At 67.9% G+C, this 57671-nt stretch carries 44 protein-coding genes (1 of these 44 running past the window's edge); 16 read left to right on the top strand and 28 right to left on the bottom strand.

The features are described 5' to 3' along the window. Positions 1-140: the beginning of a deoxyguanosinetriphosphate triphosphohydrolase gene (locus tag A5779_RS00535; RefSeq protein ID WP_064877916.1), read on the bottom strand. It extends 1135 nt beyond the left edge of the window; the window shows 140 of its 1275 coding nt (coding positions 1-140); it begins with the start codon at positions 138-140; the stop codon falls past the left edge of the window. Positions 141-199: 59 nt separating this feature from the next. On the opposite strand from A5779_RS00535, the gene A5779_RS00530 reads away from it, so the two are divergent. After that, on the top strand, positions 200-2236 hold the full coding sequence (locus A5779_RS00530) for a TPM domain-containing protein (protein WP_064877914.1): 2037 nt from the start codon (positions 200-202) through the stop codon (positions 2234-2236). A gap of 7 nt (positions 2237-2243) precedes the next feature. Here A5779_RS00530 and A5779_RS00525 read toward each other — a convergent pair whose 3' ends face one another. Beyond that, positions 2244-2696 carry a winged helix-turn-helix transcriptional regulator gene (locus A5779_RS00525; protein WP_064877911.1) on the bottom strand — a complete coding sequence of 151 codons (453 nt, stop codon included), beginning with the start codon at positions 2694-2696 and terminating at the stop codon, positions 2244-2246. Positions 2697-2790: 94 nt separating this feature from the next. Here A5779_RS00525 and A5779_RS00520 point away from each other — a divergent pair, with 94 nt between their 5' ends. Together A5779_RS00520 and A5779_RS00515 are read left to right on the top strand one after the other, a co-directional pair. Beyond that, positions 2791-3453 carry an SDR family oxidoreductase gene (locus A5779_RS00520; protein ID WP_064877910.1) on the top strand — a complete coding sequence of 221 codons (663 nt, stop codon included), beginning with the start codon at positions 2791-2793 and terminating at the stop codon, positions 3451-3453. Positions 3454-3542: 89 nt separating this feature from the next. Then, complete coding sequence (locus A5779_RS00515) at positions 3543-4049, top strand: DUF302 domain-containing protein (RefSeq protein WP_236734600.1); 507 nt, start codon at positions 3543-3545, stop codon at positions 4047-4049. 82 nt (positions 4050-4131) lie between these two features. Here the strand turns inward: A5779_RS00515 and A5779_RS00510 are convergent, their stop codons facing one another. Beyond that, positions 4132-5517 carry a glycine--tRNA ligase gene (locus A5779_RS00510; RefSeq protein WP_064877906.1) on the bottom strand — a complete coding sequence of 462 codons (1386 nt, stop codon included), beginning with the start codon at positions 5515-5517 and terminating at the stop codon, positions 4132-4134. A gap of 97 nt (positions 5518-5614) precedes the next feature. Between A5779_RS00510 and A5779_RS00505 the strand changes: the two genes are divergently transcribed. Together A5779_RS00505 and A5779_RS00500 are read left to right on the top strand one after the other, a co-directional pair. Continuing rightward, entirely contained in the window at positions 5615-5983 is a 369-nt protein-coding gene (locus A5779_RS00505; protein WP_064877901.1) for an ArsR/SmtB family transcription factor, read from the top strand. Beyond that, complete coding sequence (locus A5779_RS00500; protein ID WP_064877899.1) at positions 5980-6378, top strand: Fur family transcriptional regulator; 399 nt, start codon at positions 5980-5982, stop codon at positions 6376-6378. Before A5779_RS00505 ends, A5779_RS00500 begins: the two co-directional genes overlap by 4 nt. Before the next feature lie 34 nt (positions 6379-6412). Here the strand turns inward: A5779_RS00500 and A5779_RS00495 are convergent, their stop codons facing one another. From A5779_RS00495 to recO, 4 genes are read right to left on the bottom strand one after another with little or no spacing between them, the layout of a single operon-like run. Then, positions 6413-6817, bottom strand: a complete 405-nt coding sequence (locus A5779_RS00495) for an NUDIX hydrolase (RefSeq protein WP_064877897.1) — start codon at positions 6815-6817, stop codon at positions 6413-6415. Continuing rightward, positions 6814-7260 (bottom strand): hypothetical protein, encoded by a 447-nt coding sequence (locus A5779_RS00490; protein WP_064877895.1) that lies wholly within the window; start codon positions 7258-7260, stop codon positions 6814-6816. Before A5779_RS00490 ends, A5779_RS00495 begins: the two co-directional genes overlap by 4 nt. Position 7261: 1 nt before the next feature. Beyond that, entirely contained in the window at positions 7262-8143 is an 882-nt protein-coding gene (locus A5779_RS00485) for a decaprenyl diphosphate synthase (RefSeq protein WP_064877893.1), read from the bottom strand. Next, positions 8091-8933 carry a DNA repair protein RecO gene (gene recO, locus A5779_RS00480; RefSeq protein ID WP_064877968.1) on the bottom strand — a complete coding sequence of 281 codons (843 nt, stop codon included), beginning with the start codon at positions 8931-8933 and terminating at the stop codon, positions 8091-8093. Before recO ends, A5779_RS00485 begins: the two co-directional genes overlap by 53 nt. A 63-nt stretch (positions 8934-8996) precedes the next feature. Between recO and A5779_RS00475 the strand changes: the two genes are divergently transcribed. Together A5779_RS00475 and A5779_RS00470 are read left to right on the top strand one after the other, a co-directional pair. Beyond that, entirely contained in the window at positions 8997-10496 is a 1500-nt protein-coding gene (locus A5779_RS00475) for an amidase (RefSeq protein WP_064877967.1), read from the top strand. An 81-nt stretch (positions 10497-10577) separates the two neighbouring features. After that, a complete protein-coding gene (locus tag A5779_RS00470) occupies positions 10578-10976 on the top strand; it encodes a hypothetical protein (protein WP_064877891.1) in 399 nt (132 codons plus the stop codon). An 18-nt stretch (positions 10977-10994) separates the two neighbouring features. On the opposite strand, the gene era is transcribed toward A5779_RS00470, so the two are convergent. From era to hrcA, 9 genes are all read right to left on the bottom strand, one after another. Further along, positions 10995-11894: a GTPase Era gene (era, locus tag A5779_RS00465; protein ID WP_055115428.1), complete on the bottom strand. Its 900-nt coding sequence runs from the start codon at positions 11892-11894 to the stop codon at positions 10995-10997. Next, positions 11891-12208 carry a cytidine deaminase-like protein gene (locus A5779_RS00460; protein WP_055115430.1) on the bottom strand — a complete coding sequence of 106 codons (318 nt, stop codon included), beginning with the start codon at positions 12206-12208 and terminating at the stop codon, positions 11891-11893. Before A5779_RS00460 ends, era begins: the two co-directional genes overlap by 4 nt. After that, on the bottom strand, positions 12201-13502 hold the full coding sequence (locus A5779_RS00455; protein WP_064877889.1) for a hemolysin family protein: 1302 nt from the start codon (positions 13500-13502) through the stop codon (positions 12201-12203). Before A5779_RS00455 ends, A5779_RS00460 begins: the two co-directional genes overlap by 8 nt. Continuing rightward, complete coding sequence (gene ybeY / locus A5779_RS00450; protein WP_055115434.1) at positions 13499-14035, bottom strand: rRNA maturation RNase YbeY; 537 nt, start codon at positions 14033-14035, stop codon at positions 13499-13501. Before ybeY ends, A5779_RS00455 begins: the two co-directional genes overlap by 4 nt. Further along, a complete protein-coding gene (locus A5779_RS00445; protein ID WP_064877888.1) occupies positions 14032-15081 on the bottom strand; it encodes a PhoH family protein in 1050 nt (349 codons plus the stop codon). Before A5779_RS00445 ends, ybeY begins: the two co-directional genes overlap by 4 nt. A 270-nt stretch (positions 15082-15351) precedes the next feature. Then, positions 15352-16116 carry a hypothetical protein gene (locus A5779_RS00440; RefSeq protein ID WP_165609722.1) on the bottom strand — a complete coding sequence of 255 codons (765 nt, stop codon included), beginning with the start codon at positions 16114-16116 and terminating at the stop codon, positions 15352-15354. Between the two features lie 38 nt (positions 16117-16154). Continuing rightward, positions 16155-16904 carry a 16S rRNA (uracil(1498)-N(3))-methyltransferase gene (locus A5779_RS00435; protein WP_064877885.1) on the bottom strand — a complete coding sequence of 250 codons (750 nt, stop codon included), beginning with the start codon at positions 16902-16904 and terminating at the stop codon, positions 16155-16157. A gap of 16 nt (positions 16905-16920) precedes the next feature. Next, entirely contained in the window at positions 16921-18063 is a 1143-nt protein-coding gene (dnaJ, locus tag A5779_RS00430; protein ID WP_064877883.1) for a molecular chaperone DnaJ, read from the bottom strand. A gap of 43 nt (positions 18064-18106) precedes the next feature. Next, a complete protein-coding gene (gene hrcA / locus A5779_RS00425) occupies positions 18107-19138 on the bottom strand; it encodes a heat-inducible transcriptional repressor HrcA (protein WP_064877965.1) in 1032 nt (343 codons plus the stop codon). A 206-nt stretch (positions 19139-19344) separates the two neighbouring features. On the opposite strand from hrcA, the gene A5779_RS00420 reads away from it, so the two are divergent. Continuing rightward, on the top strand, positions 19345-19659 hold the full coding sequence (locus tag A5779_RS00420) for a type II toxin-antitoxin system VapB family antitoxin (protein ID WP_064877881.1): 315 nt from the start codon (positions 19345-19347) through the stop codon (positions 19657-19659). A gap of 24 nt (positions 19660-19683) precedes the next feature. On the opposite strand, the gene A5779_RS00415 is transcribed toward A5779_RS00420, so the two are convergent. The 9 genes from A5779_RS00415 to A5779_RS00375 form a co-directional block, all read right to left on the bottom strand. Next, positions 19684-19896 carry an MbtH family protein gene (locus A5779_RS00415; RefSeq protein ID WP_064877879.1) on the bottom strand — a complete coding sequence of 71 codons (213 nt, stop codon included), beginning with the start codon at positions 19894-19896 and terminating at the stop codon, positions 19684-19686. Beyond that, positions 19874-21229, bottom strand: a complete 1356-nt coding sequence (gene mbtG / locus A5779_RS00410) for an NADPH-dependent L-lysine N(6)-monooxygenase MbtG (RefSeq protein ID WP_064877877.1) — start codon at positions 21227-21229, stop codon at positions 19874-19876. The genes A5779_RS00415 and mbtG overlap by 23 nt, the downstream gene beginning before the upstream one ends. Further along, a complete protein-coding gene (locus A5779_RS00405) occupies positions 21226-25662 on the bottom strand; it encodes a non-ribosomal peptide synthetase (RefSeq protein WP_064877875.1) in 4437 nt (1478 codons plus the stop codon). Before A5779_RS00405 ends, mbtG begins: the two co-directional genes overlap by 4 nt. Further along, positions 25659-31112, bottom strand: coding sequence for a non-ribosomal peptide synthetase (locus A5779_RS00400; RefSeq protein WP_236734602.1), 5454 nt, complete (start codon positions 31110-31112; stop codon positions 25659-25661). Before A5779_RS00400 ends, A5779_RS00405 begins: the two co-directional genes overlap by 4 nt. A gap of 1 nt (position 31113) precedes the next feature. Beyond that, on the bottom strand, positions 31114-34119 hold the full coding sequence (gene mbtD / locus A5779_RS00395) for a mycobactin polyketide synthase MbtD (protein WP_064877872.1): 3006 nt from the start codon (positions 34117-34119) through the stop codon (positions 31114-31116). Then, the gene (locus A5779_RS00390) at positions 34116-35453 is read right to left on the bottom strand and encodes a beta-ketoacyl [acyl carrier protein] synthase domain-containing protein (protein WP_064877870.1); all 1338 of its coding nucleotides are present in this window, start codon (positions 35451-35453) and stop codon (positions 34116-34118) included. The genes mbtD and A5779_RS00390 overlap by 4 nt, the downstream gene beginning before the upstream one ends. Next, positions 35443-36189 carry a thioesterase II family protein gene (locus A5779_RS00385; RefSeq protein WP_064877868.1) on the bottom strand — a complete coding sequence of 249 codons (747 nt, stop codon included), beginning with the start codon at positions 36187-36189 and terminating at the stop codon, positions 35443-35445. The genes A5779_RS00390 and A5779_RS00385 overlap by 11 nt, the downstream gene beginning before the upstream one ends. Continuing rightward, a complete protein-coding gene (locus A5779_RS00380) occupies positions 36186-36911 on the bottom strand; it encodes an AMP-binding protein (RefSeq protein ID WP_165609721.1) in 726 nt (241 codons plus the stop codon). Before A5779_RS00380 ends, A5779_RS00385 begins: the two co-directional genes overlap by 4 nt. 94 nt (positions 36912-37005) lie before the next feature. Beyond that, positions 37006-40527: a non-ribosomal peptide synthetase gene (locus A5779_RS00375; RefSeq protein WP_064877864.1), complete on the bottom strand. Its 3522-nt coding sequence runs from the start codon at positions 40525-40527 to the stop codon at positions 37006-37008. A gap of 94 nt (positions 40528-40621) precedes the next feature. On the opposite strand from A5779_RS00375, the gene A5779_RS00370 reads away from it, so the two are divergent. From A5779_RS00370 to A5779_RS00360, 3 genes are all read left to right on the top strand, one after another. After that, positions 40622-42271: a (2,3-dihydroxybenzoyl)adenylate synthase gene (locus A5779_RS00370; protein ID WP_064877862.1), complete on the top strand. Its 1650-nt coding sequence runs from the start codon at positions 40622-40624 to the stop codon at positions 42269-42271. 134 nt (positions 42272-42405) lie between these two features. Then, a complete protein-coding gene (locus A5779_RS00365; protein ID WP_064877860.1) occupies positions 42406-43806 on the top strand; it encodes an NAD(P)/FAD-dependent oxidoreductase in 1401 nt (466 codons plus the stop codon). After that, positions 43799-44488: a maleylpyruvate isomerase family mycothiol-dependent enzyme gene (locus tag A5779_RS00360; protein WP_064877858.1), complete on the top strand. Its 690-nt coding sequence runs from the start codon at positions 43799-43801 to the stop codon at positions 44486-44488. Before A5779_RS00365 ends, A5779_RS00360 begins: the two co-directional genes overlap by 8 nt. On the opposite strand, the gene A5779_RS00355 is transcribed toward A5779_RS00360, so the two are convergent. The 3 genes from A5779_RS00355 to hemW form a co-directional block, all read right to left on the bottom strand. Continuing rightward, positions 44485-49677 (bottom strand): type I polyketide synthase, encoded by a 5193-nt coding sequence (locus A5779_RS00355; RefSeq protein ID WP_064877856.1) that lies wholly within the window; start codon positions 49675-49677, stop codon positions 44485-44487. The two genes, A5779_RS00360 and A5779_RS00355, sit on opposite strands and share 4 nt — an antisense overlap. Before the next feature lie 240 nt (positions 49678-49917). Then, a complete protein-coding gene (locus A5779_RS00350) occupies positions 49918-51306 on the bottom strand; it encodes a salicylate synthase (protein WP_064877854.1) in 1389 nt (462 codons plus the stop codon). Positions 51307-51445: 139 nt separating this feature from the next. After that, the gene (gene hemW, locus A5779_RS00345; RefSeq protein WP_064877852.1) at positions 51446-52648 is read right to left on the bottom strand and encodes a radical SAM family heme chaperone HemW; all 1203 of its coding nucleotides are present in this window, start codon (positions 52646-52648) and stop codon (positions 51446-51448) included. Between the two features lie 93 nt (positions 52649-52741). Between hemW and A5779_RS34920 the strand changes: the two genes are divergently transcribed. The 5 genes from A5779_RS34920 to A5779_RS00325 all read left to right on the top strand — a co-directional run. Next, positions 52742-52846 (top strand): Ms4527A family Cys-rich leader peptide, encoded by a 105-nt coding sequence (locus A5779_RS34920; RefSeq protein ID WP_350222970.1) that lies wholly within the window; start codon positions 52742-52744, stop codon positions 52844-52846. 122 nt (positions 52847-52968) lie between these two features. Further along, positions 52969-54657, top strand: coding sequence for a nitrite/sulfite reductase (locus tag A5779_RS00340; RefSeq protein ID WP_064877851.1), 1689 nt, complete (start codon positions 52969-52971; stop codon positions 54655-54657). 8 nt (positions 54658-54665) lie between these two features. Continuing rightward, complete coding sequence (locus tag A5779_RS00335; RefSeq protein WP_064877850.1) at positions 54666-55391, top strand: phosphoadenylyl-sulfate reductase; 726 nt, start codon at positions 54666-54668, stop codon at positions 55389-55391. Between the two features lie 7 nt (positions 55392-55398). Then, positions 55399-56112, top strand: a complete 714-nt coding sequence (locus A5779_RS00330) for a sirohydrochlorin chelatase (RefSeq protein WP_064877849.1) — start codon at positions 55399-55401, stop codon at positions 56110-56112. Positions 56113-56256: 144 nt separating this feature from the next. Next, positions 56257-57671, top strand: a 1415-nt coding sequence (locus A5779_RS00325; RefSeq protein WP_064877848.1) for an MBL fold metallo-hydrolase, incomplete at its 3' end; no start/stop codon positions are given.

The raw sequence follows: 57671 nt of genomic DNA, 5'->3' as shown, positions 1-57671 counted from the left end.
TGCAGCACGCGGGCTCGATCGCGGGCGAAGTCGGTGCGGTGCTCCGTATCGGTTCCGGGCAGCGCAGCACCCTTGGGCGACTCGACCACCAGACGTTGCCGGTCGAAGTCGTCATAGGCGGCCTGCGTATCCCCGTTCACCGACGCACAGTCTGCCAGGAACCGACGCGCCGCCCCTGCAGCGCACTAGATTGGCGGTCATGCGTATCGCCCGTCTGCTGTCCATGCTGCTCGCGATCCTGATCACCGGCCTGCTTGCTGCGCCCGGCGCTGCCGCCGAGCCGCCACTGCGGCTGGCCACCCAACTCACCGACAACGCCGGGGCGCTGACAGCCGCCCAGCGCGCCAACGTGGAGCGCGCCCTGGACCAGCTGTACGACACCAAACGTATTCAGCTGTGGGTCATTTTCGTCGACGACTTCTCCGGCCAGAACCAGTCGGGCTGGGCGCAGAGCACGATTCAGCTCAGCGACCTCGGCGACGACGATGCGCTGCTGGCGGTCGCCACCAAGGCGCGGGCGTATGCGTTCCAGGTGCCGAACACGGTCCCCGGCGGCAATGCCCGTGCCGACGACATCCGACGCAACAGCGTCGAACCCGCCCTGCGTCGCGGGGACTGGGCCGGCGCGGCCATCGCCGCCGCGAACGGCCTGAAGGCCAATCCGCCCGCCGCCCCGGCGGGACCTGGCATCTCGTGGCCGGGCATGCTGATCGCCCTCGGCGTGATAGTCGTGCTGGCCGGGTTGTTGTGGTGGTGGTCGCGCCGGCGCCGGGCCAAGCGCCGCCACGCCGAGTTCGAAGCCGCCAAGCGGGTCGACCCGACCGACGCCGACGCGCTGGCCTCCGTGCCGCTGGAAGCGCTCGACGAGCTGTCCCGCTCGATCGTCGTCGACGTCGACAATGCCGTGCGCACCAGTGAGGCCGAGCTCGAACTGGCCGTCGAGGAGTTCGGCGCCAAGCGCACCGAGCCGTTCAGCGCGGCCCTGGAGAATGCGAAAAAGGCTCTGGCCCAGGCATTCAACGTGCGCCAGACGCTCGACGACGATGCACCCGAAACCCCGCTGCAGCAGCGTCAGCTGTTGACTCAGGTGGTGGTGTCGGCGGCGAGGGCAGACCGTGAGCTCGACACCCAGAGCACGGCCTTCGAACAGCTGCGCGATCTGGTGATCAACGCTCCGGCCCGGCTCGACAGCATGACCCAGCAGATGGTCGACCTGACCGCCCGTATCGACCCGTCCCGGCAGACCCTGGACGCCCTGCACACCCAATTCGACACAACCGCACTGACTTCGGTGGCGACCAATGTGGACACCGCCAAAGAGCGGCTGGCGTTCGCCGATCGCAACATCACCACGGCCCGCGGCCTGGTATCCCGGCCTGCGACCGATCAGACCGCGCTGGTGGACGCGGTGCGCTCAGCCGAGTCCGCGCTCGATCAGACCCGGACCCTGCTCGACGCCGTGGACAGTGCAGCATCCGACATCAACCGGGCGCTGGCCGGGCTGCCCGCAGCCCTCACCGACATCCAGGCCGGCATCGACCAGGCGAATTCGCTTCTGGGGCAATCCGGTACGCCGCAGGCCGACAGGCTCACCACGGCCCGCGACGCGGCGAAGAAGGCCGCCGAGGATGCGACAGCCAACGGCAAGGCCGACCCGCTGGGCACATTCACCCGGCTGACCAAGGCCGACGCCGAGCTCGATCAGCTACTGGCCGGCGTACACGAACAGCAGGAGGCCGCCGAGCGGCTGGCCCGCGCATTGGAGCAGGCGCTGTTCACCGCCCAGTCCCGGATCAAGGCCGTGTCGGATTTCATCGAAACCCGGCGCGGCAGCATCGGACCGGAAGCCCGCACCCGGCTGGCCGAGGCGCAACGGCAACTCCAGGCCGCCGAAGCAAAGCGCGGCGACAATCCCAACGAGGCGGTCGCGCACGCCAACGGCGCCTCGACGCTGGCCGCGCAGGCGCAGGGCCTGGCCAACGACGACGTGCGGGCGGCGCAGCGGTCCTACACCTCCCAGTACGGCGGAGGCGGCAACTCCGACATGGGCGCGGTGCTCGGCGGCATCCTCATCGGCAACATCCTGCGCGGGGGTGGCGGTGGGTTCGGAGGCGGCTTCGGCGGAGGGTACGGGGGCGGCTTCGGCGGAGGCCGCGGCATGGGTCGCCCGACCTCGTATGGCGGGTCGTCGCACTCGTCGGGCCGCAGTTACAGCGGTGGCGGTGGCCGCTTCTGATCCTGCGCTAACTACGTGCCTTGTCGACGAGGGCGACCTCCGACGTCTCGACCGTGGTGCCGTCCTTCCGCCGGAATCCGATTCCCACGGGATCGCCGGTGTCCGCCTCGATGAAGCGGTAGTCGCTGCTGTTCTGCCGGGGCAAGTGGATGTGGCCCCACTGCCCTATCGCCGCCAGCACCGGGATGAGGTCGTGCCCCGCGTCGGTCAGCACGTACCGGCTGCGGGTCCGGTCCCCCGGCTGCTGATAGTCGACGACTTCGAGGATGCCGGCCGCCACCAGTTCAGACAGCCTTGCGCTGAGTACGTCGGAAGCCACCCCCAGTTGTTCGCGGAACTCCGAGAATCGCGACTTACCCATCAGCGCCTCACGGATGATCAGCACGGCCCACCGTTGCCCCAGCACCGACATCGTGCGGGCGATCGGACAGGCATTGTCGGTCCACGGATCGGTGCGCATGCCATATTCTAGCTGAGTTGGGAATACCTACTCAGCTGATTGACTTGACGAAGGTGACGTTCGTGCAGTCAACCGAGTTCCAAGGAGAATCGAAATGTCCCATCAGATCGAGGGCGCAACAGCAGTGGTCACCGGCGGGCAGAGAGGGCTGGGCAAAGCGATCGTGGACGAACTCCTCGCCCGCGGCGCCGCCAAGGTCTATGCCACGAGCCGTAGGCCCGAGCCGAGCAGCGACCCGAGGGTGGTTGTCGTCGAAGCCGAGGTCACCGACGCCGATTCGGTCGCCAAGCTGGCCGCACTCGCCGGTGACGCAACGATCGTCGTCAACAACGCCGGCGTAACCGGTGGGAAGTCACTGCTGCACAGCGACCTCGACGAAATCCGTTCCGTGCTCGAAACCAACCTGTTCGGCCCGTTGCGCGTGACGAGGGCCTTCGCCCCCCAGCTGGCCGGGGGCACACTCGTCAACATCGCCTCGGTGCTGTCGTGGCTGCCCGGCTTCGGCGCCTACGGCGTCTCGAAAGCCGCGCTGTGGTCGGCGAACAACTCGCTGCGCCTGGAGCTCGACGGCCAGGGCACCGATGTGCTCGGCGTATACCTGGGCTACACCGATACCTCGATGATCGCCGATCTCGATGTCCCCAAGAACGATCCGGCCGACGTCGCGCGCCAGATCGTCGACGGCATCGAATCCGGAGCCACCGAGGTACTGGCCGATGAACTCACCCGGCAGACCCGTGCCGGGGCGTTCGCCTGAGCCCAGGGAGGAAGAACCATGTCAACCTATCGGGCCTTTCAGGTCACCGGCCAACGCAATTTCGAACTCGACGTCGCGGGATCACTGCGGTGACGCGGCGCAGCTCGGTCGTCGACCACGCAAGCCGGCGGCTCCTGATCGCGTTGCCCGATCGCTACGACCGAGCGCGCAGCCGCTACGAATCACTGGTTCCGGCAGTCGATCTCAGTGCATACGACGGCGCATCGGACTGGGACGACGTGGTCGCCGTGGCCAAGCAGCAAGCCCCACACGGCTTCATGAGGTACTTCAGCATCGACGTCGCGCCGACGATGGCATTGTCCGGCTCGACGTCGCGGGCCACCGAGTACCTGATGGGCAATCACACCATCGCCGAACGCATGTTCCGCCATGATCCGGGGGTCATGTTGCACGCGCCGTTGCGCACGCTGCTCTACGCCATCCCAGATGGCGCCGTGCTTGCCGTCGATCAGCCGAGCCTGCTGTTCGCCAGCTATGGCAACCCGGAGATCGCCGCGGTCGGCCGCGACCTCGACGGGTTGCTGGCGACGCTGATCGAACTGCTCGGAGCCGACGTTCCCGCGCAACTGCGTTAGTCGCGTTCTTCCGCGAGCAGACGCGCAGGTCCCCGAAACTCGGCGTGTCGGGGTCCCTTAGCGTCTGCTCGCCGGAAAAGCGTCAGCAGCCCTTGAGCCGCACCGCCAGGTAATCCGACACCTTGTCCAGCGCGATGCGCTCCTGGGTCATGGCGTCGCGCTCACGGATGGTGACCGCATTGTCCTCCAGGGTGTCGAAATCGACTGTCACGCAATACGGGGTGCCGATCTCATCCTGGCGGCGGTAGCGCCGGCCGATCGCACCGGCGTCGTCGAATTCGACGTTCCAGTTACGGCGCAACTCCGCGGCCAGGTCGCGGGCCTTGGGTGACAGGTCGGCATTGCGCGACAACGGCAGCACCGCGGCCTTGACCGGGGCCAGGCGCGGGTCGAGCTTGAGCACCGTGCGCTTGTCCACGCCGCCCTTGGCGTTCGGGGCCTCGTCTTCGGTGTAGGAGTCGACCAAAAACGCCATCAGCGAGCGGGTCAGACCGGCTGCCGGCTCGATCACGTACGGCACGTAGCGGGTGTCGGCGCCCTGGTCGTAGAACGACAGGTCGACACCGGAATGCTTTGCATGCGTGGACAAGTCGAAGTTTGTCCGGTTGGCGATGCCCTCCAGCTCACCCCACGGGTTGCCGGCGAAGCCGAACTTGTACTCGATGTCGACGGTGCCGTCGGAGTAGTGCGACAACTTCTCCTTCGGGTGGTCGTACAGACGCAGATTGTCCCGATTGATACCGAGGTCGACGTACCACTGCAGCCGCGTCTCGATCCAGTACTTGTGCCACTCCGGCGCGGTCGAGGGCTCGACGAAGAACTCCATCTCCATCTGCTCGAACTCGCGGGTGCGGAAGATGAAGTTGCCCGGGGTGATCTCGTTGCGGAAGCTCTTGCCGATCTGGCCGATACCGAATGGCGGCTTCTTGCGCGCCGTGGTCACCACGTTCGCGAAGTTGACGAAGATGCCCTGGGCGGTCTCCGGGCGCAGGTAGTGCAGACCCTCCTCCGACTCGATCGGGCCGAGGTAAGTCTTGAGCATCATGTTGAAGTCGCGCGGCTCGGTCCACTGCCCCTTGGTGCCGCAGTCGGGGCAGACGATCTCGTCCATGGAGACAGAGTCAGGGTCATCGAGACCCTTCTTGGCCGCGTAGGCCTCCTGCATGTGGTCCTGGCGATGACGCTTGTGACAGTTCAGGCACTCCACCAGCGGGTCGTTGAAGACGTCGACGTGACCGGAGGCCACCCACACCTGGCGCGGCAGGATGATCGCGCTGTCGAGGCCGACGACGTCGTCGCGGCCCGTGACCATCGACTTCCACCATTGGCGCTTGATGTTCTCCTTGAGCTCGACACCCAGTGGGCCGTAATCCCACGCGGACTTGGTGCCGCCGTAGATTTCTCCGGACTGGAAGACCAGGCCGCGGCGTTTCGCCAGGTTCGCAACGGTGTCGATGATGGATGCCACGGTGCATCAGAGTAGCGACCGGCGCGCCGGCAGCGATAATCCACCGCGCCCGGCGGAGCGGTTGACATGCAATATCGCGCATGTATCCTGACCCGTAATGGAAACGATTTCCAATTTCACGGCGAATCAACACGACGACGCACGCGGACACAGCACCGCGCCGGCGCCGGAGTTGCCCCCGCGCGAGGTCCTCGACACCGCGGGCGAGCTGTTGCGCGCGCTCGCCGCCCCGTTGCGGATCGCGATCGTGCTCCAGCTGCAGCAGTCGGCGCGCTGTGTGCACGAACTGGTCGACTCGCTCGACGTGCCGCAGCCGCTGGTGAGTCAGCATCTGCGGATCCTCAAGCAGGCCGGAGTGGTGTCCAGCGAGCGCGCGGGACGTGAAGTGCTTTACCAGCTGGTCGACCACCACCTGGCCCACATCGTCGCCGACGCCGTCGCCCACGCCGGCGAGGACCACCGGTGACGGGCGCGGTCCGGTCCACCCGGCAGCGTGCGGCCATCGCCGACCTGCTCAACGAGACCGACGGATTCCGCTCAGCCCAAGAGCTGCACGACGAGCTGCGCCGCCGCGGCCAGGGCATCGGACTGACCACGGTGTACCGCACCCTGCAGTCGATGGCCAACACCGGCAACGTCGACACGTTGCGCACCGACACGGGAGAGTCGGTCTACCGGCGTTGCTCCGAGGACCACCACCACCATCTGGTGTGCCGGGCCTGCGGCGCGACCGTCGAGATCTCCGGCGGCCAGGTCGAGGCCTGGGCCGCCGACGTGGCACGCGAGCACGGTTTCTCCGACGTCAGCCACACGATCGAGATCTTCGGCATGTGCCGCGGCTGCGGCGACGGGGTCAACTGACCGGCTTTCCGCCACGGCGCTTCACGCAGGGGCACTAAGCCCGATCGCGAACCAGCGCGAACACGGCATCGCGGGTGAGCGGCGCCAACTCCACGTCACCGGGCGCGTGGGGGTCGATCCACGTCATCTCGTCGATCTCGGCCTGCGGCCGAGGCTCGCCGTCCAGGCTCACCCGGTAGAGCCACGCATCGACCGCATGGCCGGGTTCATTGGCGGCAGGTGCGGTGAAGTGGCCGAGCTCTTCGGCAGCCGGAACATCAAAACCGACGCCGAGCTCCTCCCGAACCTCCCGGGCCAACGCCTCGATCGGCTGCTCCCCCGGCTCGATCTTGCCGCCGGGCTGCATGAATGCCGTCGTACCGCGCTTACGGACCAGGAGCAGCCGGTCGTCCTCACCGAGCACCACGGCCGCGACGATGCGATTGACCGGCCGGCTCACGACATCAGGTCCCGACGCACGTCGGCGCCGGTGGCCAGGACCATCAGGATCAGGGTGCGCAACGCGTCGTCGGTGAGCCCGGCCGCCGGAAAGTTGTAGCGCAGCATCACGTCGGCCACCTTCTTGGCCGGCCGCTTACGTGCCGCACCTTTGGGCGTCGCGCCGTTAGTCGGAGTGTCGACCAGCTTCTCCACCAACACCACCGTGCCCAGCATGGTCTTGCTGGCATGCTCGGACACCCGCTCGCGAATCTTGTTGTTCAGCGGCAGATCCCACGCCAACGGCTGCGTCAGCGAGACCATCTCCAGGTCCTCGGCGATGGCTACCACCCGCACCGAGGCCACCGAACCGTCGACCGTCACGGTCAGCGCGTCGTCGTCTTCCTCGACGACGGACATCACCTCGCCGAGCGCCGAGGACAACTGCTGCAGGAGGCCGGGCATGTCAGGCCCTGCCGAAGCGACGGTTGCGGTTCACGTACTCCTCGCAGGCGGCCCACAGGTCGCGCCGGTCGTAGTCCGGCCACAGCTTGTCCTGGAACACGAACTCGGCGTACGCCGACTGCCACAGCAGGAAGTTGCTGGCCCGCTGCTCCCCCGACGTCCGGATGAACAGATCTACGTCGGGGATGTCGGGGCGGTGCAGATGCTTGGCGAAGGCAGCCTCGGTGATCCGGCCCGGGTTGATCTTGCCCTCGGCAGCTTCGGTGGCCAGCGCCTGCGCGGCCTCGACCAGCTCGGTGCGACCGCCGTAGTTGACGCAGTAGTTGACCGTGATGACGTCATTACCGACGGTCATCTGCTCGGCGATGTCGAACTCTTTGATGACGCTGCGCCACATCTTGGGCCGCGACCCCACCCAGCGCATGTTCACGCCCATGGCGTTCAGGTTCTCCCGGCGGCGACGCACCACTTCCCGGTTGAACCCCATCAGGAACCGGACCTCTTCGGCGCTGCGCTTCCAGTTCTCCGTGGAGAAGGCGTAGACGCTCAAGTGTTTGATGCCCAATTCGATCGCACCGCAGGTGATGTCGATCAGCACCGCCTCACCCATCTTGTGGCCCTCGGTGCGGCCGAGACCACGCTGGGTGGCCCACCGACCGTTGCCGTCCATCACCACGGCGACGTGATTGGGTACTTGATCCGCCGGGATGCGAGGCGCGACGGCTTTGGACGTGTGTTGGGGCGGGCGGGCGAAGCGGCCGTTGGTGCCGGCCGGAATCTCGGGGAAGACGACGGGCCAGGTCGAGGTGTCCGGAAAGACCGGATAGTCCTCAGGCGCCGGGGGCAGCTGTGGGTAGGTCTGCTTGTCCCGCTTCAAAGCCATGGGTCATATCCTGCCTGACCAGCGTGGCGCGCTGCTCGGCGACTGTCCGATCGATCCGGTACACCCGTTCGACCAGAGGCAATGTCCGCAACTGGCGCTCCAGGTGCCACTGCAGGTGCGCGGCGATCAGCCCGCTGGCCTGGCTGCGATGCGTCGATGAGGACGCCTCGGCGTACTCCCAGTCCCCCTCGTGCAGCGCCGACATGAGTTCCAGCACGGGTTGGGGCGGAGTACTGGATCCGCTGGGTCGACAGTGCACGCACACACTGCCGCCGGCCGCGACGTGAAATGCCCGGTGGGGACCCGGCGCGGCGCAACGGGCGCACTCTGTCAGGGCCGGCGCCCACCCGGCGATCGTCATCGCCCGCAGCAGATAGGAGTCGAGCACCAACTCGCGGGCCCGGCGGCCGTCGGCGACGGCCCTCAGCGCGGCCACCGTGAGCCGGTGCAGGTCGGGCATCGGTGCCCGCTCCTCCCCGGCCAGCCGCTCGGCGGTCTCCAACATCGCGCACGCACTGGTGTAGCGGCCGTAGTCACTGACGATGTCGGCGGCGAACGCGTCGATGGCCTGCACCTGGGTGACGATGTCGAGGTTGCGCCCCGGATGCAGCTGCACGTCGATATGGGCAAACGGCTCCAGCCGCGCGCCGAACTTGCTGCGGGTACGCCGAACACCCTTGGCCACCGCGCGCACCAAACCATGGTCGCGGGTGAGCAGGGTGACAATCCGGTCGGCCTCGCCGAGCTTGTGCTGGCGCAGCACCACCGCCCGGTCCCGGTACAGCCGCATCGTGACAGTGTCGCACCATGGCCGGACAGGTTCCGTTACGCACCGCCGATATCCTCGAAAGTGATGGCCAAATTTGCGACTTCCGACCCTTTTTCCCGCAAGCCCCCCACCCGTTTCCCCACCCTGACCAACCAGCTCTATCAACTCGCCAGCGGCGCAGTCACTTCTGAGCAACTGGTACAGGAGTCGCTTCACGCCATCACCGCGAGCCAGTCCACCCTCAACGCATTCCGCGTCGTGCTGACCGAGCAGGCGCTGGCCGACGCCGCCAAGGCCGACACGGCTCGGGCAGCCGGCAAACAACTCCCGCTGTTGGGAATCCCCATCGCGGTCAAGGACGACGTCGACGTCGCCGGGGTGCCCACCCGGTTCGGCACCGACGGCTCCACCCGCGTCGCCACCGACGACGCCGAAGTGGTGCGCCGCCTGAAGGCAGCAGGCGCGGTGATCGTCGGGAAGACCAATACCTGCGAGCTCGGACAGTGGCCGTTCACCGGCGGGCCGGGGTTCGGCCATACCCGTAACCCGTGGTCGCGCAAGCACAGCCCGGGCGGATCCTCCGGCGGCAGCGCCGCGGCCGTCGCCGCGGGCCTGGTGGCCGCGGCCATCGGATCCGACGGCGCGGGCAGTGTCCGCATCCCCGCCGCGTGGACGCATCTGGTCGGCATCAAGCCGCAGCGCGGACGCATCTCCACCTGGCCTCTGCCCGAGGCGTTCAACGGCATCACCGTCAACGGGGTGCTGGCTCGCACCGTCACCGACGCGGCCCTCGTGCTCGACGCCGCATCCGGTAACGCCGACGGCGATCTGCACAAGCCCGCGCCGATACAGGCCGCAGAACACGTCGGCCGCGCGCCCGGGCCGTTGCGGATCGCGATGTCGACGAAGTTCCCGTTCACCGGTTTCCGGGCCACACTGCACCCCGAGATTCGCGCGGCGCTGCAGACCACCGCCGATCACCTCGGTCAGCTGGGCCACACCGTGGAGGAGAAAGACCCCAACTACAGCCTGCGGATGTCCTGGGACTTCCTGGCCCGCTCCACTTCCGGCCTGCTGGACTGGTCCGACCGCCTGGGCGACGTGGTCTATGACGAGCGCACCGCCACCAACATGAGGATCGGCCGGCTGCTGTCACAGGACGTGCTGCGCAAGGCCCGGGCACACGAGGCCGCCGTGCAGCGCCGCATCTCCTGGATCTTCAACCTCGTCGACGTCATCATCGCGCCGACCACGGCCCAACCACCGCCGCTCACACACGAATTCGACCGCCGCGGGTGGTCTGCCACCGAACGCGCCGCGATCGCCGCCTGCCCGGTGACCTGGCCGTGGAACCTGCTGGGTTGGCCGTCGATCAACGTGCCCGCCGGGTTCACCTCCGACGGGTTGCCGATCGGCATCCAACTGATGGGGCCGGCCGACAGTGAGCCGTTGCTGATCTCGCTGGCCGCCGAACTCGAGGCGATCACCGGCTGGGCCGCCGAGCAACCTGAAGTCTGGTGGACCGCCCCGTCGCAGACCGATGCATCCCAGGCTGCCGCCGCGATCAACGCGCTCGACGGGTAGGCGAACTTCTGACCGGAGGTGAGAAATCGGTCGTGTAGCGTTTTTCCGGGCGATCGAATGTGTGGGCAGGGGGCAACCGCAGTGAGCTATCCGGATCCGTACTATCCGCAACAGCAACCTGCACCGGGGCCCTATCCGCCGGCTCCGCCCGGGCCGCAGGGATATGGCTACCCGCCCAACGCTTACCCGCCCAACGGTGGTTACCCACCGGCTCAGCCCTACCAGGCTTACCAACCGTACGGCGCGCAGCAGCAACCGCCGTACTACCCGTCGCCCGCTGCCCCTCCGTCCACAGCCGAGCGTGACAACGGCACGACCTGGCAGATCCTCGATGGCCTGTTGTTCCTGTTCAACGGCCGCTCGATGCGGAGCCTCGGCAGAAATCCACGGGAACGGGTCATCGCCTGGCTGGCAATTGTGGGCATCACTCTCGCCGGAATCGCGATCATGGTGCTGGTTATCGTGTTGGCGAGCAGATAGCGACGACCGCTGAGCCGATCAGAACCCCAGTCGCCCCAGCTGCTTCGGATCGCGCTGCCAGTTCTTGGCAATCTTGACCCGCAGGTCGAGATAAACCTTTGTGCCGAGCAGCTTTTCGATCTGGGTGCGCGCGGCGGTGCCGACTTCGCGCAGCCGCGCCCCGCCCTTGCCGATCACGATGCCCTTCTGGCTGTCACGTTCGACGTACAGGATCGCGTGGACGTCGATCAGATCGTCACGGCCTTCTCTCTCTTCGACCTCCTCGATGACAACAGCCAGCGAGTGCGGCAGCTCGTCGCGCACGCCTTCCAGTGCTGCCTCGCGGATGAGCTCGGCCATCAACACTTCCTCGGGCTCGTCGGTGAGCTCGCCGTCGGGGTAATAGGCAGGCCCCGGCGGCAGTTTGGAGACGAGGACATCGGTGAGCACATCGAGTTGTTCGCCCGCGGTGGCCGAGACCGGCACGATGTCGGCATCCGGTCCCAGGAGTTCGCTGACGGCCATCAGCTGTTCGGCGACGCGATCCTTGGGCACCTTGTCGATCTTGGTGACGACGGCAATCAGGGTGGTCCTCGGTGCCACCGCGCGGATCTGCTGATAGATCCAGCGGTCCCCTGGGCCGATGCGCTCATCGGCGGGGATGCACAGACCGATCACGTCGACCTCGGAGTAGGTGTCCTTGACCAGGTCGTTGAGCCGTTGCCCGAGCAGGGTGCGTGGACGGTGCAGACCGGGGGTGTCGACCAGGATGATCTGGAAGTCGTCGCGGTGCACGATGCCGCGGATGGTGTGACGGGTGGTCTGCGGCCGGTTCGAGGTGATCGCGACCTTCTGGCCCACCAACGCATTGGTCAGCGTCGACTTGCCGGTGTTGGGCCGGCCGACGAAACAGACGAAGCCGGAACGGAATTCGCTCATACCGGCGTTCCCGCCCGATCGGTGACGATCACCGCGGCGTTCGCGGACAGCTCCCGCACCGCAGCGACACCTGCGTCGTCGGCGGAGCCGCCGACCAGCACCGCGGCCTCGATTCCGGTGGCACCGCTGGACACTGCGGCGGCCACTGCCGCCTGCAGGGCGGTCAACTGCAGCGCCGCGAGGGTCACCGGGGCGCCGGCGTAGGTGCGACCGTCCTGGTCGCGCACCGCCGCGCCGGTGGGAGCCTCGGCGCGGCCCATCGCGCCGCGGGCCAGCACGACGAGCTTGTTGTCTTCTGCGTCAAGCTCACTCATGGCTATCTCGGGTCTCCTGTTTCTCGGATTCAGCTGGGCTGACCAGAACTGTGCCGATCCGCACCCGACCACGGTGGTCGGAACCGCCCTCGGCGCGCAACCGTAGACCGTCCCAGGTGACTTCGGCGCCGGGCAGCGGCACCCGGCCCAGCTCGAAGGCGACCAGGCCACCGACGGTGTCGACGTCGAGATCCTCGTCGGGCTCCATTTCGTAGAGCTCGCAGAGGTCTTCGAGCGGCAGCCGCGCCGACACGCGGTACCGGTGCTCACCGAGGTCCTCCACCGGAACGACCTCGCCGGCGTCGTACTCGTCGACGATCTCGCCCACGATCTCCTCGAGCACATCCTCGATGGTGACCAGACCGGCGATCGCGCCGTACTCGTCGACGAGCAGCGCCATGTGGTTGCGGTCGAGCTGCATCTCCTTGAGCAGTTCGTCGAGCGGCTTCGAGTCCGGGACGAACACCGCCGGGCGCATCACTTGTGCCACATTGGTGTCACGACCGCCGTTGGTCGAGTAATAGGTCTGCTGGACAAGGTCTTTCAGGTAGACGACGCCGACGATGTCGTCGACGTTCTCACCGATCACCGGGATGCGGGAATGCCCGCTGCGGACCGCCAACGACGTCGCTTGGCCTGCCGACTTGTCGCTCTCGATCCACACCATCTCGGTGCGCGGCACCATGACCTCACGGGCCGGGGTGTCGCCGAGTTCGAACACCGACTGGATCATCCGGCGTTCCTCGTCGGCGACGACGCCGCGCTGCTGGGCCAGATCGACGACTTCGCGCAACTCGATCTCGGAGGCGAACGGGCCGTTGCGGAAACCGCGGCCGGGAGTCAGGGCGTTACCGATCAACACCAGAAGGCGGCTGATCGGCGTGAGCAGCACCGAGATCGCCTGGAGCGGCAAGGCCGACATCAGCGCGATGGAGTAGGCGTTCTGCCTGCCGACCGTGCGCGGGCCGACGCCGATGGCCACGAAACTCGTCACCACCATGATCGCGGCCGAAGCCACCAGACCCCATCCGACACCGAGATGCCCGTCCAGGAAGGAAGCCAACAGCACGGTCGCGGTGATCTCGCACGTGATCCGTAGCAGTACAACGAGATTGATGTAGCGAGGCCGTTCGGCTACCACCCGGCTGAGCCGGGCCGCACCCGGACGTTCCTCACGGACCAGTTCTTCGATGCGCGCGATCGACACGGTCGAGAGGGCGGCGTCGATGGCGGCGAACAGGCCGCCGAACGCGACCAGCACCACGGCACCGAGCAGCGGAAGTAAGCCCGTCACGGTTCGTCGAAATATCGGGACTTGTCGAGCAGGCGCTGGTCTTTCTCGCTCTGCCGGTCGGCGTGGTACGCCTCCACCTGATCAGCCACCCATTCCTCGAGAAGCTGACGCTGCAGCGCGAACATCTCTTTTTCCTCGTCCGGCTCGGCGTGGTCGTAGCCGAGCAGATGCAGCACGCCGTGCACGGTCAGCAGGGCCAACTCCTGACCGAGCGAGTGCCCGGCCTTGGCCGCCTGTTGCTCGGCGAACTCCGGGCACAAGACGATGTCGCCGAGCATGGCCGGACCCGGCTCGGGCGCATCCGGCCGACCCCCGGGCTCCAGCTCATCCATCGGAAAACTCATCACATCGGTCGGACCGGGCAGGTCCATCCAGCGCATGTGCAGGTCGGCCATCGCCGCACTGTCCAGCAGCACCATCGACAGCTCAGCCGCCGGGTTCACGTCCATCTTGGCGATGACGAAGCGCGCGACGCTGATCAGCTCGTCCTCGGAGACATCGATGCCCGACTCGTTGGATACCTCGATGCTCATGATCGGCGGGGCCGTCCGTTCGATGAACGGCGTTGGGCACGGTTGAGCAATGCCGGCTCCTCATGTCGGGCGTACGCGTCGACGATCTCGGACACCAGGCGGTGCCGCACGACGTCGGCGCTGGTGAGTTCGGCGAAGTGGATGTCGTCGATACCGTCGAGGATGTTCATCGCCGCCCGCAGGCCCGAGGTGTTGCCGCCGGGCAGATCCACCTGCGTGATGTCGCCGGTGACAACGACTTTGGACCCGAACCCGAGACGGGTGAGGAACATCTTCATCTGTTCGGCGGTGGTGTTCTGCGCCTCGTCGAGGATGATGAACGCGTCATTCAACGTCCTACCACGCATGTACGCCAGCGGCGCGACCTCGATTACCCCGGCGCTCATCAGCTTCGGAATGAGCTCGGGGTCCATCATGTCGTGCAGTGCGTCGTACAGCGGCCGCAGGTACGGGTCGATCTTCTCGCTCAACGTGCCCGGCAGGAAGCCGAGGCGCTCACCGGCTTCCACCGCGGGGCGAGTCAGGATGATCCGGCTGACCTGCTTGGTCTGCAGGGCGCTGACTGCCTTGGCCATCGCCAGGTACGTCTTGCCGGTACCGGCCGGGCCGATGCCGAACACGATGGTGTGCGCATCGATGGCGTCGACGTAGCGCTTCTGGTTCAGCGTCTTGGGCCGGATGGTCTTGCCGCGGCGGCTCAGGATGTCGAGCGTCAGTACCTCGGCCGGGGACTCGTCCTCGGCGCCGGTCAGGATGGCGACGCTGTGTCGCACCGCCTCGGGGGTCACCGCCTGGCCGCTGGAAGCTACGGCGATCAACTCGGCGACCACGCGCTCGGCCAGTGCCACGTCGGCCGGTTCGCCGGTAAAGGTGATTTCATTGCCGCGCGCATGGATATCGGCAGTCAGAAGTCTTTCGAGTGCCCGCAGATTCTCATCAGCCGAGCCGAGCAGGCCCACGATGATGTCGGGCGGAACAGTGATGCTGCTGCGGACCGATTCAGATGCGGTGGCCGACGAGTCAGCGGTCGTGTCGCGGGGCGTCACGTGGAGTTTGTGCCTGCTTTCCGTGTTTTCCTGACGGCCGGCTGCCGTCGTATTGTGGCCAGTTTACCGCTGGTCAACGACGCGCCCCAATGGTTAGGCGCGCCGACGGTGATCGGCGCTCTGAACGGCATGCGAATCTGGCCGGTGATGTGCCCGCCGGGCCCTGTGGCGAGCGTGTCGCCTGTCCTCGCATTTCCGCCTTTGGAGCACAACAGGCTGCACATTCGTCACAGTGCTCAGCGATGCCTACATGAACTCCGGACGTTCCTATCAGCCTGCAAACGCATCCAGCTTGGCCTGCACCGCGTCGTTGTCCGGGCGGGCGTACGCTTTCCGCGATCCGCGCTCGTAGGAGATCAGCTGGGTACAGCGGTCGGCGGTCCCGGGGACGGTTTCCCCGCTCTTGATCACCTTGCCGGTCCTGGCCTCGCGAAACGTGATCTCGTATTCGACGGAGTAGTAGTCGACTTTGATCTTGTTCCCGTCGTCGTCGTCGACGCACTGGACGGATTTCACCTCGCTGCCCCGCTTTCGCTCCAGGCAGGCGACGACATTTATCTTGGAGAAGTCGTCGGACATTGCCGAATCGGAGGCCGAGAGCCAGATTTCATCGATGAGTCCGAGGCCCTTGAAGTAGGCGACGGCGTTGTACGGCTTGGCGTATTCCGCGGCGTTGGTGATGTGGTCGTTGTCGCACACCTGGGAGAAATCAGATGCCGACTGGGCGACCCGGTCCTGCCCCTCACCACTTACCTTGACGACCATGTAGCCCATGAATCCGACGAACGAGATGCTCACCACGGCAATGACCGCGACGATCACGATGCCGAGGCGCGATTTCTTCGGCGGCATCGGCGGACCGGCCTGAGGCCACTGCGGCGGCTGCCCGTACGAGGGCTGGCCGTAGGGCTGGCCGAATGGCCCCGAACCACCCGGCGCCCCGGGCCACTGCGGCGGTTGCGGTGGGGGCCAGTGCGGGGGCTGCTGCTGCCCGTAGGGGCCATGGGGTGGCGGGCCTTGCGGCGGCAAACTCACGAATAGAGCGTAATGCCCGGCCGGGCTGACCGTCGGCGCTAAATCGCCCATCGTCCGGTCAGCGCACCGATCGCGCCCAGCGCGACGGCTGCGGCCGTGGACGTCCGCAGGACGCTCGGGCCCAACCGGACGGCCCTGGCTCCGGCTGCGGCGAAAGCGGCGATCTCTTCGTCGGCGATGCCGCCTTCGGGCCCGACGATCAGCATCAGTGAATCCGCCTGGGCCAGCGGCAGTTCGGCCAGTGGCTCGGTGGCGGATTCGTGCAGAGCGAGCACCACTGCACCGTCGGCCACGGCGTCGGCGATGCGCTGGGTGAGCGCAGCCGTGGACAGCACACCTTCGACTGCCGGGATGTAGGGACGACGGGACTGCCGGGCCGCGGAGCGAACCACCGCTTCCCAGCGGCGCAGGCTCTTTTCCACCTTCGGGCCCTCCCAGCGGGCCACACACCGAGTTGCCTGCCAGGCGACAAACCCGTCCGCGCCCGCCTCGGTTGCCAGCTCGACGGCCAGCTCCGAGCGATCGGACTTGGGCAGCGCCTGCACCACGGTGACGCTCGGGCGTGCGCGCGAGATGTCGACCCGCTCGATCACCCGCGCCGACAACCGGCCCTTGGCGGTGTCCTCGACGACACAGTGGGCCAGCGTTCCGGCACCGTCGCTCAGGTCTATCTGCTCGCCGGCCCGGATGCGTCGGACATTGGACGCATGAAAGCCCTCGTCGCCGTCGACGACGGCGAGCTCCCCCGCGCCAGGCAGCGCGTCGACGTAGAAAAGCGCTGAGCTCACGTGGCAGCCCGCGGCGTCAGCGGCCGGTGAACGTCTCGCGCAAGCGGCTGAACAAACCGCCGGAACTCGCAGAGGCCTGCGTCGAGCGCACCTCCGCGACGTCGCGGGCCCGGTTCTCCTTCAGCTTGCGCAGCAGGTCGGTATCGGTGCTGTCCAGTCTCGACGGCACCACCACATCGATGTGGGCATGCAGGTCACCGCGGACCCCGGACCGCAGATGCGGCATACCGTGCCCGCGCAGTGTCGTCACCGCACCGGGCTGGGTACCGGCCGGAACGGTCAGTTCGGTCGGCCCGTCGAGGATCGCGTCGACGGTCACCGTGGTGCCGAGGGCGGCGTCCACCATCGGCACCGAGATCGTGCAGTGCAGGTCGTCGCCGTCGCGGACGAATGTCTCGTGCTGCTTCTCGTGGACCTCGACGTACAGATCGCCTGCCGGCCCGCCGCCGGGTCCGACCTCACCCTGCGCGGCGAGTCGCACCCGCATGCCGTCGCCGACCCCGGCCGGGATCTTGACGCTGATCTCACGGCGGGCACGCACCCGGCCGTCGCCGCCGCAGCGGTTGCACGGATCGGGGATGACCTCACCGATTCCCCCACATACGGGGCACGGACGGGTCGTCATCACCTGTCCCAGCAGCGAGCGCTGCACGGTCTGGATCTCGCCGCGGCCGTCGCAGGTGTCGCAGGCGACCGGCTTGGAATTGCCGTTGGTGCCCTTGCCCTGACACAGATCGCACAGCACCGCGGTGTCCACGGCCACCTGCTTGGTCACGCCGGTGGCGCACTCCGCGAGGTCCAACCGCATGCGCAGCAGTGAATCGGCGCCGGGACGGACCCGGCCGATCGGTCCGCGCGACGAGGTTCCGCCACCGAAGAACGCCTCGAACACGTCGCCGAGCCCACCGAACCCGCTGAACCCACCGGGCGCGCCGCCGACCGACTCCATCGGGTCGCCGCCCATGTCCACGATGCGGCGTTTCTCCGGATCCGACAGCACCTCATAGGCGACCTGGATCTCGGTGAACCGGCTCTGGGCTTCCTCGTCGGGATTGACGTCGGGATGCAGCTCACGCGCCAATCGCCGATAGGCACGTTTGATCTCTGAATCGCTCGCGCCTTTGCTCACTCCGAGCAAGCCGTAATAATCGCGTGCCACGCTGACCTTGCCTGACCTTTCTGTGCCGGATCGACCGGCTGCCTTACCGAGTACCTAGGACTTCGCCGATATAGAGAGCAACCGCCGCGACATTGGCGATCGTTCCCGGGTAGTCCATTCGGGTGGGACCGACCACACCCATTCCGCCGTACACCTTGCCCGAGCTGCCGTACGTGGTGCTCACCACCGACGTCCCCAGCATCTGCTCGGCCTCGGTCTCATGACCGATCCGCACGGTTACCTTGCCCGCTTCCTGCTGGGCCGCCAACAGCCGCAGTACCACCACCTGCTCTTCGAGCGCCTCCAGCACCGACCGCAGCGATCCGCCGAAATCGGCGGTGTTGCGGGTCAGGTTGGCGGTGCCACCCAGCAGCAGTCGCTCTTCGGTGTGCTCGACGAGCGTCTCGACCAGAACTGTCGCCGAGCGGCCGACGGCATCCGCCAGTGCGCCGTGGCCGTTGAGGTGAGTGGCCAGATCGCTCACTGCGATCGACGCCGCTGTGAGTGGCTTGCCCTCCAGCGCCTGCCCCAGCATCTCGCGGAGTTTCGACAACTCATGCTCGTCGATGGCATCACCGAGCTCCACGATGCGCTGATCGACCCGGCCCGAATCGGTGATGACCACCAGCAGCAACCGGGCCGGCGTCAGTGCCACCACCTCGAGGTGACGCACGGACGAGGTGGAAAGCGTCGGGTACTGCACGATCGCGACCTGCCGGGTCAGCTGCGCCAGCAGCCGCACCGCGCGCCGCAGCACATCGTCGAGGTCGACCCCGGACTCCAGGAAAGACAGGATCGCCCGACGCTCCGATGAAGACAGCGGCTTGACGTTGTCGATCCGGTCGACGAACTCGCGGTAGCCCTTCTCGGTGGGCACCCGGCCCGAGCTCGTGTGCGGCTGGGTGATGTAGCCCTCGGCTTCGAGCACCGCCATGTCATTACGGACCGTGGCGCTCGATACGCCGAGGTTGTGACGGTCCACCAGAGTCTTGGAGCCGATCGGCTCCTTGGTGGCCACGAAGTCGGCGACGATGGCCCGTAGCACCTCGAAACGACGCTCGTCGGCACTCCCCACCTGTTCACCTACCCTTCGCAGCAGCGACGTGTGCATTTAGCTCGGTTCATTTTACTGACCAGCAGCAGGTTTACCGATTCTGCGGTGACAGGTCCACACCAGCACGCCGGGCGACACCGGCGCGGGCGCTTACCCACAAGCGTATTAACCTAGGCAACTATGCCGATGGCAACACCGCGCGCTACTGCGACGGAGGCGGGCCGGCGATGATCTTCAAGGGCGTCCAAGAGGGCAAACCGTACCCGGAGCACGGGCTCTCCCACCGGGACTGGTCCCGCATCCCGCCGCGGCAGCTGCGCCTCGACGAGCTGGTCACGACCACCACGGTGCTCGCTCTCGACCGGCTGCTGTCCGAAGACTCGACCTTCTACGGCGACCTGTTTCCGCACGCGGTGAAGTGGCGCGGCGACATCTACCTGGAGGACGGGCTGCACCGGGCCGTGCGTTCGGCGCTGCGGAACCGCACCATCCTGCATGCCCGGTTGTTCGACATGGACGCGCTCGCCCCGACCCCGGCGTGACCCGCCGGCGGTCTCGGTCGGCTGCTAACCGACCAGCGCCTCACGCAGGCTGCGGGGCCGGATGTCGGGCCAGTTCTGCTCGACGTAGCTCAGGCACTCGGCGCGGCCTGCCGCACCGAAGACCACCCGCCAGCCTGCGGGCACCTCGGCGAACGCCGGCCAGAGGCTGTGCTGGTCCTCATCGTTGACCAGCACGCAGAAGGCGCCGTTCTCGTCATCGAACGGATTGGAACTCATCGAGTCTCCTCATCGAGGGGTGGACCAGGTTCGCACCCAGTACCCGGTCGGACAACAGGCCGAGACAACTCAGGTTGGGAAAGCCGGGGCCCTGGGTGAGCCCGGCCAGTCCCGGCAGGAACAACTTCGGGAACACATCGGTCAGTGCCAGGTCATGGCCGATGTGCTCCTGCAGCGAATCACTGCTCAGCGGACCGCCGAGGCCGAGCTCGAGTAGGTCCAGCGCATCCTGGCTGAACAACGGGGCGAACCACAACGAGTCGGCGCCGGACCCGTCGATCACCAGGTCGAAGCCGTGCACGGTCTCGACCGCTTCACCGCCGGTGTTGGTCGACAACGTCAACCGGATCCGCTCGTCGCGGGCCACTGCGTGTGCGACCCGGCCCCGCAGGTGACGGATGCGGTCGTCGGCCAGCAGGGCATCCTGTACCCGCGCCGAGAACACCCCACGATCGGTGCGGGCCAAGGCATCCCGGCGCTCGGCCAGGGTCAGCCCGGTCCACCCGGTCGGATCGGAGAACAGGGTGTTCTCGAAGAATCCCTCGCCGCGGGTGAACAGGGTGACCGTCGGTGAGATCACGGTGATCGTCGAAACCCGGTGGCGGAACAGCTCGTTGAGCATCGAAGCGGCCGTCTCGCCGCCGCCGATCACGGCGACTCGCTCCGCGGTGATCATCTCGTGCTTGCCGGCCTGATGCCAGAACTGGGCGATCGACATCACCCGGGGGTTGCCCGGCAGCACCGAACGCTCGGCCTGACCGGGCCCGGTGATCATCAGGCCGTCGGCGCACACGGTGCCCTCGGCGGTGCGCAGCGCCCACCGGGGGGCACCTGTCGAACTGTCGGCACCGCCGGCGTCAGTTGAATTGCCGGCACCGCCGGCGTCACCATCGACCGAGATCTGTTCCACCTCACCGAGAACCACGTTCATCCCGACGTCCTCGGCCACCCACCCGAGATACTGGCTCCAGCGCCGGTGGGTCGGTGCGGGCCGGCCGCGGTCGACCCATTCGGCGAATCCACCGGTGGCGATCAGGTAGGCCTGCCAACTGTGCCGGGTCATCCGTTCGTCGAGTTCGGCGTTACGCCGCGACACCAGAGACGACCGGTAGGGGAAGCCGACGTCCTTCTCGGGCCCGGTGCCGAGGCGATGGTTGCCATCGGTCCAACCACCGACGGCCTGCCAGTTGGCGGCCACCCCGGCACGTTCGACGACGACGACCTCGGGGGCCGGCACGCCCATCGCCCGCAGTTCGGCGGCCTTGGCCGCCACCGCAATGGCCTTGGGCCCGGCACCGATGACGGCCAGGGTGGGGGCCGATGGGGTACTCATGGGGTCACCTCTCGCAACACCTCTCGTAATGCGTCCAGCCACATCTCCTGCAGGGTGGCGATGTCCTCGGCCGACAGAATGTCGGGCAAAGTCCGCCACTGGGTGCCGAGCACGGCCGATCCGTCGCGGTCGATCACCGCGGCCATGATCGTCAGCTCATGGCGCACAGCGACATTGGGTTCGGGAATCGGGGTCACCCCGGTCTGCAACGAACGGTCCTGCAGCAGGGCGTGATCAGCCGCGTCCAGTTCGATACGGCCCAGATAGTTGAGCAGCACCTGCGGATCCCGGTGGGCGCCGAGCCGCCGGCCGGTGTCCTCGCGCAGGTACCGCAGCAGGCCGTAGTCGATGGCGTCGCCGGGGATGGCGGCCACCTGCGCGACGACCCCCCTTACGTCGTCGGCGGTCAGCCGCAACGGATAGATCATGCTGAGCAACCCCGCGGTGTCGCCGGTATCGACCTCGCCGTGACCGGACACCACGGCATCGGACCGGCCGTGGGTTTCCAGCGCCAGCAGTGGCGCCGGGGTCGGCTGACCACGGTGGCGGCGCCAATTGGTCAGCGCCCGAGCGGTTACCGCGGCCAGCACCTCGGTCACCGGCAATGCGCCGGTGAGCAGTCTGGCCGTCACGTCGGGTTCGGCGAAGGCCATCTTGATGGTCACCCCGGCCATCCGGTCGGCGGCCGGATCGATCCGGCGCGCACCGATGTCCGGATCGCCACCGTCGAATTGCCGCTCCCAAAAGCCGCAGGTGTCGAGCGTGGCCGCCCGGTCCGAGAGCAACCGGGACCACTGCCGCAACGAGGTGTGTTCACGCACGGGCAGCGGCGTCCGGCCGGAAGCGAGCGCATGCCAGGCATTTTCGAGCTCGCCGACCAGGATCCGCCACGATGCCGGGTCCAGGGCCAGCACGTGGGCGGTGAGGATCAGCAGCCCGCCGTCCGTCCGCGGGTGATGCAGCCACACCGCGTCGAGCATCGACCCGTTCTGCGGATCGAGGCGCTGCACCGAAAGGTCGGCCTGTTCGGCCACCGCGGCTTCGAGCTCACCCGACCCGGTCGCCTCCGACAGCACCTCACCGCGCTCATGCGGCACGAGCGTCAGGGCCTCAAGGTCCAAACGGGTGCGCAGCACCTCATGCCCGTCGATCACGTTGCGCAGCAGGGTTTCCAGCTGTGCCCGGGTGATCCCGCCGGGCAGCCGGAACACCTCGGTCTGGGCGAGCCGGCGTGGGTCGCCGTACTGGTACAGCCAGCGCCCGTTCGGCAGCAGCGGGATCGGGGTGGTGTCGGGTGCGGCTTGGTCGGCCGCATCTCGGTCCTGCGCGACGGCGTCCGCATCGGCATCGATCGCGGCCGCGAGCTCGCGGACTGTCGCACAGTCCAACATCAGGCGGGCACGCAATGCCACGCCACGGCGCCGCACAGCCTGGACCACCGACAGGGCCACGATGCTGTCCAGCCCGAGATCGAGGAAGTCGGCGGTGACGTCCACGCCCGCGCCGTCAGCGGTCCCCAGCACCTCGGACAGCACCTGGGCCAGCAGCCGCTCGGTGTCGGTGGCGGGGTGCTCGGCCCCTTCGGAGCGTCCGCCGGTACCCAGCGCCGCCAGCGCGGCGTCGTCGACCTTGCCGTTGGTGGTCAGTGGAATCTCCTCGACGGCCACGATGTGGTGGGGGACCAGATGTCTGGGCAGGGTGTCGGTCAGCATTCCCCGTAGCTCGGTGACCGGGGTGTCGGTGACCACATACGCGACCAGTCGCGGCCCGCTGCGGTGCTGCCGTACCGCCACATGGGCGTGCCGCACCCCTGGATGGGCGTGCAACGTCGCGGCCACCTCGCCTGGCTCCACCCGGAAACCACGGATCTTGACCTGATCGTCGCTGCGGCCGAGGAATTCAATGCCACCCGACTCGGGATTCCGACGCACCACGTCACCGGTGCGGTACATCCGGGCACCGGGCGTGAACGGATCGGCGACGAACCGTCCTGCCGTTTCCCCCGGTCTGCCGAGATAGCCGCGGGTCAATTGACCACCGGCCAAATACAGTTCGCCGCACACTCCGTCGGGAACCGGGCGAAGCCAGCTGTCGAGGACGTAGGCCGCGGTCGACTCCGTGGGACGCCCGATACCGGGCTGCGCATACTCGGCGATGGCCGCGACGACGGCTTCCACCGTGGTCTCGGTCGGGCCGTAGCAGTTGTGGGCCGACATCCCGGTGCGCTCGCATTCGGCCTGGATCCCCCGCCAGGTGGCGGTGTCGATGGCCTCGCCGCCGAGCGCGAGCACCGCCAACGGCACCTGGGTGAGCAGGCCGGCCGCCCGCAGGGAGGCGAACATCGACGGTGTGGTGTCGATCATGTCGATGGCGAAGCGCCCGATGGTCTCCACCACGGCCTCGGCGTCGCGCTGCACCTCGTCGGAGACGATGTGCACGGTGTGCCCGTCGAGCAGGGCCGCCAACGGCTGCCAGGCCGCATCGAAGGTGAACGACCACGCGTGGGCCACTCGCAGTGGACGACCGAGGCGCTCGGCCGCCGGCCGAAGCACCTGGTGGGCATGGTCGGCGCAATAGGCCAACAGCGCCTGATGGGTTCCGATGACGCCCTTGGGTTTTCCGGTCGTACCGGAGGTGAAGACAATGTAGGCGCCCTGCCCGGGGTGGACCGGTGCGGGCCGGTAGTCGGTGGCCGCTCCGGAATCGACAGATGCCAGCAGGGTTTCGTCGACGACCAGCGGGTGGCGGCCTGAGCCGATCTGGCGGAGGATCTCGGCAACCCGTTCCTCGGGCATGGCCGGATCCAGTGGCACGATCATCGCGCCCGCCTTGAGCACGGCGAGCATCGCCACGACGTAGTCGGGCCCACGTCGCAGCCGGATCGGGACCGGAGTCTCGACGGACATTCCACGGCGGATCAGCGCGGCAGCCAGGCGGTCGGCGGCCTCGTCGAGTTCGCGATAGCTGAGCTCTCCGCCGTCCCAGCTCAGGGCCACCGAACCGAGGCGTTCGGCGGCGGTCTCGCTGAACGTGGTGTGGAAGCCGGTGTGGGAATCACCGGCCTGCTGGGTGATCGGTGGCGCACCGACGGGCCGCGGCTCGTCATCGAGGGTGACCGCGACCTCGCGCAGCGGACGCTCCCAGCGCTCCAGCAGCCGCTGGACCACGGTCAGCACCCGTAGTCCCAGAGCACGCGGGTCGAGCTGTCCCAGTGCCCCGCCGAGGGTTTCGACGAGCACCGTGAGGCGGCCGTGGGTGGGATGCGCGGCGATGGTGACCGGGAAGTGGGACAGGCTCTCCAACGCCGCGGGCCGCAACACGGCCTCGCCGAGCGCGAACTCGTCGCTGCCGACCAACCCGCCGGGCGGGAAGTTCTCGTAGACCAGCAGAGTGTCGTACAGCTCGCCGATCCCACCGAGTGAACGCAACTCGGTGTGGCTCAGGTAGCTGTGCTCGCGCAGCTCGGCGGCCTCCCGCTGCAGCGCCAGGCACTGACCGCCGACCGGAAGGCCGGGGTCGACCCGGACCCGCAGCGGCACAGTGTTGATGAACAGGCCGACCATCGACTCGACACCGGCCAGCTCGTCCGGGCGGCCCGACACCGTGACGCCGTACACCACGTCGGTGCGGTCGGTGAAGACCGAAAGAATTGTCGCCCAAGCCATCTGGAACAGGGTGTTGACTGTGACGCCGCGTTTCCGGGCGGCCTCGAAGATCGCGGCGGACTGTTGCTCGTCGAGGGTCACCTCGGTGCGGGCCGGCAGACCCGGCTCGGCCGCCCGTCCGGACAACGCCGGCGACAGCAAGGTAGGGGCGTCCATGCCGTACAGATGTGCCTGCCACCGTGCCCGGCTGTCCGCCTGATCGCGCCCGGCCAGCCAGCCGATGTAGTCGCGATAGGGGCGCACCGCCGAGGGCAGCGCGGTCGCGTCTCCCTTCGCCCCGTAGAGCGCGATCAACTCACCGACGAACACCGGCAGCGACCAGCCGTCGATCGCGATGTGATGGGCGACGATCACCAGTCGCCAGTGTTGCCCGGGCTTTTCGATGAGCAGGAATCGGATCAGCGGCCCTCGACCCAGGTCGAAGCGCCGGGCGCGTTCCTCGGATTCCAGGGCGAGCGCCTGCGCGTCGTCGGCCTGCACGTGCCGCCACGGCAGTTCGACGGCCGACGGGACCACTGCGACGGGGCGGCTCAGGTTTCCCTGGAAGAAGCTGGCCCGCAGGTTCGGATGGCGCACCAGCATGGCTTCGGCACTGGCCCGCAGCAATCCGGCGTCCACTGCCCCGTCGATGTCGGCGGCCATCGCGATGAGGTAGGGGTCCGCCCCCTCGTCTCCTTCGGTCAGCCCGGCCAGCGAGTACAGCCCCTGTTGCAGCGGGCTGAGTGCCAGGACGTCCTCGACGCCGGGCGGCGTTCCGGTGGTCGTCATGTCGAGATCCCCTGGTCCTGTCCCCATCCCGCGGTCAACGCGGCAAGCTCGTCGGGCGACAGGCCCGAGGCGGACATCGGCTCATGGTGCACGTCGGCGGTTGCGGTGCCGTCGTCGTCACCCGCGCGGTCGATCGCGGCGGCCAGATCCGCGAGCCCGGGATGTTCGAACACCATGCGGGCCGTCATCGCCACACCGGCATCCCTGGCCCGCGCCGCGAGTTGCACGGCCAGGATGCTGTCGCCGCCGAGGGTGAAGAAGTCGTCGTACCGGCCCACGTCGGTCGCACCGAGCAGGGTCACGAGCATCGCCGCCAGCGTCACCTCGGTCGCGGTGGCCGGCGGCTCGGCGGGCGCCGTCGTGGTGATGCGCGGACGGGTCAGCCCGGCAGGTTCGATGCTGTCGACGACCGTCAGCACCGCACCGACGAATTCCTCTGGCAGCGCAGCTCGCACGGTCTCCAGGACGGTCTCGGTGTCCGCAGTTCCGGGCTCGAGGACCAAGTAGCCGGCCACGGTGGTGGCACCGCGAGTCTCCCAATGCCGGGTTGCCGCAGCGGCCACCCCGTCGATCCCTTCCAGGACAGCCTGCAGACGCGGTTCACCGGTGGTGATGGGCTCCAGCCGGCCGTCGACGGTCCAGCGGGCCCGGTCCCCGGTGCGATACAACCGCCCGTCCCCGAAGGGGTTGGGCGCGAAGCGATCGGCACCGACGCCGGTGGCCGCGCCACCTGCCTCGTCCACCGCACCGCCAGCGTAGTAGACGTCACCCACGACACCGATGGCCACCGGTTGCCGCCATTCGTCCAGCAGGTAGACGCGATCTGCGCCCTCGGTCTGCGGCAGCCCGGCCGGCGGCACCGCCTTGCGGCTCCAGTCATCGACCAGCAGGTCGCGTTCGGCCGTATCGAGCACCGCGATGTCGCGCACCGTCTGGTCGGCATCACCGGCGAATGCCCCGACGATGCGGTGCAGCCAGTCCACGAGGCGCGCTGCGGTGGCCGCCTCGTAGAGCTCGGTGCGGTAGATGACGGTGGCCCGATATCCGGCACCGGCTTCGGCAAAGAAGTTGAGCGACAGGTCCGCATGGGCCACGTCGAACGTGGGTTCCAGTGCGGTGAAAAGGGTTTCACCGTCGGCACCGGTATCGATGACCTGACTTGCCGGCAGGTCCTCACGCACGTGCACCACCACACCGAAAAGCGGATTGCGTGCCAGCGAGCGCACCGGGCTGACTGCGTCGACCACCCGGTCGAACGGCAGGTCCTGGTGCTTGTAGGCGGCCAGCGCCATGTCACGGGAACGCCGCAGCACCTCCCGCAGCGTCGGGTTGCCGGACAGGTCGTTGCGCAGCACCACGATGTTGATGAAGAACCCGATCAGCGCGTCGAGCTCAGGTGCGGTGCGTCCGGCCACCGGTGTGCCCAGCGCGATGTCGGTGCCCTGCCCGGCTTTGTGCAGGGCGATCGCAACGGCGGCCTGCAGCACCATGAACTCGGTGACGCCGAGTTCACGGGCGAGTTCGACGAGCTTGTCCCGGACGCCCACGTCGATGGTGAAATCGAGCGCCTTACCCTCTCCGGTCGGCACCGGCGGGCGTGGAAAGTCGGGTTGCAGGCCGTTCTCGATGTCATGGTCGGCCGACAGACCGGCCAGTTGCCTTGTCCAGTAGTCACGTTGCTCGGCGATCCGCTCGTCCGCGCCCGAAAGCACTTCGGCCTGCCAGTCCGCGAAGTCGGCGTACTGGACCGGTAGCGGTGCCCAGTCGGGTGCCGTACCGGCCCGGCGGGCGTGGTAGGCGGTCATCAGATCGGTGAACAACACTGCGCCCGACCAGTGGTCGGCGGCGATGTGGTGCACGATCAAAGACAGCACGTGCGCACCCGGAGTGGACAGCACCGCCGCCCGGATCGGCCACTCGTTCTCCAGGTCGAAGCAGTAGCGCCGCTCGGTATCGAGTTCGCCCTGCAACCAGTCCTCGCCGGAGCCGTCGACGCGACGGACCGTCACCGGGGCCGCGGGATGGATGATCTGGTAAGGGACACCGTCGATTTCGCGATAGGTGGTGCGCAGGATCTCGTGTCGGGCAACCACGTCGTCGACCGCCGCTGCCAGTGCCTCGACGTCGCAGGGTCCGGTCAGCCGGGCCGCGAAGGGCACATTGTTGACCGGGTTGGGTCCGTCGATGCGGAACTGGAACCACTGCCGGTGCTGGGCCGCCGACATCTGCGACGGTCCGGTGTGTTGTGCAGCCACGATCGGGGGCAGACCAACGCCGGTGCCCGAGGCCTGCAATTCGTCGACGCGAGCGGCCAGACCCGCCACCGTGGCGTTCTCGAACACGTCGGCCACGCCAAGGTCGACCCCGAATCGGGCCCGCACCGCGGCAACGAGTTTGGTGGCCAGCAGGGAGTGACCGCCCAGATCGAAGAACGAATCGTCGGCGCCGACACCGTCCCGTTCGAGCAGTTCGCCGAACAGAGCGACGATCTCGTGTTCGGTTTCGGTGTCCGGCGCGCGGAATTCGGTGGCCGAACGGATCTCCGGTTCGGGCAGTGCCCGCCGATCGATCTTGCCGTGCGCGGTGATCGGGATCTCGGCCAGCTCGACGAACGCGGCCGGGATCATGTATTCGGGCAGCGCGGCGGTCACCCTGGCCCGGATGCGGTCGATCTCGACCCGCTCGGCACCGGCGGCCGGCGTGATGTAGGCGACCAGGCTCTTGCCCAGCGACGGCAGATCGCTGACGACCACGACGGCCTGCCCGACCGACGGGTCGACGGAAATGGCCGAGGAGACCTCACCCAGCTCGATTCGGAAGCCACGGACCTTTACCTGCTCGTCGGCGCGGCCGACGAACTCGATGTCACCGTCGGCGTTCCGCCGAGCCAGGTCACCGGACCGGTACATCCGTCCGCCGGGATTGAACGGGTCGGCCACGAACCGTTCGGCGGTGAGTCGCGGGCGGTCGTGATACCCGTGCGCGACATGTGTTCCGCCGATGTAGATCTCGCCGATCACGCCGACCGGAACGGGCTGCAGCGCGTCGTCGAGCAGATGGATCGTGGTGTTGATCTTCGGTGTGCCGATCGGCACGATCCGGGAGCCCTGCTTGCCCTCCACCTTGTAACGGGTGCAGTTGAGCACCGTTTCGGTGGGTCCGTAGAAGTTGTGTAGCAGGGAATCGAAGGTGGCGAGGAACTTGTCGGCGATCTCGCCGGGCAACGCCTCGCCACCGATCGGCACGCGCTGCAGCGTGCGCCACTCGTTGACACCGGGCAGCGACAGGAACAGTCCGAGCAACGACGGGACGAAGTGCATCGAGGTGATGCCCTCGTTGCGCAGCAGATCGGTGAGGTAGCCGATGTCGCCCAGGCCGCCCGGCTTCGGGATCACCAGGCGCGCACCGGCGGCCAGCATGCCGAAGATCTCGCCGATCGACACGTCGAAGCTCTGCGAAGCCACCTGCAGCAGGCGTTCGTCCTCGGTGACCTCGTAATCGCCGCCGAACCAGACGAAGTACTCCGCGATCGGCCGGTGCGGCACCGGCACGCCCTTGGGCAGGCCGGTGGACCCCGAGGTGTAGATCAGGTACGCGGTGTTGTCGGGGCCCAGCGGGCGGATCCGCTCGGTGTCGGTGGGATCGGTGGCCGGATAGTTCTCCAGGCCGCCGACCGGCTCTCGCAGAATGGTTTTCGGGTCGGAGTCGGAGAGAATGTAGGTGAGTCGGTCTTCGGGGTAGGTCGGGTCGACCGGCAGGTACACCGCACCGGCCTTGACGATGCCCAGTGCCGTGATGACCAGCTCGGGCGACTTCTCCAGCAGCACCGCCACCCGGTCCTCGGTGCCGATGCCCTGCTCGATCAGCCAGTGCGCCAACCGGTTCGCCGACTCGTTGATCTCGCGATAGGTGTAGTGGCGACCCTCGTAGACCACCGCGACGGCATCGGGGGTACGGGCAGCCTGCTCTGTGACCAGCGCGCCCAATGTGGTTGCCGGCGTGTCGAACTGCTCACCGGTTGACACCGAACGCATCCACTCGGCGTCCTCGGCGGTGAACAGGTCCAGCGCGGCCAGCGGCCGGTCGGGCTCGGCGAGCGCACAGTCGAGCAGCACGGCAAAGTGCCGCAGCATCTGGGCGGCGAGGTCGGCATCCAGCACCTCGGTGAGATGTTCGGCCTCCACCACCGCGCCCTCGGCGTCGAGTTCGACCATGAAACCCAAGGGCAGCTGGGTGTGTTGGCCGCGCAGCTCGGCGCGTTCGCACGTCACGCCGTCCGGACGGAAGCCGCCGCCGTCGGGCTCGCGGAACCCGAAGCTCACCCGTGTCATCCGCTCGGCACCGTGGCGCCGGTCCGGGTTGAGTTCGGCCACCACCCGGTCGAGGTTGACCCGCTGATGGGTGAAGGCACCGATCGCGGTGTCGCGCGTGGCCTCGACCAGGTCCCGGAATCCGAGCGTGGCCTGTGGACGCAGTCGCATCGCCACCGTGTTGCCGTAGTAGCCGATGGTCTCGTCGGTGTCGCGGTTCAAAACCGGGGTGGCGACCAGGAAATCGTCCGTGTGGGTGTAGCGGTGGATGAGTGCACCGAACGCCGCGAGCAACACCATGTAGGGGGTGGCCCCGGTGTCGCGGGCCAGTGCCGCCACCTGCCGGACGGTCTCGGCCGACAACCGGACCGTGCTGCGCTGGGAACGAAAACCGCTGGGCACCACCGAACCCGCGGGGCCCGGCAGCTCCAGCGGCTCCGGCGGAGCGGCCAGCACCTCGCGCCAGTACGCCAGATCCGCATCACCGTCCGGAGCCTCGGATACCGGGACCCGCGGAGTCTCGCCGAGCTGCGCCCCGCTGTACGCCCGGGTCAGGTCGGTGAAGAACACCCGCCACGAGCCGTCGTCCCAGGCGATGTGATGCGCCACAAGCAACATCACGTGTTCGCTCGGGCCGGTCTTGATCAATGTGATCCGCACCGGCGAGTCGCTGCTCAGGTCGAAGGCCGTGCCGAATTCACGCTGAGCCAGCACCTCGAGGCGCAGCTTTCGCGCCCGCTCGGACTTGTCGGACAGGTCGTGCACCGTCCACCCCGGGGCCAGGTCATCGTGCACCGTCGCCGTCGGCTCGCCGTTCTCGTCGGCCCGGTAGGTGGTGCGCAGGATCGGATGCCGCCCCGCCACCGCAACCAGCGCGTCGTGCAGCCGCTCGGCGTCGACCACGCCGTCGAGCCGGTAGGACAGGCAGATGTTCAGCAGGACCCCGCTCGGATCGAAACCCTGCACGAACCACATCCGCCGCTGACCGTCCGACAGCACGGTGGGATCGACCGGCACGCCCGCGTCCGCCTGTCCGGGCTCCCCCGATGCTGACGCGAGGCCCCGCTCGGCAAGCCTGCGCCGCATCAGCTCCAGACGCGCGTCGGAGGTGCGGGGGGCAGCCGAATCGGCACTAACCATGTCAGTCACGCGAAAATGCTTCCTTTTCAGGTCTTTCCAAATGCTCGATCACTTCGGCAGCGGTGGCGCCACCGAGGATGGTGGCCAGCGGCACGGCACGGCCGGTGGCCTTCTTGAGCTTCTTACGTAGGTCGATCGCCAGCAGCGAGTCGACACCGAGATCCAGCAGCGACGCGCCGAGATCCAGTCCGGTGGTGTCGTCGAGCTTCAACACCGCACCGAGCGCGATCCGCATCGCGCCTGTGGCGTCGGCCGCCTCGGCGGCGTCGTCGAGCGGAGCCTCGGCAGTCACGACAACCGGTTCGGGTTGGGCCGCCGCACCGAGGAAGGTCCGCAGTCGTTCCGCGTCGGCGGTGAACACCAGTGGATCGGCCGGGTAATCCCGCAGCCCGGCCTCCACTGCACGGTCGGGCGCCATGGCTCGCAGGCCCGACCGCTCGACCCGGCTGATCTCACCGGAATCGATGATGCCGTCTCCCGGCCACAGTCCCCATCGCACCGAGGTGCAGCGCCGACCGTGTTCGCGCAGCTGCGCACCGAGGGCGTCGAGCAGCCGGTTGGCCGCAGAGTAGGCGGCATGGCCGTACCCGCCCCACAGGCCGGACACCGAGGAGCACAACACGATCCGGGCATCCGGTTGCATCGGCCAGGCCGCGGCCAGGTTGGCCAGCCCGCTCACTTTGGCCGCAAAGGTATCCCGCACCGTTGCACCGGTCAGCTCGTCGCCGGCGGCGATCGTGGCGGACGCGGCCGCGTGGATCACCAGTGATGCCGGGCCGACCGCCAGTTCTGCGACCGTCGCGGCGATCTGCGCCGGGTCGGTCAGATCGCAACGAGGAGCGACGATCTCGGTGCCGGGGGCGGAAAGCGCGGCTAGTTGCGTGTCATCGAGGCCGCTGCGGCTGAGCAGCACGATGCGCCGGGCCCCCTGCCCGGCCAGGTGACGGGCATAGTGCAGGCCCACCGCGCCGGCTCCACCGGTGATGACCACCTCGTCGAACACCCCCGATTCGGCGGTCCAGGTCCGGGCGTCGGAGGTGTCATCGCGCATCCCACGGTGCCAGACCTCGATTGCGGAACCGTTGCCCCGCAGGGCGATGTCCTCGGCATCGGTCAGCATTGCGGTGATCGCTGTCACCGCGGCGGCGGGGTCGATCGCCGATTCGGCCAGATCCAGGTGGCGGAAAGTCGGGTCCGGATGTTCGTAGCTCAGGCTACGGTGCATCGCCGCCAATGCGGCGGCCTCGGGCCGTGGGCGCTGCGATCCGTCGCCGGTGGATTCACCACCGACGGTGACCAGCCATACATCGCGGGTCTCCGGCGTGATCGCCCCGACATAACCCAGTAGCCCGTCGTCGACGCGGCGGCTCAGGGATTCTGCCGCCGCCACCGCATCGTCGTGCTCAGATACCGGCGCGACCACGACCAGCAGGTCGGCGTCGGCGGGGGCGACAACGGTGGTTGCGTCCATCTCCTCGGCTGCACGTTGCAGCGTGGCGGCGGGCCCCTGTCCGGCGGCCAGATCGAGCACCGCGATCCGGCGCTGTCCGGCAGGCGTGGCGGGGAGGCCGTGGTTCTGCCAATGCTCGACGCCGACCGTCAAGCCTGCGACCGGCGGTAGCGGTTGTGTTGTGGCCCAGAGGTGTTCGGCGCGCATCGGCGCGAACGGGAAGTCGCGCAGCGACTCGGCGGCATGGTTCGGGAGATCGCTCCAGCGGTAGCCGGCATCGGCCATCGCGACGGAGACGATGTTGGCGCTGAGCCGGTCGGTGACCGGTTCGTCGCGCCGGCCCGATCCCACCATCACCACCGGCCCGCCGGTGAGTTCGGCCGCGTCGTCGAGCAGATCGCCCATGGCGAACAACAGCGCCGGATGTGCGGAGAGTTCGACGAAGATCCGGGCGCCGCGCCGCGCGGCCATCTCGATGGCGCGGTCGAAGCGCACCGTGCTGCGCAGGTTGGTGTACCAGTAGTCGGTGAATCCGGTTCCGGCCGCCACCACGTCGGCGGTGGCCGAGCCGATGAACTGCACCGGTGACTCAGTGAATCCTGCAGAGGGAAGCAGTGATTCGAGCTCGCCCCGCGACCCGTCCAGCGCAGTGGTGTGCGCCGGGAACCACATCTCGATCTCTTTGGCGAATGCTCCGCGCCCGGCCACTGTCGCCACCGCTGCGGCCACCGCGCCGGTCTCCCCCGACACCGCCACCGATGAGCGGGAGTTCACCACCGACAGTTCCAGCCAACCCGGGGTTTCGGCGATCACCTTCGAGGCTTCCTCGGGTGTGATTCCGAGGACCGCGACGCGGTAGGGCCCGGTCAAGCGGTCCAACACGGTCGCGCGGGCGATCACCACGGCCACTGCGTCGGGCAGGGTGATGGTGCCGGCCACGTAGGCAGCGCCGATCTCGCCGAGACTGTGACCGACGGTGATATCGGGCAGCACACCGCAGGACCGCCACACCCGGGCCAACGCCACACCGTGGACGAACTGAGCGCCCTGGATCTGCACCTGGGAGAAATCATTGGTGACCGCAGCCGAATCCGGCTCGGCCAGAAGATAATCCAGCGGTGACGCGGCGCCGGCAGCCTGGAACTGCGCGGCACATCTGTCGACCTCGGCCCGATAAACAGGAAGCCGCTCGTAGGCCTGCACGCCCATCGACGGCCACTGACTGCCCTGGCCGGGGAACACGAAGGCGATGCGGGCGCCCGAACCCGATCCCGGTGACCCCGCTTGCGCGCGGGTGACCAGCGGGTGGTCCGCGCCATCGGCCAACGCACGCAGACCCGCGGTGAGTTCATCGCGGTCGACGGCCCGGACCACAGCGCGGTGGCGGCGCAGGCGCCGGGTGGACCGCAGGGTGGCGGCGACGTCGTCCGCACTCACCTCGGCACGGGTGTCGAGATAGCGCAGGATGGCCGCGGCGTCGGTTCCGATCAGTTCCTCGGCGTGTGCACTGAGCAGGACAGCTGTGCGCCCGTCGGGAAGAGAGTGGCCTTCGGTCATGCTGCGGCCCCTGGGACCTCGGGAACCGCGACGATCGCATGCGCGTTGGTGCCGCTCATGCCGAAGGCCGAGACCGCGCCTATGCGCTGACCGTTGACCGCGGGCCATTGGGTGAGCTTGGTCGCCAGCCGCAGACCTTGGCTGTCCCAGTCGATCTCGCGGCTGACCTCATCGGCGTGCAGGGTGGCCGGGATGGCCGCACGCTCGGCCGCCAGGATCACCTTCGCCAGACCGAGCCCGCCTGCCGCCGCCTGGGAGTGCCCGACGTTGGATTTCACCGAGCCCAACAACGCGCCGGATCCGGGCTCCGTGGCGCCGTAAGTCTGTGCCAACGAACGTAATTCGGTCCGGTCGCCGAGTCGGGTTCCGGTGCCGTGGCCCTCGATCATGCCGACGTCCTCCGGACGCACGGCGGCCTGCTCGATCGCCTTGGCGAACAACCGCTGCTGTGCGGCGCCGCTGGGCGCGGTCAGACCGGTGGTCCGACCGTCCTGGTTCACCGCGGTGGCGCGCACCTCGGCCAGGATTCGCCGACTGTCGCGTACGGCCGCCGATTTGCGTTGCAGGACGAACATCGCCGCCCCTTCCGCCCAGACCGTGCCACTGGCGTGTGCGCTGTACGGCCGGCAGTGTCCGTCGTCGGACAATGCGTGCTGCTTGGAGAACTCCACGAAGTACCCGGGGGTACCCATCACGCAGACCCCGCCGGTCAGCGCCATGTCGCAGTCGCCGGCGCGGACCGCGGCCACGGCGGTGTGGAACGCCGCCAACGCCGACGAGCACGAGGTGTCGATGGTGAGTGCCGGACCGCACAGATCCAGCGTGTAGGCGATCCGGCCGGAGATGACACCCAGCGAGGTACCGGTGATCAGATGTCCGCTGTGATGGGAGAACTCCGACAGCGCCGGCCCGTACTCCAGACCCGATGCACCGACGTAGCAACCCACGTCGTGCCCGGCGAGATCATCGGGGTTGATGCCGCTGTTCTCCAGCGCACGCCACGCGATCCGCAGCCCGATGCGTTGCTGCGGATCCATCGCCACCGCCTCACGCGGCGAGATCCCGAAGAAGGCGGGGTCGAATGTCGCTGCGCTGGAGAGGAATCCGCCCAGGTCATGGATACGCTTGAACCCGTCACGGCGCGAGCCGTCGAACAGTTCGCGAACTGACCAACCGCGGTCGGCGGGAAATCGGCCGAGGGCTTCGCGCTGCTCTGTCAGCAGCGACCAGTAGTCGTCAGCAGTTTCGATCCCGCCCGGCGCCTCGAGGGCCATCCCCACGATCACCACCGGATCACTGCTGTCAGGCCCCGGAAGCTGGCGGCTAGAGCTCATTCACCAGCTCCGCCACGTCCTCGAGTTGGGTGTTGAGGTAGAAATGCCCGCCGTCGAACATCGAGCAGGTGTAGGCACCGGTGGTGTGGGTTTCCCAGCGCCGCAACATGTCTTCACCGATGCGGTGGTCGCTCTCTCCGCCCAGTGCGTAGATGTCCGCGGCGATAGTCACGTCGGCGTCGCACGCATAGCGGTTGAAGGCGCTGTAGTCGGCCCGCACCGCCATCAGCAGTAGTTCGACGAAGTCGTCGTCAGCGAGCAGCGCCTCGTCGGTACCGCCGAGATCGACCATCTCAGCGATGATCTCGGATTCGGCCATCGGCAGCGCGGGCGCGGCGGCCACGGCCGACGGCGCCTCGCTGGCCGACACCCACAGGGCGTCGATCGCCACGCCGTTGCGTTCGGCGATCCGGGCGAATTCGAAGGCCACCACGGCGCCCATGCAGTGTCCGAACAACCGGAGCGACCCGATTCCGGCCCAGTCGCCGGCATCGAAGAGATCCTTGGCGAGATCTTCTACCGTGGGCGCCGCCGGATGCGACAGGCGGTCGCCGCGCTGCGGGTATTGCATGACATAGGCATCGGAGCCGGCCGCAGCCAGTGCCGTTCCGAATCCCCGGTAGGCCACGGCCGCTCCCCCGGCATGCGGGAAAACCAGTGTGGCTGTTGAACTTTGGGACCCTGGATAACGCTTGACCCAGGGCTTGACGGTGATCTGGGTATCCGGCCCGCTCACGACGGCACAGCGGTGTCGAGAGCGGCCACCGCATCCCGATGCCGCACAGCGAGGGCGAAGCCGTTCATCCCCCGCTCGGGGTTGCGGCGCGCTGCATCGTCGGCAACGACGATGCCTGCGCCTGCGGTCAGTGCCACCAGCATCATCAGGATCGGAGCCGCGGCGCCGGCAGCCGAGAACACACCGATGCGGTCATCGCCGTGAACACCGAGCCGGGCGGTGAGCTCCACCACGGCGTCGTGAGCAGCAGCGTGGGTCACGACCGCATACCCCGACTCGTCGACCGAGCCCAGGAACGCGGGGTCACCGGGCGCGGAACGCACCGGGGTGACACCGCTCGCGCGGGCCCCGATCCGCAGCGCCTCGGCGACGGTGAGCGCCGGCAGCCAGTTGGGCGGTCCGTCCCCGGTGAACAGAGCCATCCGCACGCCCGTGTGCTCCAGCACCGGCTCGGCCGGGTCAGCAGTGTCGATCGGGACACAGACGCCGCCGGCCGCCAGGATTCCCAGTGAGGCGATCACCGTGTCCAGGCCGGTGGACCCCACGACCGCGACCCGGTCGCCGACGCGTACGCCGGCCACCGCGAGCGCTCCGGACACCGAAAGCGCCTGCTCACGCAGCTGCCCGTAGGTCCAGCGGGTGGTCGGGCCGACCACCGCGATGTCGTCGGGGGCACCCTGCGCATGCGTGAAGAACCCCTGGTGCAGCGGTTCTGTCGCCACTGCGTGCATGGTCTGCGTAGTCGTGCGACTCACCGCGTCCACAACGACCTCCTGACGATAAGCAAAGCCTGCCCTAACTGAAGTAACTCTAACCTTAGTTGCCGAACGCGAGTTCTGGGGACGTGCGTGCCAACTCGGACGCCACATCGGCGCTGTCCATGCCCGTGACCTCGAGATACAGCTCGGACACCAGCTGCAGCCGGTCCGAGCCGGATTCCCGGCTCACCAGCACGGCGGCCATCTTCGCCACGGTTCGGGCGGCGAAGACGTCGGCGACCATCACCGTCGAGGTATCCAGCCAGTCCCTGATCCGCGCCACCAGCTGCGTACCCAGCACCGAGTCCCCGCCGAGGGCGAAGAAATCGTCGTCGACACCGACCCCGGACTGCCCGAGAACCTCGCCGACGATCGCGCAGAGGGCCGTTTCCAGCGGACCCGACGGCGCCCGGTAGCCCCGGCTCTCCGGAGCGCCGAGTGCGGCGAGCATCCGAACCGCTGCGGCGCGGTCGGTCTTGCCGCGGGCATAGGGAATCTCATCGGCGACCAGCAGCACCTGCGGGATCATGTGCGCGGGCACCAGCTCGGCCATCGCTGTGGAGATGGCCTGAGCGGCCGCTTCCGCATCGCCACCCGGCTGGTCCGCCCGCACCACCGCGCCCAGCAGGTCGTGACCGCCCTCGACCGGGACCAGCACCGCCACCGCCGCGTCCACCCCCGGAACGCGGCACAGTGCGCCCTCGACCTCGCCCAGTTCGATCCGGAATCCGCTGACCTTGATCCGGTGGTCGGCCCGGCCGACGAACTCCAGCGTGCCGTCGGGCCAGGACCGCACCAGGTCCCCGGTGCGGTACCAGCGGCGCCCGTCGTGCTCGACGAAACGTTCGGCGGTGAGGTCGGGCCGACCGCGGTAGCCACGGGCGATACCGCGCCCGCCGACCCACAGTTCGCCGGGGACCCAGTCAGGGCAGTCCTCACCCCGCGCGTCGACCACACGGCAGCAGTTGTTCGTCAGCGGCACACCGAACGGCACCGAGGTCCAGTGCGACGGCAGGGCGTCGTCGTCGAATCCGACTTCGAAGATCGTGTTGTGCGTCGCGGTCTCGGTGGCCCCGCCGAGTCCGGCGAAGCGCACCCGCGGCGCCGCGGCGCGCAGCGCCCGCACCAGGTCCGGACGCACCCAGTCGCCGCCGGTGGGCACCACCCGCAATGAGGACAAGGATGCCCCGTCAGTGTTCGTTTCACGGGCGGCTACCAGCATCTCGAGCCAACCTGTCAGGAAGTGCAGCACCGTCACCCGGTGTTCGTCGATCAGCCTGACCCAGACGTCTGGATCACGGCGCTGTTCCTCGTCGACGACCACCAGCGAGCCACCCGAACGCAGCGTCCCGTAGACGTCGATCACCGACAGGTCGCACTCCAGGTGCGACAGCGCCAGGCACCGGTCGGCCGGGCCGATGTCGAAGTGGTGGTTGATGAACTCGATGGTGTTCATCGCCGCGTCGTGAGTGATCTCGACACCCTTGGGCTCACCGGTCGAGCCCGACGTGAACAACACGTACGCCAAGTCGTCCGGATTCGTCGCCACCGGCTCGAAATGCGCTGGGTCACCGATGATCTCGGCGTCAGTCACCGACAGGTGCGGCAAGTCCGGATGGTCGGGCCCTGAGCCGCAGACCAGGGCGAAGTCCACCCCACCGGTGCGCAGGATGCGCGCGGCCCGATCGGCGGGCTGATCGACCCCGATCGGCAGGTACGCGGCGCCGACCATCGAGATGGCCAGCAGCGCGACGACCTGTTCGACGCTCTTGGGCCCCAGCACCGCGACCACCTCACCGTGGCACACCCCGCGCGACTGCAGCGCAGCCGCCACCGCCAGCACCCTGTCGTGCAGTTCGCCGTAACTGAGGTTCCCGGCGCTGCAGAACACCGCGGGCGCGTTGGGGGTCGCCGCAGCGTTGGCCAGAAACCCCGAGTGCAGCACATCGCCACTGGGAGTCGACGTCGACGCGTTCAGCTCAGCCCGCACCCGGCGTTGAGACTCGGAGGCCGCGGGCGGATCGGCCGCATCCCAGGCGGCATCATCGGCGGCCAGGCGGCGCAGTTCGGCCAGGTGGTAGGCGAACATGGCCTCGGCAACGCCAGGCCGGAAGGCCTCGGTCCGGACGTCCCAGTTGATCATCAGGCCTTCGGCGAGCGGGGTCGCCTGAGCATCGATGAGCACCTGGGGTCCCTGCGAGATGGTCCACACCGGTACCCCGAAGTGGTCGGTGACGTCACCGGCGAAAAGGTCGCCCAGGCCGAGCGCGCTCGTGTAGACGATGGTGGCCAGGGTCTGGCTGCCGCGGTGGCGGCTCACGTCACGCAGCACATCGAGCCCGGACACCGAGGAATGTGCGGCGGTGGCGTGCAGCGTCTCCTGCACCACCCTGGCCCGGGCCGCCGCGGTATCTGCCCCGGTCAGGTCGATGTCGAGCAACAGCGAGGACGTGAAGTCACCGACCAGCTTGTCCACGTCGGGGTGATACGGCTCCCTGCCGAACATCGGCAGGTTGAGCAGGAACCTGGACTGCGTCGACCAGCGTGCCAGCGCGTTGGCGTACGACGCCCCGACCGCCATCGCGGGGGTGATGCCGCGCCGCTGCGCCGCCGCGAACAGTGCGTCGCGGGTCGGCACGTCGAGGGTTTCCCAGAGCCGGATGCTGCGGTGCGGGTTGCGCTGATCGGACAGCGGAACCAGTGGCAGCGCAGGCGGATCCGGCAGATCGGGTACCCGATCGGCCCACCACTGCCGGTCCTGCTCCGACGGCGGCGGAACCGTGGCGGTCAGGCGTGCGCGGTATTCGCGGTAGGTATAGCCCAACTCCGGCAGGTCGGCGCCGCGATAGAACGCGGCCAGATCAGCCATGAAGTTGCGATAGCTCACCGCATCGGCGGCCTGCATGTCCATGTCCACGTGCAGCCGGGTACGCCCACCTGGCAGCAGCGACAGACTCAGCTGGAGCACCTCGTCGTGCAGCATCTGGTGGGACTTGGATTCCCTGATGAGCTCCAATTGTGCTTGTGCTGCAGCCTCATCCAGATCCTGCAGTTCGTAGACGGTGACCGGCAGCGGGCGATCACCGATCCGCTGGGTACCGTCGGGCAGGATCTCGACCCGCAGCATCGGATGCCGCGCGGCCAGTTTCTCCGCGGCGACCCGAAGTCGCAGCGGATCGACTCCGGCTCCGTCGAACTCGACGTACAGATGCGCGCCGACACCACCCAGTTGCTGGTCCTGGTTGCGGCCCACCCAGAAGGCGTGCTGGATCGGGGCGAGTGGGAAGGTGTCGCCCTCGGCATCGGCGATGTCCGGGGCAGGCGCTTCGGCGGGCGTGTCAGAAGTGTGCTCGGCGACCAGTTCGATCCAGGCGGCGACGGTGGGATTGGCTGCCAGGGCCGCGAATCCGACGTTGATGCCCTGCTTACGCCAGCGACCGGACAACGACATCATCCGGATCGAATCGAGCCCGGAGGCAATCAGGTCGGCGTCGGGATCGACGGCGTCGGGGCTGACCCCCAGGAGTTCGGCGACCTCGTCGCGGACCGTCTGGGAACTCGTCGCCACCACGCTCACCATCCTCCGAACAATTAGTAAAGGCTGCCCTAACTTAGTGGAGGTTACCCTATATTCGATCTGCCGACACACTCACCCGACGGGAGCCAGAACACCTATGACCACCGGTTTTGACCGTGAACAGGACGAACTGGCAAACGGATTCACGCGATTCCCCGTGGACCGTGCCGAGGTGTACCGCCAGGCCGGCTACTGGCAGGGCAAAGCACTGGACAGCATCCTGCGCGAGGCCGCGCAGCACTGGCCAGACAAGCCGGCCGTGGTCGACGCCTCTGGCACCTACACCTTTGCCGAACTGGACGCTCTCGCCGACCGTGTCGGTGCCGCGCTCGCGGCCCAGGGCATCAAAGCGGGCGACCGCATCCTGGTGCAGCTGCCGAACTCTCGCGAATTCGCGGTCGCCGCTTTCGGTTTGCTTCGCGCCGGGACGGTCCCGGTGCTGTGTCTGCCCGGCCACCGGTCGGCCGAGCTGGGTCACTTCGCCGACGTCAGCGGCGCCGTCGGACTCGTGATTCCCGACGTCATCGCGGGATTCGACTACCGCGAGCTGGCCACCCAACTCGTTTCCGAACACCCCCGGCTGCACCACGTCCTCGTCGACGGGGACCCTGGCTCCTTCCAATCCTGGTCCGCACTCAAGGATTTCGACGCCCCAGGACCACCGAGCATCACCGTCGACACCAGTGGCCCTGCGGTCCTGCTGGTATCCGGCGGAACTACCGGGCTGCCGAAGCTCATCCCCCGCACCCATGACGACTATCTCTACAACGCCGCGGCCTGCGCCCACGCCTGCGAAATGGTCCATGACGACGTCTATCTGGCGGTCTTGCCCGCCGGCCACAACTTCCCGTTCGCCTGCCCTGGCCTGCTCGGCTCGATGACGGTCGGCGCGACGACGGTCTACACCGACGACCCCAGCCCCGAATCGGCCTTCGCCCTGATCAACGCCCACGGCGTCACGGTGACCGGCCTCGTCAACGCCCTGGCCAAGCTGTGGACCCAGGCCTGCGACTGGGAACCGGTACTACCCACCTCGTTGCGCGTGGTCCAGGTGGGTGGCTCGCGGATGTCCCCGGAGGAAGCCCGTTTCATCCACGAAGGCCTGAGCCCGGGACTGCAGCAGATCTTCGGAATGGCCGAAGGCATGCTGAATTTCACCCGCCCCGGCGATCCGGCGGACGTGGTGGAGAACACCCAGGGCCGGCCGATGTCGCCGCACGACGAGATGCGGGTGGTCGACGAGGACGGCCATGAGGTTCCCCCCGGTCAGGAGGGCGAACTTCTGGTTCGCGGACCGTACACACTCAACGGCTACTACCGGGCCGAGGAAGCCAATGCCCGGTCCTTCAGCCCCGACGGTTTCTTTCGAACCGGCGATCGCGTCCGGATCTTCACCGATGGCCCTCGGGCGGGCTACGTCGAGGTGACCGGCCGGATCAAGGATGTCATCCACCGTGGCGGCGAGACGGTGTCGGCCACTGATCTCGAGGATCACCTGCTGACCCACCCCGCGGTGTATGCGGCGGCGGCAGTGGCATTGCCCGATGACTACCTGGGCGAGAAAATCTGTGCCGCTGTGGTTTTCAAGGGCGCACCGATCAACCTGGTTGAGCTGAACGAGTTCCTCGACCAGCGTGGCGCGTCCGCCCATGCCCGGCCCGATGTACTGGTCCCCATGCCGACCCTGCCCACCACCGCCGTAGGCAAGGTCGACAAGAAGAAACTCATCGCCGCGATCACCGAGTGAGGCCTGGCCACACTCGGCACACTTCATCTTAATGTTTTCATAATTTTCCCTTACTTTTCTTAGAGTTGAGGTAGGCTCGGTTCTCGTACCAGGGGGCCGATGTCGCATCTGCGCTCGGAACGGAGGGGACCGTCATGGCCGAATCGCGTTCACATGCCGTGGTTCTGGGGGCAGGCATCGCCGGCCTGCTGACCGCTCGGGCGCTGGCAGAGTTCTACGCCTCGGTGACACTGATCGAGCGGGACACGCTGCCTGATCACCCAGAACTGCGCAAAGGTGTGCCACAGGGGCGCCATCTGCACAACTTTCTCAGTCGCGGTACCCAGGTACTCGGGGAGCTCTTCCCCGGACTCTTGGCGGAACTTGCAGCCGCCGGGGCCGTTGTCGACGACGGCGATGACCTGTCGCGGATCTACGTGCACGCGGCGGGCTATGACGTCAGGCCGGCAGGACGGCTGAGTGATCCGAGAGCACTGGCCGCCTATCAGGCCAGCCGCCCCTTCATGGAGTTTCACATTCGCCGACGGGTTGCCGCGCTCGACAGTGTCACCATCCTCGACAACCACGAGGTGGTCGAACCGGTGATCACGGACGACACCGTCACCGGTGCACGAATCATCAACCACAACAACGGTATCGCCACCTCGTTAGCTGCAGACCTGGTGATCGACGCGACGGGACGTGCCGCACGTACTACGCGTTTCCTGGAGAGTCACGGATTCGGCTCGACACCCGAAGTTCACGTGCCTTCGGTCGGCGGCTACTCCAGCCAGTTGATCCACGTCCCGCCCGGACGCATCGGCGATCGGATGGCGTTCGTCAACCGAGGCAGCAGGTCACCCGGATTGTTGCTGGTGGCCTACGAAGACGACGCCTGGATGCTTGCGATCACCTGCCCGGACGGGTGCGGCACCCCCGCAACCGATTTCACCGCGATGTTGGAAGCGGCCGAGCAGATGTTGCCCGAGACGATCATGGCCGGACTACGCGACGCCACGCCCGTCGGGCAGGTCTCGATTTCCCGCAGCACCTCCGCCGCCTGGCGACGCTATGACCGGATGCCGCGCCTGCCCGCCGGCCTGGTGGTAGTCGGTGACGCCTTGTGCAACCTCAATCCGCTGTACGGACAAGGCATGACGATGGCCGCTCTGCAGGCGCTGGCGCTCCGTGACTGCCTGCGTGCCGGCCATGCCGATCTGCCTCGCCGGTTCTACCGGCTGGCCGCCGAACAGATCGAGCCGGTGTGGACGGAGAACCGGGCAAACGATCAGCCGACGTCCACGAGCACAAAGCGGACCACTGGGAAGAGGTTGCGCAGCTGGGCCCAACACGCAGCGTTGAAAGCCGCGACCAACGACATCGTCGTGGCCGAACGGATCTTTCGCGTCCGCGGCCTGATCGATCCACCTACGAGCCTTCAGGACCCGGCCCTGTTCGTGCGGATCCTGCTGTCCAACCTGCGCCATCCGCACCGGAAGCGGCCGGACGGCCCGACGAAGTGCTCACCGATGAGACAGGACGCCGGCAATGCTTGAGCAGACCTATCGCGCGGTCCGCGGCCGGCTGAGCGAGCTTGCCGTCACGCTGAACGACGAACAACGTCTGATGCTCGTACCCGCCACGCCACGCTGGACAGTGCACGAGTTGTTGGCACATCTGGTCGGAGGTGCTGCCGACGCGGCCAGCGGACGGTTGGACAGGGTGACAAGCGACCAATGGACGGCGCGCCACGTCGAGGAACGCCGGCACAAGCCGATCGACGAACTTCTCGCCGAATGGGATCGCGTCGGTCCGGCAGCTGACGCTCTCCTGACAGACGACCAGATCTTCGGACCCAACCTGGCCGCGGACGCGATCTGTCACGAGGCAGACCTACATGAAGCGCTGGGGCTTCCTCGGGTGGACCGTGAACATTGGCAGCCGTTCCTGGAGGCATTGATGCTGTACCTCGGAAGACGGCTCCGGCACTCCACAACTCTGCTCATTCACGACGAGCGGGGCCGGCAATGGAATTGCGGTTCAGGGCAGCCGGCCACGCGGTTGCACACCGACGGCTACGAATTGCTTCGAGCCTCCTTCAGCCGCCGCTCCCAGCGCCAGATCGCCGCGTGGGAATGGACACCTGAGCCCTCCGAGCAGATGATCGAGAGCTTCGGATTCTTCGGCCCACGCCACGACGACCAGCCGATTCCACCAGCCGAGGCGCCCGCTGACTAGCCCCCGGCCCGAACTTCGCATTCCACCGCCGGGGCCATCAGCTCGATGATCCTGGCGGTGACTGCCGCTGCGGTGGGGTGCTCCCACAGCAGGGTCGGCGGTAGCGACAGCCCGGTCTGCTTCTCCAGCTGGCGGCGTAGCCGCACCGTCATGATCGAGTCGACGCCCAGCTCCACCAACGGCAGGTCGACGTTCACGTCGTTCTCCGACAGTCCCAATTGGCCTGCCACCGCGGTCAATACGTGGGCGGCGAGCTGTTCGGGGTCGTACTCCCCCGCGGTGGACGGCGACGAGTCATCGTCGGGTTCCTCCTCAGGCGCCACGTCCACCAGAATCGGTACCGCGGCGGCAGCCGGTAGGACCGGCAGCACCACAACGTTGGCGGTGTCTTCACACATCGCCAGATCGAGGGCACGGATCGCGTCGTCGGCGCCGACCATCCCCATACCGAGCGCATCGAGCTGGGTGGCCACGAATTCCGAGGCCGAGCCCATGCCCAGCCCGCGCCACGCGGTCCAGGCAACCGCAGTGGTGCGGTCCCCGAGTCCACGCCGGTGCCGGGCCATCCCGTCGAGGAACGAGTTGGCACAGCCGTACGCACCCTGGCCGGGGAAGCCTGCCAGATAACCGCAGGAGGAGAACAGCACCATCCAGTCGAGTTGTTCCGGCGGGAAAACCTCGTGCAGCACCAGCGTGCCGTGCACCTTGGGATGCATGGCCGTGGCGAACTCATCGGAAGTCGTATTCATCAGCAGCGCACCGGCTTCCACACCCGCGGCATGGATCACCCCGCGCACCGCCGGCAGCGGACGCAGCAGGTCCCGCAGGGCATCGGCCGAACCGGGTGCGCCGATGTCGACGGCGGCGACGGTGACCGATACGCCGCGCTCCTCCAAAGCGGTGACCGCCCGGACCGCGGCTGACTGCTGGTCGCCCGCCCAGGCCGAACGCTCCCCCAGGCCAGACCTCGACAGCAGCACGAGGCGGCGGGCACCGAGGTCGGCGAGCCGCTGGGCCATCCGCAGGCCGAGCACGCCGGTGCCACCGGTGATCAGGTAGGTGCCGCCCGGCGTGCACTGCATCGGGTTGGCCTGCGTGGCGACGACCGAACTCGACGCCGCGAGGCGGGCGGCCTGGGCCACCCCGTCGCGGACCACCAGGACGCCATGTCCGGCCAGCGATCCCAGCGCCGTCAACGGCAGGCGTCCGTCGGCCACATCCAGCACGCCACCCCACAGCTGCGGATGCTCGGCGGCAGCGACCCGACCCAGTCCCCACAGCGGCGCGTGCGTCACGTTGGCGCCTTCGTGGACGCCGACGGTGAGCGCCCACAGCCGGGCGGACAGGCCGAGTTGCTGCTGCAGCGTGAGTGTCCTGGTCACCAGTTCGACGGCACCCTCAGGCGAGTCATCGTCGCGGGGCAACACCAGCACCACCGCGGAATCCCCGAGTTCTGCCGGCAACGAGCCGAATTCGACGATCGAGTCCAGCTCGGCAGGGTCTTCAACCGCACGGTACGGCACCCCGGCACCGGCCAGATCGTCGACCGCGGCTTCGAGCCGGTCGACGTCGCCGCCGACCAACACCACTCCGCTGGGCGCCTTCTCGTCGCGGGCCGACACCGAATGCCAGGCCATCCGGTGCACGATCCGGCGCGTGTCCGCGGCCGACATTTCGCGCCCCGGATTCTCCAGTTCCTCGAAGGTCATCCCACCGATCGACAGCAGAACAGACCCGGATTCGTCGGCGATCACCACATCGGTGGTGGTAGTCCCGGGCCGGCGCCGGACCGACAGCATCGCGGTGGCCGGCGGCGCGGCATGGACCTGGACCCGCTCGATGCGGGCGGGCATCCTCAGCCGCGGCGGTCCGTCGAAAATCGTCGAGGCGGCCGAGGTCGCCGCGTCCACCAGCGACGCCCAGGTGGCGGGCTGCGCGCCGTCCGAGTCGGAGCTCACCCGGGCCAGCAGTTCGCCGTCACCGCGGTGCAGATCCTTGATATCCCAATCGAATCCCATCGCAGCGACCCCGAGTTCGGCGAGGGTGTCGATCACGTGGCGCGGCGCCAACTGCTCTGCGCAACGTGCCCGGGCCGCGGCCAGATCGATGGACAGCTCGACGTTCTCGCCGGCGACGGCATGCATGACCACCGCACTGCTGTGCGTCAACCATCCGCCGTCCTGCTCCTCGGCGGCATCGGCCAATCGCGAGGCCAGGGTCAGCTCGCGGTCGGCCAGCACCACCTGTAGATCGCGGGCGCGGGCCGGGGCCACCGGCGTGCGCAACCGCACCTCGGTGAGTGCGGCGCCCGCGCCTGAACCCGATGCGGCGCCCGCGCCGGCCGCCGTCAGGAATGTGTTCAACAACACTGCGGCAGGAACGATTTCGGTGCCTTGCACCGGGTGGTCCCCGGGGTAGGGCCGGGTGTCGAAGTCCAGCCGGGTCTGCCACATCCGGGTGGCGACAGTACCGGCCACCTCGGTGCGTCCACCCAACAGTGTGTGACTGCTGGTGTCGTGCACCGCGCTCCCGCCGGACGCCACCGTGGGTACCCGCCAGAAGCGGCGGTGTTGCCACTGGGTGACCGGCAGGTCGGCATCCCACGGATCATCCTGGGCGACATCATGTTCGACGTCCGACCCGTGGCAGTACAAGGACGCGACGGCAGTCGTGACAGCGGCAGGTTCGGGCGTATTACGACGCAGCAGCGGGATGACGGCGTGCTCGTCCATACCCAGATGCAGCAGGGTTTCGACGACGGAGTGCGACACCACCGGGTGTGCGGACACTTCGAGAAACAGCCGGTGTCCGTCCTCGGCGGCCGCCGTGACGGCCTCGGCGAACCGGACCTGCCCGCGAAGGTTGCGCACCCAATAGCCGGCGTCGCGCGGCGCGGTGGATCGCGGATCGGCCAGCGCGGTGGTGTACAGCGGGATCGCCGCCTCGCGCGGCGGACGAAGTCCGGCGACATTCTCGGCCAGGGCGCCGGTCAGGTCGTCCATGGCGGGGCTGTGGAACGCCACGTCGGTGTTGACCCGACGCACCACGACTCCCTGCTCGGCCCAGCTCTCGCACACCTCCTCGACAGCTGCCGTGACACCCGAGATGACGCAGGATTCCGCCGACGCACTGATGGCCGCCACCACATCAGTGCAGCCGGCCAGCCGCTGCTCAGCCTGGTCGAACGGCAGCCGTACCAAGGCCATCGCGCCGCAACCCATCACGGCGCGGAAGCCGCGCGCCCGGTAGCAGGCCACGGCTGCGCCCTGGCGTAGGTCGAAAACCCCGGAGACCACGCACGCCGCGACCTCGCCGACCGAGTGCCCGATCACCGCCGCCGGCCGCACACCGCGCTCGCGCAACACTGCCGCCAACCCGACCTGCATCGCGAAGGTCAAAGCCTGGATCCGGTCCGTGCCACCGAGGTCTGCGCTGCTCAGCGCAGCCCGGGCAGAGAACCCGAGTTCAGGCCCGAACACCTCGTCGACCTCGTCGATCACTCGGGCGAAAGTGGGTTCCGCGGTGAGCAATTCACGGCCCATGCCGACCCAGTGCGAACCGTGCCCGGAGAACACCCAGACCGCATCCCGAGGCTGACCGCCCGGCACGGCGCCGGTGACCAGGTTGTCAAGTGATTCGTCGCGGGCCAACGCGTCGAGGCCGGCGATCAACTCATGCCGGTGCTCGGCGACGACCGCGGCCCGGACCGGTTCGTGACTGCGCCGGGCCCACAAGGTGGCGGCCACCGGCGCCACGTCCTGGTGTCCGGCCCGCAGGTGGTCGGCCAGCGCTTCGGCCTGGCGGGCCAGTCGCGGTCCGGACCGTGCGGAGATCGGGACGATCAGCGCACCAGAACTACTGCGCTCCACAGGATCCGAAGCCGCCGGGCCCTCTTCGAGCAGGATGTGCGCGATCGTGCCGCCGTAGCCGTAGCTGCACACCGCAGCCTGGCGTGGGGTGTCGGTGCGGGTCCACGGCTCGACTTCGGTGGGCACCCGCAGGCCGCTGTTGGCCCAGTCGACCGCACCGGTGAGTTGCCGTAGTCCGGCGGTGGGCGGGATCGCCTCATGGTGCAGCGCCAGGACCGCTTTGATCAAACCCATCACACCCGCGCCGCCTTCGAGGTGGCCGATGTTGGGTTTGACCGACCCGATGCGGCACCGGTTCGTCTCGGTCCGCCCGACGCCGTACACCTCGGCAAGCGCGCCCACCTCGGTGGGATCACCTGTGGGAGTTCCGGTTCCGTGTGCCTCGATATACCCGACGCCGGCCGGGTCGACGCCCGACATCCGGCAGGCGAGCCGGAACATGTCCGCCTGGGCGGCGCCGTTGGGCGACATGATGCCCACGGTGCGGCCATCCTGGGCCGTGGCACCACCGCGCACCACCGCCAGCACACGGTCACCGTCACGCTGGGCATCCGCGAGCCGCTTGAGCACGACGACGCCTGCGCCTTCGCCGCGGCCGTACCCGTCGGCGGCGGCATCGAAGGTCTTGCAACGGCCGTCGGGGGCGGTGGCGCCGGCCTCATCCAGCACCCGGGTGAGGCCCGGGCCGATCAGCGCGCTGACGCCACCGGCCAGTGCCAGCGATGTCTCACCGGCCCGCAGCATCTGACATGCCTGGTGCACCGCGACCAACGAGGCCGCACACGCCGCGTCCAGCGCCACGCTCGGTCCGCGGAGATCGAGCAGATGCGACACCCGGTTGGCGATACCGCACAGCGAGGTTCCGATGCCTGTCCAGGCATCGATGCCGGGCAGGTCTTCCATGATCAACTTGCCGTAGTCGTCGGAGTTGACGCCCATCAGCACCGCGGTGTCACTGCCGGCCAGCGCCCTCGGCGACACCCCGGCGTGTTCGAGCGCCTCCCAGCTGACCTCCAGTGCCAGCCGCTGCTGGGGGTCCATGACCTCGGCCTCGCGCGGTGCGACGCCGAAGAACTCGGCGTCGAATCCGGGCAGGTCATCGAGGAAGGTTCCCAGCCGCGTGACTTCGCGCAGCACCGCGGCGTTTCGCGGGTCACGCCGCAGGTACGGCTCCCATCGCTCATCGGGCACCTCGGTGACGTTGCTGCGCCCTTCCAGCAGAAAGTTCCAGAAGTCTGACGGGGTCGCGACGTTGCCGGCGACGCGGCAGCCCAGCCCGATGACAGCGATGGGTTCCGGAGTCGAAGCCTCGGTTGCCATGTCAGCAGGATTCCGACTGGGTCGAAGTCTGGATAGCCTTGCCTAAATAGGGTGCCGACATGCGGACAATAGTGGCACATCGCCCGACGAATCAGGGGTCGTACCCCGAACCAATCCTGTGAATCCACTGGGAGGCTCCCCAGTAGCGATGACGTGCACGTTTACCGTTCGGCGGGGCCGGAATGCCTACCGTCGTCGACATCGCCCGAGACCGCGGCCAGGTGTTAGCTCACTCACATGTCAGCGGGCCTCCTCTGCTGGGACGAGGTAGGGCGACAACGTGCCAAGCTTCTCGCAGGTCTCCTCGAACTCCCGGTCAGGCGTGGACTCGGCGATGATGCCGGCCCCGGCCCGCAGCCAGGTGTGCCCGTCGGCTTCATAGGCCGCCCGCAGCGCCAGCGCGGCATCGAGGGAGCCGTCGGCCGAGAAGATCGCCACCGCGCCCGAGTACAGGCCCCGGGGCAGTTCGTCGTGCCGGAGGATCGCGTCGACGCCTTCGGCCTTGGGGATGCCAGAGGCCGTCACCGCGGGGAACAGCGCTTCCAGCGCGTCCATGCGGTCCATCGACGGGTCGAGACGGGCGCCCACCGTGGAACCCAGGTGTTGCACACTTCCGCGCTCACGGATCGTCATGAAGTCGGTGACGGTCGCCGTGCCCGGCTCGGCCACCTCGGCGATCTCCTTGAGGGAGCTCCGCACCGAAATCGCGTGCTCGACAATTTCCTTGGAGTTGGACTCGAGGTCGTCGCGGGCCGCCTGATCATTGGCGGCGCCGCGACCGAAAGCCCGGGTGCCCGCCAACGGTTCGGTCACCACAAGGCCGTCCCCGTGCACGGCGGCGACGAGTTCGGGGCTGTAGCCGAGCGCGCGAAGTGACCCGAGCCGCAAGAGGAATGACCGGGCCGGGTTGTTGTGCCTGCGGCCCAGCCGGTAGGTCGACGGGAAGTCGAGCCGGAACGGCACGTCGAAACGCCGCGAGAGGATGACCTTCTGGTACCGGCCACCGGTGATCTCGTCGATCGCGGCCGCCACCCGGTCGCGATAGGCGCTGCCGTCCTGCCGGATGTCGACGGCGCGCGGAGCGCCCGCGGGCGACAGCCCCTCGGCGATCAGCTGCCGCACCACCTCGCGATGGCGACCGTCGCCGCCGCGCACGGTGACCTGCTCGGCGGTGACCTCGATCTGGGTGATCGGAACAAACACCCGGGCCAGTGGCGTCTTCGGCGCCAAGCGGTCCTGGAGGCCGAACTTGAACGCACCGAATTCGAATGCGACCCAACCGAACGCGGCGTCAATTCCGGTTTCGGCATCGGCGAGCAGCCGGCCCACCACTTCGCCGAGTGCGACGCCGGGCCGGCCGGCCCACGACCGGCTTTCAACGACGACGCCGTCCCTGGTGAGTCGCAGCTCGTCACTGTCCAACTCGATCCCGCATCGCGCTCCGGATGCCAGCAGCCACCGGTTACCGCGTTCGTAGACCAGGTAGTCGCTACCGTCGGCATCGGTGAGCGCACGGGCGATCTCGGCGACCCAGTCGGCCGGGCCGGTCACGCTGTCACCCGAGGGCAGCTCGAACGAGGCGGGCACAACCGAGTCATTGCAGTCGGCTTGGGCATTCGTTGTGAGCATTCGCCGAAGCGTAGCCTCACCTAACCCAATGCGCAGACCTACGTATCTACTACGAAGTTCACATCATTCGCATGGACTTCAGGCACCCGAACACAGTTGGCTCACAGATTGTTCACAGCACACCTGGCAGGGAGGCCCTCTACCCCAGCAGGTCGCGGACGACTCCATCCGCGAGCAACCGGCCACGGTCCGTCAGCACGAGGGCACCCTGACGCGACAGGAGAAGCCCTTCACCACAAAGAGTTTCGGCCCGAGTCAGTTCGTCGGCATCGAGCAGCGACGTCGGCAGGCCGTCACGCACCCGGACCCGCAACATCACTTCCTCCACATGCCGGTCACGGTCGTCGAGCTCCTCGAAATCCGCTATCGGCAAGCGGTTTTCAGCGAGAGCCTGCGCATAGGCATTGGGATGCTTGACATTCCACCACCGGGTATCGCCCAGGAAGCCGTGGGCTCCCGGCCCGGCGCCCCACCACTCGCCACCGTCCCAGTAGCCGAGGTTGTGCCGGCACTCCCCGCCCTCAGTGCTCCAGTTCGACACCTCGTACCAGTGCAGGCCCGCCGCCGAAAGGCGGCTGTCGAGCAGTTCGTAGCGCCGAGCGAGTACGTCGTCGTCGGGCCGCGCGATCTCGCCGCGGCGCACCCGGCGTGCCAGGGCGGTGCCGTCCTCGACGATCAGCGAGTACGCGGACACGTGGTCGACACCGGCGCCCAACGCGACGTCGATCGATCGCCGCAGATCGTCGTCGGTCTCCCCCGGTGTCCCGTAGATCAGGTCGATGTTGACGTGCTCGAACCCAGCCGCCCGGGCTTCCAACGCCGCCGCGGGCGCGCGCCCCGGGGAGTGCGTGCGGTCCAGGACGGCCAGCACCTGCGGCGCCGCCGACTGCATGCCGAGTGAGATTCGGGTAAAGCCGGCCTCGCGCAGCGTCGCGAACATCTCCGGCGAGGTGGATTCCGGGTTGGCCTCGGTGGTCACCTCGGCGTCGGCGGCCAGGTCGAAATTGTCCCGGACCGCACCCAGCACCGCAGCCAGGCCCGGGCCGCCGAGCAGCGAAGGCGTGCCGCCTCCGACGAACACCGTCTGCACCGGCACAGCCCCGACCGTGGCGGCAGCCAGGGCCAGTTCGACGCGCAGCGCGGCCAGCCAGCCGTCGGGGCTGGCACCCCCCAACTCGGCGGCCGTATAGGTGTTGAAGTCGCAATATCCGCACCGGGTGGCGCAGAACGGCACGTGGATATAGATGCCGAACGCGCGGTCTTCCGATGAGCGCTCGCGCGAAGAGCATGATCCAGCGCGCTCCAACCGGGGTCGACCGACGGGCGCGGTACGGGTGCTCATGGTTTGATTTTCCCAGACTGTCCAGCGCGGACTTTTGCTCACCCTGAGCGCAAATATGGCCCGGTTAGGGCAGGTGGCGACAATCGTGGCAGAATGTCGGGCGTGACTGCCGCCCACAACAGCACCACCCGCATTGCGCTGGTGGCTCGTCGGCATGTCGATTTCAAGCGCGTATGTAGCTGTTGCTGTCTGCCTTAATCATGCGTTGATTTCGGACCCCGCCCGCCCCATAGTTTCAGCTGGCACCGGATCTGCGCCGCCGGACAGCCACCGGTGATCTGCGCGTTCTAGTGCCAGCTCCTTTGCGAAGGAGCTCAACAGTGACAACCCCCGAGGCCCCAGCCAAGGCCGACCGGCCCGCCAAGAAACCCCGCGACGAGGGTCAATGGGCGCTCGGTAGCCGCGACCCGCTCAACCACAACGAGCAGTTCAAGCAGGAAGACGACGCACTCAACGTGCGGGACCGCATCCTCAACGTCTACTCGCGTGACGGCTTTGCCAGCATCGCCAAGGACGACCTGCGCGGCCGGTTCCGGTGGATGGGCCTGTACACCCAGCGCACCGAAGGTTACGACGGCACCTTCACCGGTGACGACAACGCCGACCTGCTCGAGGCCGAGTACTTCATGATGCGGGTGCGCACTGACGGCAAGGCCCTGTCGGCCCAGGCCGTGCGCACCCTCGGACAGATCTCGGTGGACTTCGCCCGCGACAGCGCCGACATCACCGACCGGGAGAACCTGCAGTACCACTGGCTGCGCATCGAGGACATCCCTGAGGTCTGGCGCCGGCTCGACGAGGTCGGCCTGCAGACCATGGAGGCCTGTGGCGACTGCCCGCGCGGCATGCTGGGCTCGCCGCTGGCCGGCGATTCGCTGGTCGAGGTGCTGGATCCGACGCCCGCGCTCAAGGAGATCGAAGAGCGCTACATCGGCAGCCCAGAGTTCTCCAACCTGCCCCGCAAGTTCAAGACCGCCGTCTCGGGTCTGCAGGACGTCGCCCACGAGATCAACGACGTGTCGTTCATCGGGGTCAACCACCCCGAGCACGGGCCCGGCCTGGACCTGTGGGTCGGCGGTGGCCTCTCGACCAACCCGATGCTGGCGCAACGCGTCGGCGTGTGGGTGCCACTGGACGAGGTCGCCGAGGTGTGGGCCGGAGTCGTCGGGATCTTCCGTGACTACGGGTACCGCCGACTGCGGTCGAAGGCTCGGCTGAAGTTCCTGATCAAGGACTGGGGCGTAGAGAAGTTTCGCGAAGTTCTCGAAACCGAGTACCTGAAGCGGCCCCTCCACGACGGACCCGCGCCCGAGCAGGTGCCGCACACCGTGGACCACGTGGGCGTGCAGAAGATTCGCAACGGCCTGAACGCCGTCGGCGTCTCGGCCATCGCCGGACGCGTGTCGGGCACCATCCTGACCAAGGTCGCCGATCTGATGGAAGAGGCCGGCGCGGACCGCGCCCGCCTGACCGCGTATCAGAAGCTGATCATCCTCGACGTGCCCGACGAGAAGCTCGATGCCCTGCGCGCCGGCCTGGACGCGCTCGGCCTGCAGTCGCAGCCGTCGCACTGGCGGCAGAACCTGATGGCCTGCACGGGCATCGAGTACTGCAAGCTCAGCTTCGCCGACACCCGCGGACGGGCCCAGACGCTGGTGCCCGAGCTGGAGGCACGGCTGGGCGACCTCAACGCCGAGCTCGACGTGCCGGTCACCGTGAACATCAACGGCTGCCCCAACTCGTGCGCCCGGATCCAGGTCGCCGACATCGGCTTCAAGGGCCAGATGGTGGACGACGGCGACGGCCCGGAGGAGGGCTTCCAGGTCCACCTCGGCGGCAGCCTGGGCCTGGACAGCGGTTTCGGACGCAAGTTGCGACAGCACAAGGTGCTGGCCACCGAGCTCGGTGACTACATCGAGCGGATCGTCCGCAATTTCGTGAAACAACGTGACGCCGGTGAGCGTTTCGCCCAGTGGGCCGTTCGGGCCGACGAAGCGGACTTGAGGTAGATCGCGAGATGAGCACATTGACTGAAGCGGAATTGATCGAGCTGGTCGAGCAGGGCACGGCCGAATTGGGCGACGCCAGTGCCGAGGAGCTCCTGCGCTGGACGGACAAGCACTTCGGGGGCGCCGGCGGGCCGGCCAGTAGATCCGGTTACGTCGTGGCCTCCAACATGCAGGACGCCGTACTGGTCGAGATGGCGGCGAAGGTCCGCCCCGGCGTCGACGTCCTGTTCCTCGACACCGGCTATCACTTCGCCGAGACCATCGGCACCCGGGACGCCGTCGAGCAGGTCTACGGCGTCAACGTGGTGAACGTGCGCCCGGAGAACACGGTCGCCCAGCAGGACGAACTGCACGGCAAGGACCTGTTCGCCCGTGACGCCGCGGCCTGCTGCCGCATGCGGAAGGTCGAACCGCTGGGCAAGGCACTCGCGGGCTACACGGCGTGGGTGACCGGCATCCGCCGGGTGGAGGCCCCGACGCGCGCCAACGCCCCGCTGATCAGCTGGGACGCCGCCTTCGGCCTGGTGAAGATCAACCCGATCGCCGCCTGGTCCGACGAGGAGATGCAGGCCTACATCGAGGCCAACGACATCCTCGTCAATCCCCTTGTCTACGACGGCTATCCGTCCATCGGATGCGCCCCGTGCACCAGCAAACCTGCCGAGGGCGCCGATCCGCGCAGCGGCCGGTGGGCCGGCCAGGCCAAGACGGAGTGCGGGCTGCACGCCTCGTGAGGTACCTGTGACGCTCGTTCTCACCGCACACGGCAGCGCTGACCCGCGCTCGTCGGCGAACGCGCACGCCATCGGCGGGCATCTGCGCCGCCTGCTGCCCGACACCGATGTGCGGGTTGCGTTCTGTGAACAGAACGCGCCCAACCTGACCGAGGTGCTTCCGGATGTCGAGCCGGGCGCCGTCGTGGTGCCGCTGCTGTTGGGTAGCGCCTATCACGCGCGAATCGACATTCCCGAGCTGATCGCCGACGCCGGCGCCGAGGTGATCCAGGCGGATGTGCTCGGTGAAGATCCCCGCCTGCTGCAGGTGGTGCGGGAGCGGCTGACCGCGGTGGGAGTTTCCCGGTTCGACGCCGATCTTGGCGTGATCCTGGTCGGGGTGGGCTCGTCCCATCCCGCCGCCAATGCACGTACGGCCGCGCTGGCCGGCGTGCTGGCCGAAGGCACCCGCTGGGCCGGCACCGAGGTGGCGTTCGCCACAGGTCAGACCCCGTCCCTGCCCGAGGCCGTCGAGCGCCTACACCGGCGCGGCGCTCGCCGCCTGGTGATCGCTCCCTGGTTCCTGGCGCATGGCCGCATCACCGATCGGGTGGCCGAATTCGCTTGTACCGCAGGTATTCCGATGGCCGATCCACTTGGTCCGCACCGCCTGGTGGCAGCCACGGTGCTGGATCGCTACGAAGAGGCGCTTGCCGCGCGCAGCGCCGGCTTCGCCGCCTGACCCCACCCTTTTCCAACCGATCACGCCCCCGGGAACGCCCCGGGGGCGTTTTGATGCGCTTGACACCTATACCCCTTGGGGTATGTTTGGACGTATCGGTATACCCCCCTAGGTATACAAAGTCGTCCACCGAGGAGTTGAACAATGAAGTTCATCCAGTACTACCTGGACTGTCTGTCCCATGCGTCGTACCTGATCGGCGACGAGTCATCGGGGCGCGCCGTCGTCGTCGACCCGCAGCGCGACGTGTCCGAGTACGTCACCGATGCCGAGAAGCTCGGCATGCAGATCACCCACGTCATCGAGACCCACTTCCACGCCGACTTCCTGTCCGGCCACCTCGAACTGGCCGAGGCCACCGGCGCGACGATTGTGTACTCGTCCGTCGCCAAGCCCGAGTTCGATCACCTGGGAGTCGAAGACGGCCAACACATTTCACTGGGCGAGGTGGTGCTGGAGTTCCGCCACACCCCGGGTCACACCCCAGAGTCGATGAGCATCGTGATCTACGAGCACGCCGATGACGCCGTGCCCTACGGCGTTCTGACCGGCGACACCCTGTTCATCGGCGATGTCGGCCGGCCGGACCTGCTGGCCTCCATCGGCTACACCCGAGACGAACTGGCCGACAAGCTCTACCACTCGCTGCACGAGAAGCTGCTACCGCTGCCCGATGCCACCCGGGTCTTCCCGGCCCACGGCGCGGGTTCGGCCTGCGGCAAGAACCTGTCCACCGAACTGTCGTCCACCATGGGTGAGCAGAAGCAGACCAACTATGCGCTGCGTGCACCGGACAAGCAGTCCTTCATCGAGTTGGTCACCGCAGGCCAGCCGCCCGCCCCCGGCTACTTCGTCTACGACGCGATCCTCAACCGCAAGGACCGCGCCCTGCTGGACGAGGAGGCGAACCCGGAGGCCCTGGACTACCGTCAGGCCACCGAAGCGGTCGCCGACGGGGCCATGCTGATCGACGGCCGCAGCCCCGAGGACTTCGCGCTGGGCCATCTGCGCAACGCGATCAACATCGGCCTGGCCGGGCGCTACGCCGAGTTCGCGGGCTCAGTGGTCAAACCCGACGCCGACATCGTGCTGGTCACCGACCCGGGCGAGGAGCGCGAAGGCAAGAACCGGCTGGCGCGCATCGGGTTCGACCGGGTGCTGGGTTACCTCGACAACCCGGAGCGGACCATGTTCGAACATCAAGACGATGTGACGGTCGCCTCACGGTTGACCGCCGCCGCGTTCGGTGAGCGAGCCGGCTCGGTGGCCGACCTGCAGATCGTCGACGTGCGCAATCCGGGCGAGACCGAGGCGGGCACGATCCCCGGCGCGGTCAACATCCCCGTCGGCCAGCTGCCGGACCGGACCGGCGAATTGGATCCGACCCGCCCGACCGTGGTCTACTGCGCCGGCGGCTACCGCTCTTCGGTGGCGGCCAGCCTGCTGCGCCAGCGCGGCTTCACCGATGTCAGCGACATCCTGGGTGGCTACGGCGCCTGGGTGGACATACTTGTTGTGTTTTCCTGTCTCTCAGACGATTTGCGCCGGCTCAGACGGCC

Source organism: Mycolicibacterium peregrinum (assembly GCF_001665625.1).
Taxonomy (GTDB): domain Bacteria; phylum Actinomycetota; class Actinomycetes; order Mycobacteriales; family Mycobacteriaceae; genus Mycobacterium; species Mycobacterium peregrinum_B.
The sequence above is the reverse complement of the archived record's forward strand: the minus strand, read 5'-3'. Positions and strand labels throughout refer to the sequence as shown.

What these genes read in the sequence shown, in the direction of transcription:
- era (WP_055115428.1), bottom strand. Translation starts at nt 11,894, where the DNA reads ATGAGCGAATTCCGTTCCGGCTTCGTCTGTTTCGTCGGCCGGCCCAAC.
- recO (WP_064877968.1), bottom strand. Translation starts at nt 8,933, where the DNA reads ATGCGGCTGTACCGGGACCGGGCGGTGGTGCTGCGCCAGCACAAGCTC.
- A5779_RS00355 (WP_064877856.1), bottom strand. Translation starts at nt 49,677, where the DNA reads ATGGCAACCGAGGCTTCGACTCCGGAACCCATCGCTGTCATCGGGCTG.
- ybeY (WP_055115434.1), bottom strand. Translation starts at nt 14,035, where the DNA reads ATGAGCATCGAGGTATCCAACGAGTCGGGCATCGATGTCTCCGAGGAC.
- A5779_RS00520 (WP_064877910.1), top strand. Translation starts at nt 2,791, where the DNA reads ATGTCCCATCAGATCGAGGGCGCAACAGCAGTGGTCACCGGCGGGCAG.
- hemW (WP_064877852.1), bottom strand. Translation starts at nt 52,648, where the DNA reads ATGAGCACCCGTACCGCGCCCGTCGGTCGACCCCGGTTGGAGCGCGCT.
- A5779_RS00530 (WP_064877914.1), top strand. Translation starts at nt 200, where the DNA reads ATGCGTATCGCCCGTCTGCTGTCCATGCTGCTCGCGATCCTGATCACC.
- A5779_RS00405 (WP_064877875.1), bottom strand. Translation starts at nt 25,662, where the DNA reads ATGACGACCACCGGAACGCCGCCCGGCGTCGAGGACGTCCTGGCACTC.
- A5779_RS00360 (WP_064877858.1), top strand. Translation starts at nt 43,799, where the DNA reads ATGCTTGAGCAGACCTATCGCGCGGTCCGCGGCCGGCTGAGCGAGCTT.
- A5779_RS00335 (WP_064877850.1), top strand. Translation starts at nt 54,666, where the DNA reads ATGAGCACATTGACTGAAGCGGAATTGATCGAGCTGGTCGAGCAGGGC.
- A5779_RS00505 (WP_064877901.1), top strand. Translation starts at nt 5,615, where the DNA reads ATGGAAACGATTTCCAATTTCACGGCGAATCAACACGACGACGCACGC.
- A5779_RS00390 (WP_064877870.1), bottom strand. Translation starts at nt 35,453, where the DNA reads ATGAGCTCTAGCCGCCAGCTTCCGGGGCCTGACAGCAGTGATCCGGTG.
- A5779_RS00350 (WP_064877854.1), bottom strand. Translation starts at nt 51,306, where the DNA reads ATGCTCACAACGAATGCCCAAGCCGACTGCAATGACTCGGTTGTGCCC.
- A5779_RS00375 (WP_064877864.1), bottom strand. Translation starts at nt 40,527, where the DNA reads ATGGTGAGCGTGGTGGCGACGAGTTCCCAGACGGTCCGCGACGAGGTC.
- A5779_RS00415 (WP_064877879.1), bottom strand. Translation starts at nt 19,896, where the DNA reads ATGAGTTCCAATCCGTTCGATGACGAGAACGGCGCCTTCTGCGTGCTG.
- A5779_RS34920 (WP_350222970.1), top strand. Translation starts at nt 52,742, where the DNA reads ATGTCGGGCGTGACTGCCGCCCACAACAGCACCACCCGCATTGCGCTG.
- A5779_RS00490 (WP_064877895.1), bottom strand. Translation starts at nt 7,260, where the DNA reads ATGCCCGGCCTCCTGCAGCAGTTGTCCTCGGCGCTCGGCGAGGTGATG.
- A5779_RS00485 (WP_064877893.1), bottom strand. Translation starts at nt 8,143, where the DNA reads ATGGCTTTGAAGCGGGACAAGCAGACCTACCCACAGCTGCCCCCGGCG.
- mbtG (WP_064877877.1), bottom strand. Translation starts at nt 21,229, where the DNA reads ATGAGTACCCCATCGGCCCCCACCCTGGCCGTCATCGGTGCCGGGCCC.
- A5779_RS00475 (WP_064877967.1), top strand. Translation starts at nt 8,997, where the DNA reads ATGGCCAAATTTGCGACTTCCGACCCTTTTTCCCGCAAGCCCCCCACC.
- A5779_RS00370 (WP_064877862.1), top strand. Translation starts at nt 40,622, where the DNA reads ATGACCACCGGTTTTGACCGTGAACAGGACGAACTGGCAAACGGATTC.
- A5779_RS00420 (WP_064877881.1), top strand. Translation starts at nt 19,345, where the DNA reads ATGATCTTCAAGGGCGTCCAAGAGGGCAAACCGTACCCGGAGCACGGG.
- A5779_RS00365 (WP_064877860.1), top strand. Translation starts at nt 42,406, where the DNA reads ATGGCCGAATCGCGTTCACATGCCGTGGTTCTGGGGGCAGGCATCGCC.
- A5779_RS00525 (WP_064877911.1), bottom strand. Translation starts at nt 2,696, where the DNA reads ATGCGCACCGATCCGTGGACCGACAATGCCTGTCCGATCGCCCGCACG.
- mbtD (WP_064877872.1), bottom strand. Translation starts at nt 34,119, where the DNA reads ATGACCGAAGGCCACTCTCTTCCCGACGGGCGCACAGCTGTCCTGCTC.
- A5779_RS00460 (WP_055115430.1), bottom strand. Translation starts at nt 12,208, where the DNA reads ATGAGTGAGCTTGACGCAGAAGACAACAAGCTCGTCGTGCTGGCCCGC.
- A5779_RS00400 (WP_236734602.1), bottom strand. Translation starts at nt 31,112, where the DNA reads ATGGTTAGTGCCGATTCGGCTGCCCCCCGCACCTCCGACGCGCGTCTG.